Consider the following 57,671-nt stretch of genomic DNA (forward strand, 5'->3'; position numbering starts at 1 on the left):
ATGCCAGCATATAAAGAAAAATTAGTTAAATTTGTTGAAAATAATAAAGAAAATTTATGTGATGATTGCTTAAGAAGACTTGATACTAACCCTATTAGGATACTTGATTGCAAAAGCCAGAGTTGTCAAAATATCTTAAAAGATGCTCCGCTTATTACTCAAAATTTAAATCAAATTTGTAACGATGATTTTAATAAACTTCAAGAGATTTTAAAAGCAAATGGAGTTGAATTTCAAATCGATCCAAAACTCGTACGTGGACTTGATTACTACTGCAAAACTGCCTTTGAGTTTATTAGCGATGATATTGGCTCACAAAGCGCAGTCGCAGGTGGCGGTAGATATGATAAACTCTGTGAATATCTAGATGGCAAACCTACTCCAGCAGTTGGCTGGGCTATGGGTATTGAGAGAGTTATGGAGATTTTAAAGCAAAAAGAGTCGCAAAATATCCGTCAAGGTATCTATATCTGTGCTTTAAATCCAAATTTAATTGATGAAATTTACAAAATCGCTCAAACTCTAAGAAAAAGATATATAACCGAAATTTCATATGAAGCCAAAAGCCCAAATAAGCATCTAAATATAGCTGATAAAAAGGGATTTGAGATATTTTTATGTCTTGGTGATGATGAGTTTAGCCAAGGTCAAATTTGGTACAAAAATCTACAAAAAAAAGATGAAAAACGAATATCTATAGCAAATTTGGAGGGTGAAATATGACACACGACTATGGACTAAGCCTGTGGGGAGATTCAAATTTTATCACTGATAGTGGCAAAGTCTGCTTAAATAGCGACTTAAAACCAGCACTTATTGATATCGTAAAAGATATTAGAAACGATGGTTATCGTGGACCACTTTTACTAAGATTTCCACACCTTATTAAAAAACAAATTGTACAGGTATACTCTAGCTTTGAAAGAGCTAAAAAAGAATTTGGCTATAGCGGAAGCTTTAATGCTGTCTATCCACTTAAGGTAAATCAATATCCAGGATTTGTAGAAAATCTAGTTAAAATTGGAGAAAGCTATGGATATGGATTAGAGGCTGGCTCAAAGGCTGAGTTACTACTAGCTATGGCCTATAATAACTATGGAGCACCAATTACCGTAAATGGATTTAAAGATAACGAGCTAATTGATATTGGCTTTATCGCTGCTGAGATGGGACATAATATCACTCTTACAATAGAGGGATTAAATGAGCTAAAATCGATAATCTCTACTGCCAAAGAGAGATTTAAACCAAAGCCAAATATCGGTCTTAGAATCAGGCTTCATAGCAGTGGTACAGGCGTTTGGGCTAAAAGTGGTGGGATAAATTCCAAATTTGGCTTAACATCAACAGAACTAATTGAAGCAGTAAATTTACTAAAAGAAAATAACCTAATTGAGCAATTTACTATGATTCATTTTCATATTGGAAGTCAAATAAATGAAATTCATCCGCTCAAAAAAGCTCTTATAGAAGCAGGAAATATATACGCCGAACTTCGCAAAATGGGCGCAAAATCTCTAAAAGCTATAAATTTAGGCGGCGGTTTGGCTATTGAGTATTCACAATTTAAAGATAATCCAAGCAGGAATTACACACTTAAAGAGTATGCAAATGATGTTGTGTTTTTACTAAAAAGCATTGCTAATCAAAAAAATGAGATTGAACCTGATATATTTATAGAAAGCGGTAGATATATAGCTGCATCTCATGCTGTATTAGTAGCTCCTGTACTTGAGCTATTTAGTCAAGAATATACAGAAGAAAAACTAATATTAAAAGAGAACAATCCTCCACTAATTAGTGAATTATATGATCTATATAGAAGTATAAAGCCAAGTAATGCTATAGAGTATCTCCATGATGCAATTGATCATATGGAGAGTGTTCTTACTCTATTTGATTTAGGCTATGTAGATCTCCAAGATAGATCAAATAGCGAAATTTTAGTCCATTTAATTATGAAAAAAGCGATCTCACTTTTAGGAAATAAACAAAATTATGCAGAGCTTTTAAAAATTCAAGAAGAGGTGCAAGAGAGATATTTGGTTAATTTTTCAATGTTTCAAAGCTTGCCTGATTTTTGGGGGCTTGGACAAAACTTCCCTGTAATGCCGCTTGATAGATTAGATGAACGCCCTACCCTATCAGCATCTATTTGGGATATTACTTGTGATAGCGATGGCGAAATTAGCTTTGATGCGACTAAAAATCCGCTATTCTTGCATGATGTTGATTTAGAAAAAGAGGATTATTTTTTAGGATTTTTCCTTGTTGGTGCATATCAAGAGGTTCTTGGAATGAAACACAATCTCTTTACCCACCCTACTGAAGCTACAATAATCATCAATGAAGAGGGCAATTATGAGATAAAAAATATCTTAGAATCACAATCTGTCATGGATATATTAGAGGATTTAGACTATGATATACATGCTATTAGAGATACTTTAAATGAACGAATAGAAAATTCAACACTAGTAGATGAAAAACAAAAAAAGCATATTCTAGGCGAACTATATCTATTCTTAAACGATAATGGATATCTAAAAACCATAGGCTAATGATGGGTATTTTTCAAATTATTAAAGAGGATTTATCTCAGCCTAAAGTACAAGATCCAGCATATCGTAGCTGCATAGATCTTATCTTTAATTATCCTGGAGTATGGGCAGTAGCCAATCATAGAATTATCCATATTTTATGGAATAAAAAGTGGCATAAATTAGCCAGAATACTTGCTGGAATTAGTAATTTTTTAACCAGAGTTGATCTACACCCAGCAGCAGTTATTGGAAGAAGAGTATTTATTGATCATGCTACTGGAATAGTAATTGGTGAGACAACTATAGTTGGCGATGATTGCTTGATTTATCAAGGAGTCACCTTAGGTGGGGTAAGTTTAGATAAAGGCAAACGCCATCCTACATTAGAAAATGGCGTAGTTGTCGGTGCTGGAGCTAAAATTTTAGGCAATATCACCATAGGAACTGGCTCTAAAATAGGCGCAAATTCAGTAGTAGTCAAAGATGTACCACCACACTCTACGGCTGTAGGAATTCCGGCTAAATGCATTAGCAGTGATAATCGTCCATTTGAACACAATAAGCTACCAGATATCACAAAAGAATTGCTAATCTATCTAATAGATCGCATAGAAAATCTTGGATGCCAAGGAAGTGATAAAATAGTATTAGACAAAAAATATCAAGAGTATATTAAATCAATAAAGGAGTAAAAATGTTATTATCTAAAAGAATTTCAGTTCTAAGCGAGAGTCTTACAATCGCAATTAGCTCAAAAGCCAAAGAGATGAAAGCTGCTGGGCTTGATGTTATTAGCTTTAGTGCTGGAGAGCCAGATTTTGATACACCAGAAGTTATCAAAAATGCAGTAAAATTAGCTTTGGATAAAGGTTGTGGTAAATATACTGCAGTCCCTGGTACGCCTGAAGTCTTAGAAGCTATTGCTACAAAACTAAAAAGAGATAATAATCTAAACTACAAACCAAATCAAATTATTACAAATGTAGGTGCCAAACACTCTTTATTTAATCTATTTTCATGCATTATCAATCATGGAGATGAAGTTATAATTCCATCTCCATACTGGGTAAGCTATCCTGAAATAGTAAAATATTGTGGTGGTACTCCAGTTATAATTGAAACAAGTGAAGATAATAAATTTAAATTAACAGCTAGCCAAATCAAATCTGCTATAACCTCAAAAACAAGAGCAATAGTGCTAAATAGTCCAAGCAATCCATGCGGTGGCGTATATAGCAAAGCTGAACTTGAAGAGATTGGCAAAGTATTAGAAGGTAGTGATATCTTAGTAGTTAGCGATGAAATTTATGAAAAACTTACATATAGTGGTGAGTTTATAGCAGCTGCAGCAATTAGCGATGATATGTTTAAAAGAACAATTACAATAAATGGTTTAAGCAAATGTGGAGCAATGCCAGGGTGGAGATTTGGATATATGGCAAGCAGTATCGATGAGCTAAATAAAGCTGTTAGAAAACTTCAAAGCCAAAGCACTAGTAATATCTCTAGCATCGTCCAAGCCGGTGCTATCCCAGCACTTCTAGGCAAAGCTGATAACGATATAGCATATATGAAAAGCAAATTTATAGAGCGTAGAGATTATGCTGTAAAAGCTATAAATGATATAGAAAATTTAAGTGTAGTATGTCCAGATGGAGCATTTTATCTATTTATAAACTGTAAAAATGTAGAGCCTGACTCAATGAAATTTTGCCAAGAACTCCTAGAAAAAAGTCTAGTAGCTACAGTTCCTGGCGTAGGATTTGGTATGGATGGATATTTTAGAGTTAGTTTTGCATGCGATTTAGATAGTTTAAAGCGTGGTATTGAGCGTATAGCTGAGTTTGTCAAAAATTATAAAAAATAACAATGAGAGTGCTATAAAGGCACTCTTATTTAGACTAAATTCATAATATTTAGCTATAATTCTAAGCTTACAAACTATAATAAAGTATCAAAATGGGAAAAGATCTAGCAAAAAATAAAAAAGCACTTCATGATTATACAATTATAGAAAGCTTTGAAGCCGGCATAGTCTTACAAGGTAGCGAAGTCAAGGCACTTCGTGCTGGTAGAGCAAATTTAAAAGATAGCTTTGTGAGAATCATCAAAGGCGAGCTCTTTTTGTTAAACGCACACATAAGCCATCTACAAACTGCTCACTCACACTTTCGCCCTGATGAGAGATCGCCTAGAAAGCTCCTTATGCACCGCAAACAGATAGATAAACTCCTTGGCAAAGTTAGCACCGATGGGCTAACAATTGTAGTTTTGAGTCTGTATCTAAATCACAAAAATATAGTCAAAGCAAATATCGCCCTAGCCAAAGGCAAAAATTTACACGATAAAAGAGAAGCTCTCAAAGAAAAACAAGCAAATTTAGAAGCTAGAGCCGCTCTAAAAAGATATTTATAAAGGATAAAATATGAAAAATATTAAATTTATAGCCCTATTTTTAATAGCACTTTTCGCACTTAATGGGTGTAATCAAGATAAGACAACTCAAACTCAAATAGAACAATCAAGCTATTATAAAACAGGCGATGAGATAGAATTAACCAGTATAATTGGCACTAAAGCTACGATAATTCGCACTGAAAATGGCTTTAAACTCAAAGATAGTGATAAAATTCTAATGCTTGATATATTTGGAACTTACTGCGCCCCATGCCAAAAAGAGGCTCCACATTTGATGGATTTTCAGCTTAAAAACGCAGATAAATTTATGATAATTGGGTTAATTCACTTTGAAGATGTAAGTGATGAGTATGTTTTAGAGAATTTTAGTAAAAAATATAACGCCTATTACTTCATAACAAATTCAAAAGAAAATAGCAAGATTATAGATCAAGCTCTAAATGATATAAGCTATAATAGAGCCCTTTCAATTCCATTTAAAGTAGTATTAAAAGATGGTAAATACCAAAATCTAAGCGATAATCTAGGCAGTACAACAACGCAAAATAAATTCTACCTAGGTGAAGTAAGCACCAACACAATTAGCCAAGATATAGATAAGATCTTAAATGCAAACTAAAAGATCATTAACTTCAAAAACAAAATTAAAAGAGTTTAAACCAACTCTTTTTAAGGTGATTTTGTTAAACGATGATGTAACTACAATGGATTTTGTAGTGATGGTGCTTTGTGAAATTTTCAATAAAGAGCTAAAGCAAGCTATAGAATTGATGATGAAAATTCATAAAAATGGTAGCGCTGTTTGCGGAATTTACACAAAAGAGATCGCCCAAACCAAGCAAAACCAAACCCTAAGCCTAGCTAAGGCAAATGGATTTCCATTAAAATGCGTTATAAAAGAGGATTAATGATAGAACAAAATCTAGCAATGTCAATAAAACAAGCTAATGACTTAGCTTTAAGCGAATCGCATGAGTATATTAGTACTGAACATATTTTATATACTCTAACATTTGATAAGGAATTTATAAAAATTCTAGAAAATATCGGTATTAATGATGTTATAGCTTTAAGAAATGATCTAATAAATATACTCAAAGAATCTCCAAAATCTAGCGAAAAAAAGCCACCAATTCTTACTCATAAGCTTAGTGAATTATTCTCTAGCATTACTGCTGAGGAAAATTTTGGAATTGAGGAGTTTTTAGATGAAATTTTGAGCGATAAAAACTCACAAGCCTATCAACTACTTGAATTTCACGGATTAAATTTAGATGATAATGAGCTACTATCTGTAGCTACAAATTTAAATGAATTAGTCAAAAATCATCAAATAGATCCTGTGATAAATAGAGATAAAGAGATTGACAAAGCTCTTCAAATTCTATGCCGACATAAGAAAAATAATCCGATTTTTGTAGGCGAAGCTGGAGTTGGTAAAACCGCAATAGTCCAAGGAATAGCCCAAAGAATAGTAGATGGAAAGATCCCTGATAGATTAAAAGATAGCGTGATTTTTAGCTTAGATATCTTTGCTATTTTAGCTGGAGCGAAGTATAGGGGTGAGTTTGAAGAGAGATTAAAAGAGATTATAAATCGCTTAAAAGATAATAAAAATCATATAATTTTCATAGATGAAATTCACACTATCCTAAACACAGGGAGCAATGATAATGGCCAAGATGCGGCAAATATCTTAAAACCACACTTAGCAAATGGTGATATAAGGTGTATTGGCGCAACTACTTATAGCGAGTTTAGAAATTTCAATAAAGATAGAGCCTTGCTTCGTAGATTTAATAAAATAGATGTCGCCGAACCAAGCAAAGAAGAGACCTTAGAGATATTAAAAGGCTTAAGGCCAACTTATGAGAAATTTCATAATGTCAAATATAGCGATGAAATTTTAAGCCAAAGTATAGAGATGGCTAAGAGATATCTAACTGACAAATTCCTGCCTGATAGCGCTATAGATATCATTGATGAGGCTGGCGCATCGGCAAATATCGAGAATAAAAAAAGCGTAACAAAAGCCAAAATCAATGAAATTGTCTCTAAAATAGCCAATATCTCAAATATCCAAACAAGCTCTGATAACACTCAAATTTTAAAAAATCTATCCACTATATTAAACCAAAAAATATTTGGCCAAGACCTAGCTATAAAGAGCTTGAATGACGCTTTAATCACATCATACGCAGGATTAAATGAGCCAAATAGGCCAATTGGTGTATTTTTATTTACTGGAAGTAGCGGTGTGGGTAAAACTGAGTTAGCAAAAGAGCTAGCAAATGCTTTAAATATCCATTTTGAGAGATTTGATATGAGCGAATATATGGAGAAACACGCCGTAGCTAAGCTCATTGGCGCACCTCCTGGATATATAGGGTTTGAAAATGGTGGAATGCTTACAAATATGGTTAAAAAGCACCCTTATAGCGTGATTTTGTTTGATGAGATTGAGAAGGCTCATCCAGAGTTATTAAATATATTTTTACAGATTTTTGATAGCGCAACTCTAAGTGACGCAAGTGGAAATAAGAGTGATTTTAAAAATACAATTATCATAATGAGCTCAAATTTAGGCACCAAAGAAGCACCGATTATGGGCTTTAATAAAGATGATAGCGATAAAACAGATAGAGCTGTGAAGGGATTTTTTGCTGCGGAGTTTAGAAATAGAATTGATAAGATTATAAATTTCAACACTCTAAGCCACGAAGTCTTAGAAAAAATAGTCCAAAAAGAGATAAAAGAGCTAGAGCTATCAGCCAAAAAAATCTCTATATCTATTAGCAAAAATGCGATTAATGAGATTATTAAACTTGGATATAGTAGCGAATTTGGCGCTAGAAATCTTAAACGAACTATTAAAGATAAAATCAATCTTAAACTATCCAAAGAGCTGCTTTTTGGTGCTTTAAAAAATGGCGGCACTGCTAATATTGATTTTAATGGCAGTGAGTTTGAGTTTAAATTTATCCAAGCAAAATAGCTAATGAACTCTATTTTTCCAAATCCATTAACTGCTCCAAAAGACGCTCCACTAGCATATGGTGGTGACCTAAGTAGTGAAATTTTACTTGATGCGTATATGCATGGTATTTTTCCATGGCCGTGTGATGGGGTGATATTTTGGCATAGCCCTGACCCAAGGGCAATATTTTATCCACAAAATATTAAAATTCAAAAGAGTTTAAAACCATTTTTAAGGGATTATAGAGTTAAATTTGATTATAATTTTAGAAATTTTATCAATTTTTGTAAAACCCAGAGAGAGCTTAAAGAGCCAACTTGGATAGATCAAAATGTCGTAGATAGCTATATTAAGATGCACGAATTAGGCTATGCACACAGTGTGGAGGTCTATTATAATGATGAGCTTATTGGCGGGCTTTATGGGCTGATTTTTGGTAAGATTTTTTGCGGTGAAAGTATGATTAGTAAAGGCAAAAATGCCTCCAAAGTCGCTCTAATCACACTAGCTAAGGCATTAGCAAAATATGATTTTATCATAGATGCACAAGTAATGAATCCTCATCTTAAATTTATGGGAGCCCAGGATTTAGCTAGGGATGAATTTTTGACTCTGCTTAAGATAAAATCAAATCAATCAAGCGGATTTGAAAATTTTAAAGATTTAGAGTTAAATTTGGAATAAATATTGCTTATGTATTGCAATAAATTTAAAAAGGATATATGATGTACGCAGGTTTTAGTACTAGCAAATCAAAACAATTAGTAGATTCGGCTCTTGGTAGTAGGGTTGCTAGAAACCAATTAATAGCTAGCAATATTGCAAATATCGATACTCCTTTTTATAAAGCTAAAGATATCGATTTTGAAACCGCTTTAATAGAAAAAAAAAGAGAGGTATATAAACTAGGTGCTAGTGAGCCAAAATTAGAACTCGCTAGAACAAATGATAAACATTTTGCCGCAATCGATTTTCCATCAGTTAAGATTCCAACTATCTATCTAAGAGATGGTCATATGGCTAGAAATGACGCTAATACTGTCGATCTAGATATCGAAACTAGCGAAATGAGTAAAAATGTTTTAATGATTCAAGCACTAGATTCAGCTAGCAAAAAACATGGCGATATCTTTAAAAGCGTAATAGATGCAAGTGGAAAAATATAAAGGATAAATAATGGCATACTTAAGTGATTTTGATATTAGTGGATATGGACTTAGTGCGCAACGCTTTAGAATGAATGTAATTAGCTCAAATATAGCTAATGCAAATACTACTAGAACTGCCGAAGGCGGCCCATACCGCCGTAAAGAGGTTGTATTTAAGGCAATTGAATTTGATAAAGAGCTAAATAAACAACTAAATGCTAAAAATGACTTTTTAGAAAATGAGAATCCTTTAGACGATCCAGATGCGCCAAGATTTCCAAAACCTGCGATCTCAACTGTGGTAGTCGATAAAATCGTACGTGATGATAAAGATTTTAAAATGAAATTTGATCCAACTCACCCAGATGCAAATGAAAAAGGTTATGTAATGCTACCAAACATAAATCCAGTCATTGAGATGGCGGATTTAATAGAAGCAACAAGAGCATACCAAGCAAATGTATCAGCATTTCAAAGTGCCAAAGCGATAGCGACAAGTGCTATTGATATGATGAAAGGATAATTGAATGAACATTAATAATATATCAAATTTAAATCCATTAGAGCAAAAAAGTAGTAAAAATGATAATTTACTAGATCAAAGTTTCTCTGATATTTTAACCAAAACTCTAGGCGAACTAAATGACGTCCAACAAAAAGCTGATAAAGCAGTAGCTGATCTAGCAACTGGAGAAGTAAAAGATCTACACCAAGCAGCGATTGCAATCGGCAAAGCAGAAACTAGCATGAAACTAATGCTAGAAGTAAGAAATAAAGCTATAAGCGCTTATAAAGAGATAGCAAGAACACAGCTATAATGAGCCAAAATAGTAGCCAAAGCAAAGTATATGTAGTATTTTTGCTAATTATTCTTGGTATCTTTATATTCTTAACAGTTATATTTTACCGATCTAGTATCGAGCGTCGCCTTCCAAAACTCCAAAGTAGCGACTATACCAGTGCTATGCGTGGCTCTATATTAAGCCAGGATGGTTTTAGCCTAGCAAGCAGTCAAAAACTCTTTAAAGCGATGGTAGATACTAGAAATATTGATCCAAATAAAAAAGAGTTATTTATCAAACTATATACTTTATATAGTGGTGATGACCCTAAAAAAATTAGAAAAATCCTAGCAAAAAAAGGTTTAGTAACTCTATCATATGAGATTGATGCCAAGGGTGCTGCATATCTAAAAGAGTTAGCTAGAAAGCTATATAGAAATAAAGTATTTATCGCATATCAAGATCCAAAAACCGGTATAGTCTCTACTCAAGGAATGAGCATTATAGAAAGCGGTGAAAGACGAATATATATGGCAAGTGACGCTTTAACGCCAGCTATTGGCTACATTAAAAAGATTGAAATAGATGGTATTACAAAAGTTGAAGGAGTAAAAGGAATTGAAAAAGTATATGATAACTTGTTATCCTCTACTCAAGATGAGCTAACAAAAGGACCAAGAGATCTAGCAAATACAATAATTTTAAGTAAAGACGCTGAGCTATCTCGCCGTATTGATGGCTATAATGTCGTGCTAAATATTCCATTAAAACTACAAAAAATATTAGAAAAAATGGCTGTAGCAAAGATGAATGAACTAATTGCTAAAGAAGTTATAATAGGCGTTATGGAGGCTAAAAGTGGAGCTATAATTTCATTAGTTTCTACCTCTAGATACAATCCATCAAGTATCACTAAAAAAGATTACCAATCACTAAATTCAACAGCAAGCGAATACGCTTATGAGATGGGTTCAGTTATGAAACCATTTATCTTTGCCCTACTTTTAAAAGCTGGCAAAATCGATCCACTTGAGATAATAAATGTCTATGGTGGTAAATATAAACTAGGTAAACGAACAATCACTGACAGTCATAAAAATGATACCCTAAGCGCCCAAGATGTAATCGTAGAATCTTCAAATGTTGGTATGATTCAAATTGTAGATAGATTAAGCGAATTTGAACTTTATAATGGTCTTTTAGAATTTGGATTTTCTCAAAAGAGCGGAATAGATCTAAGCTATGAACAAGTTGGCAATATACCATCAATCTCTAAACTAAAAAATAAGGTATATAAATCCACGCTAAGCTATGGTTATGGCGTCCAAGCTACATTTATACAGCTTCTAAGCGCCTATAATGCAATCACAAATGATGGTGTTATGGTTACACCACGCATAGCTAGTCATCTAGAAAAAGATTCTAAAACCTATAAATACAAAGAACAAGAGTTTACCCAAATTCTCTCAAAAGCTCAAGCTCAAAAGATGAAAGATATCCTAATCAAAGTTGTAGAAAGTCCTAATGGAACCGCTAAAAGAACACAAATCCCAGGCCTAATAATTGGTGGCAAAACTGGTACTGCACATATCGCTACAAGTGGTGGTTATAGCGATAAGCGCTATAATGCAAATTTCTTTGGCTTTGTCCGTGATGCCAAAGGCAAGGAATATACAATTGGCGTTTTAGTACGTGAACCAATGAAGCCATATCCATACTACTATGCTTCATGGAGCGCATTGCCAATATTTCGCTCAACTATCGAGCTAATGGTAGAAAATGGCTACCTAACTCCAGCTAAACTAGACCCAAAAGCCATTAAAGCCATTAATGCTAAAGAGGGTAAGAATATAAATGTAATATTAGACTAAATTTAACGCAAATAAAATCTTTTTAAGTCTCTTTTGCATATAATTTAAGTTTTATTTTTTAGGTAGGATTATGAATTTAATAGACAAGTTAGAAAACAATCAAAGATTGGAATTTGATGATGCTATCAAGCTTTATGATTTAGATCTATTTACTCTAGGCAAATATGCTAATAAAATCAGAGAAGCTAAAAATGGTAAAAAGGTATATTTTAATATAAATCGCCATATAAATCCGACTAATTTATGTGCTGATGTGTGTAAATTTTGCGCCTTCTCATCTCATAGACAAAGCGCTGATAAGAGTTATACAATGAGCTATGAGCAAATTATTGAAGCAGTAGATAAAAGCGTATTAAACGGAGCCAAAGAGATACATATAGTCTCTGCTCACAATCCAAATGTATCATGGCAATGGTATCTAGAGATATTTAAAATGATAAAAAATAAATATCCAAATTTACACATAAAAGCACTTACTGCAGCAGAGGTTGATTACCTACATAGAAAACATGGCTTCAGCTATAAAGAAGTGATAGAAAAGATGATTGAGTATGGTGTGGATAGTATGCCTGGTGGAGGAGCTGAAATATTTGATGAGGGCATTAGAGCTGAGATTTGCAAAGGCAAAGTAAGTAGTAATAACTGGCTTAAAATTCACTCTTTATGGCATCAAAAAGGTCGCCAAAGCAACGCTACAATGCTATTTGGTCATATAGAGAACAAAGAGCATAGAATCGATCATATCCTTAGAATTCGCTCGCTACAAGATCGCTCCCTAGCTCTAAATAACGGCGGTGGATTTAATGCTTTTATCCCATTAGTTTATCAAAGAGATAATAACTATCTTAAAAATATCCCATTTTTAGGCTCAGTTGAGATACTAAAGACAATGGCAATTAGCAGAATCTTGCTTGATAATATAAATCATATCAAGGCATACTGGGCTACTTCTACTTTAAATTTAGCTCTTGTAGCACAAGAATTTGGTGCTGATGATTTAGATGGAACGATAGAAAAAGAGAGTATTCAAAGCAGTGCTGGAGCAGCAAGTAAAAATGGTAAAAGTCAAAAAGAATTTATAGAGCTAATTCAAACAAGTGGATTTATACCAGTTCAAAGAGATAGCCTATATAATGAACTTATAATATACAATTAGAAAGAAATATGGATATATTTAAGCTCAAACAAAACAATACAACTGTAAAAACCGAGCTAAATGCAGCTCTTACTACATTTTTGGCTATACTTTACATAGTTCCAATTAATGCGCTTATCTTAAGCGATGCTGGTATGCCAAAGGAAGCTTTATTGGTAGCGACAGCCCTTATCACGATTCTAGCAACTATTTTTAATGGCTTATGGGCTAACACACCAGTAGCACTGAGCACGGGAATGGGATTAAATGTTTACTTTACATATAGCATGGTAATTGGTATGCAAATTCCATGGCAAACTGCACTTGGAGCGATATTTATAAGCTCAGCTATATTTACAATTTTAAGCTTTACAAACTTTCGCCTTTGGATTATCAAAAATATCCCACTAGATCTTAGGTGTGCTATAAGTGCTGGTATTGGTGCATTTATATGTTTTATTGGTCTATCTAAAATGGGTTTAATAGTTGCTAGTCCAGCTACTAAAGTTGCTATTGGCAATATTAGCGATCCTAAAGTTTTAGTTGGTGTTATAGGGATTATATTTATGATACTATTTTGGACTTTAAAACTGCGTGGCGGATTTGTTTTGGCAATTGCTGTAACATCAATTGGAGCGTGGATATTTGGAATTTATGAAACACCAAAAGAGATAATCTCGATACCTGTTAGCATCGCTCCAATTTTTGGGGAGTTAGATATTCTCTCAGCTCTTAAAATTTCTTTACTTCCAGCAGTTTTAACACTATTTGTTACTCACCTATTTGATAGTATTGGCACCCTTACTGGAGTTGGAAATAGAGCCAATCTATTTACACACGCTGATGGCGAAAAAAAATTAGCCAAAAATTTAGAAAGCGACGCAATAGCTGGCATGGGTGGAGCCATTATAGGTACAAGTACAATTATAACATGTGTAGAGAGTGCAAGCGGTGTAGAAGCTGGTGGCAGAACAGGACTTACGGCTGTATTTATAGGAATGTTTTTTATATTTACCCTATTTTTCTTACCACTATTTGGCTCTATTCCAGCTAATGCTATCTATCCAGTACTTGTAATGGTAGGTATTTTAATGTTTAGTGAACTTGGCAAAATCAACTACAAAGATCCAGCTATTTGCGTTTCAACATTTTTAACTGTGATATTAATGCCGCTTACATACTCTATTACAATAGGATTGAGCGTAGGATTTATATCATATTTTATTATTAAATTAGCACTAAGAAAATGGGAAGATCTAAATTTAGGCGTAAGTACACTAGCTATTATTAGCCTATTTGCCTTTATTGCTAGTTCAGCACCTAATCTATTTAAATCAATAATTGGAGGCTAAAAATATGACATATTATGATTTTAGCTCATTTGAAAATGATGCCAAAATTTTAGCTAAAAGAGCTAGAGATGAATTTAATCCAGAGGCTATTTTAGGTATTGCTAGAGGTGGATTAACTCTAGCTCACTTTTTAGCAAATGCGCTTAATATTAGAGATTGTTTTAGTCTAAACTCTATACATTATGAAAATACTACAAAGCTAGATACTGTCAAAATCTACAATATCCCAGATCTAAGCAAATTCAAAAGAGTATTAATTACAGATGATATTATCGATAGTGGCGAATCTATGGTAGCTATCAAAAAAGAGATCAGTAGATTATATCCGAATTTAGAAATTGCTGTAGCTACTATATTTTATAAGCCAAAAGCTTTGATGTTACCTAATTTTACTATCAAAGAAGCTGATGATTGGATTGAGTTTTTTTGGGATTTAAGTTTAGAATAGATGATTATGCGAGCTGAGATTTTAATATATTATTTTTGCACAGGACTTACACTATGTATTCTTTATGCAACCCAGCCAATTGGTCCTATATTTGAAAGTGAACTTGGTATATCTAAAACTCAAGCTGCTCTATTTACTACTGCGATAATGACTCCACTAGCATTTGCTGGAATATTTTATGGCTATCTACTTGAAAAAATTGCTATTAAAAATATCTTAGTCGTAGCGTTTTTACTTCTTGGTATTAGCGAGATTATTTTTAGCTTTGCTAATTCATACTTTTTATTATTAAATATTAGAGGATTTCAAGGGTTGCTAATCCCTGCTGTGCTAACTGGAATAATGAGCTATATAAGCCAAATTTCATCAAAAGATAATGTAGCAAGTGCTATTGGTATATATATTGGAGTTACTATTATTGGTGGATTTATGGGACGAGCATTAAGTGGATTTTTTACAGATATATTTGGCTGGAGACCATTTTTCTTTATTATTGGCTGCGTTGCTATTTTTGCTTCAATTTTACTACTTAAATTTAGCAAAAATATCAAAGCTAGCTACCTAAAACCACACTTAATAGATGTAATCCATACTCTAAAGCTTCGTCATAATCTTTATATATTTTTAATGATTTTTGGGATATTTTTTACATTTCAAGCGATGCTTAACTTTATCCCATTTGAACTAGCTAGAATTGATGAAAACTATAATTCATCAAAGGCTGGAATGCTATATATTGGCTATTTAATTGGTGTTTTAGTTGCGTTTAATACTAAAAAAATTACAGCTCTATTTCGCAGTCCAATAACTGCTATAATAGCTGGAATCATAACCCTTATCATTGCTATTCAAATTTTTAGGATCGAGAGTTTTGGACTTATTTTTGTAGCAATGGTAGTCTTTTGTCTTGGAAATTTTATAGCCCACTCTATTGCTAGTGGATTTATAAATAAGATGGCTACAACACATAAAGGAATCTCAAATGGTCTTTATGTAAGCTTTTACTATTTTGGCGGAGCGCTTGGTAGCTTTATCCCTGGACTTATTTATATGCCTTTTGGCTGGAATGCCTTTTTATGGCTTCTTAGCGTTATTAGCTTTATTTCATTACTTTTTATTTTGGTGATTCGTGATATCAAGGCTTAATCTATTTTGGCTTTTTATAGCCCTAGCTTTAAACTCAGCTCTTTTAATCTTTAGCATGAGCGGATTAAGCATTAGCTATTATGAAGCACAAATTTATTATAGCAACTCAAATTTAGGTTTTATATTACGCTATATTAGCTCTATTTTTGGCGATAATGAGATAGTAATCCGTGGTCTATTTTTAACACTTCATATTGCAAACTCACTACTAATCTACATCATTTCTTTAAGAATCCTAAAACGCCAAAGCGACTGCGTGATAGCTGCAATTTTATATATGTTTTTACCTGGCGTACTAGTTAGCGCATTAATAATCAATCAAGCTAGTATTGCGATATTTATTACGCTTATTGTAGTATTTTTACAGCAACGACAAATGTATATCTTAATGAGCTTAATACTGGCTTTGAGTCTATTTTTTAGCAAACCATTCATCGCACTTTATCTGGCTATTATGCTATTTGGACTTTTTAGCAGAGATAAAAAATTTGCCATAATTGGTGCATTTTTTTGCATAGCGTGGTACTATTTAAATGGTTTAGAATCTAGCGGAAAACCACGTGGATATTTCCTAGACTCAATAGCGGTATTTGCTGCAGTATTTTCACCATTGCTTTTTATATACTTTATATATACGATTTATAGAATTTGTATTAAAGAAATTAAGAGTTTTTTATGGTTTATTAGCCTAACTGCCCTTGGTGTATGCTTGCTTCTTTCTATGCGTCAACGTGTAGAATTAGAATTATTTTTACCATTTTGTGTGATTTTAGTACCAGCAATGGTAAGAACATTTTTTAGTTCATATAGATCACGCTTACCACGTTTTAGAGTGCTTTATAAGTTGATTTGTATTATTGTTTTAGTTACATTAGCACTAAATAGTTTAGCTATTATTTTTCATCAATATTTATATATTTTTCTAGATAATCCTAAACATCACTTTGCCTATAAATATGACATTGCAAAAGAGCTAGCAAAGGCTCTAAAAGATCGCCAAATTACTGCTATTTCAACCAACCCAAATCTAGCTCTAAGGCTAAAATTTTATGGAATTCCAATGGGCGGTAACTATTATTTAGATACTACTTATAAAAAATCATGCGAACAAATAAAAATATATAAATTTAATAAATCCATAGCTAAATTTTATCTATGCAAAAAATAAAAGCTTTTAGCCTATTTGAATTAGTAATTGTAATGGTTGTGATTGGTGTTTTACTCTCAATCACAACCATAAATTTCAAAAATGATGACCTAGCACGAGCAGCAAATCAAGTTGCTAGCCATATAAGATATACGCAGTTTTTAGCACTCACAGATGATAAATTTAACCCAGAAGATAAAAACTGGACTAAATCTAGATGGCAAATTTACTTCACTAAAACAGTTGCTGGTAAAAAAGTATTATATTATTCAATCTTTAGCGATAGTGGAGGATATAGCGGAAGTCCAGATGGAAAGGAAATTGCTAAAAATCCGCTAAATCCAGCTAAGGTTTTATCAGTCTCACACGCTGGAATCTCTACCATTAATCCAACTGATGAGCTAGATTTGATGGAAAAATTTAACCTAAATGATGTAGAGCTTTTAGGTGGTTGTTCTCAAAGTGGCTCAACTAGAATTAGCTTTGATAATCTTGGACGACCATTTAAAGGTAATCCAAAAAGTGCCGATAACTCCACGCATAATCTAATTACCTCTACATGCCAAATTCGCCTCACTCACCAAAATGGCAACTGTATATATATAAATCTTGAGCCAATCACTGGATTAATTAGCATTGATAAGCCACAAATCCAGTGTAAAAGCAATTAAAATAAATTTATATAAAACTTGGTGCATCATTACTAAATAAAATCAAATCTCCACTTATTGTATGTTGTGCTAAAAATTCACTCATCTTAGATTTGTCAAATAGACGCACCACTTCAGGCCTAGTTAAATCTAAAACCAGCTCAGACTCATTTAACGCACTTGTTATTACTACAATATCAAAGACTTCGTTTATTACCTTTGAAAGCTTGCGATTTACTCCGCTTCCACCCTCAACAATTCCTGGTGTTAACAAGATTTTACGCCCCTTAAATTCACTCACCAATCTATAGCTTGCTATCATTCCTTGCAAATTTCCATTAAAACTATCATCGATTATAATCTTGCCACCAGCATCAATTCTTTGAAGCCTATGTTCTACACTCTTTATGTTATCTAAGCTTAAATTTTTAACCCCAACAGCACTAGCGGCCAATAATGCAGCTCCAAGGTTATAACTATTAAATTCGCCAAGTACTTTAGCGCTAAAATGGCTCTTTTGATTATTTAATTTCATATCAAACTCAACCCCATCAAGACTACTTTTGACCCCGCTAATTAGTTCATCATAAATTACTGCTTTGCCTTGTAAATTTGTAGAACTATGAGCTATACAAGTAGCTAGACGGTTTGAATTTAATGCTTCAAGCTTAGCAGTTCTTACTTCATCAAGCGAGCCAAAATACTCTAAATGTGCCCCACCGATCTGCCCAATCACCACAATATGAGGATTTATAAATTTAACAATCTCATCAATATCACCGCGCAACCTAGCCCCAGCCTCAACAATATAAATCTGGCAATCACTTGGTAAATTTTCATTAATATCACGAATAATTCCAAGCAATGTATTTACACTTCGTGGAGTTTTATGAGTTTTTAACTCCTTGCTAGCTATATCATAGATAAAGTTTTTAATACTTGTTTTACCAAAACTTGCCGTTACTAAAATAATTTTTAAATCACTCATTGAATTTAGCTTTGTCTTAGCGATTTTTTTGTATCTAATAGCTATAATTTTTTCACTCAAACCACTTAAAATCAATGAAAAAATAATACTAAAAATTGTATGATAAATAGCATTTTGGCTATATGGGCAAAAAGTAAATAATACAAAACCAGCAATCAAAAAAGCAAAATACCGCTTCACTCTAGCAGTCATTACAACCCTCTTATCCAATCGATACGCCCACAAAGCTAAAAGAGATATATAAATTACTGCTAAGCAAATTTGATAGACATAATGCCAGCAAAACGCCATTATAAATAGCGGTAAAACGATAAAATATATATGCCACATCGGTTTAGTATAGTGAAAAATCACTCGCTTAATTTTATAACTAAACCACTGCAAAGCGCTAATTAAATAGTATCCAAGTGCCATAGTAAAACCAAATTTAGCAATAGTTGAGATTACTAATTCTATAATCATTATCGATCCTTTTTAGTAGTTTCAGTTATGATTTTAGCAATGTATTTACTATGCTGCAAGAAAAAGAAATGATCACCATCAAGCGAATAAAATTGATTATTTTTTATTAATTTAGCTATATTCTCTCCGCTACTAAGCGGCGTAGCATCATCGCTAATCCCCCAAAAAATAAGTGCGTTACTGTTTAGACTAGCAAAAATATCGCTAAAATCTTCATCTACGACATTTTTAAGCGTCTCGTACATTATTTTACTCATTCCACTTATATCTTTTGTAGCAAAAATTCGCCAAAATCTTCCCAATCCAATACTCTTTAAAATCTTAAAAATAGCAATTTTTGCTCTCACGCTAAAGCGTTTTTGTTTAATTATTCCAGCACTACTAAGCAAAATCAAATATCTTGGATTTAACAGCGCTGCTATCTTTCCACCAAAGCTATGACCCATAACTATCTCAAACTCAATTCCTAAACTACGAATAAATTTGCTCACGATATTAGCATAATCATTAGTACAAAGTGGTGCTTCTAAAGTACTACTAAGCCCAAATCCAGGTAGATCTAAATATACGCAGTTAAATTGATTCAAATATTTACTAAATGCTCTTTTCATCAGCTCTTTATTTGCTCCCCAGCCGTGCAAAATCAGTATATTTTTAACTCCATTTTGCCCTATTATTTCATAGCTTAGAGAATATTTTAATCCATTATATTCTATCTCTTTTATCGCCATTTTAGCTCTCTTTTTTTCTATTATAAATTGCTTCTAGCAGCGTTACGGCCTCGCTTAGACGCTCATACTCTTCCATATTTATCATCACCGCTTCAAAGCGGTTATTTTTGACGATGAAGGCACGCTTTTTTTTAGCCTGTGAGATATCATTTAAAATCGAGCTAAAATTTCGCACCATCTGTGTGGCAGTATAAATTTCATCTTTGCTAAACTTTGCCATCGATGCCCCTTTATGTAGAATTATACATAAAATTATACATAAATTTAACTTTAGTAGTGATGAATTAAGCAGTTAGAGCCTTAAATCAAGGCTCTAAAATTAGGCTAATTTGCCCTTATTACTAGTAATCGAGTGAATATATTTATAATCAATTGGGATTTTTTTCTCTACTTTTATATTGCTTGCAAGTCTAGCTAAAGATGCGCTAAAGTCGCTAAATAAATAGTTAGCCAAACTGCCCGGATTTGGGTTAATCTCATTTAAATAAACCTCATCGCCAATAACAAAAAAATCACATCTAATAAGCGCTCCATCAAATCCACCGCCGACATAAATCTTGCTAAAGGCTTCTTTAATCTTATCTTTTAGCTCTTTACTAATATCAGCCTCATTTGAGCTTGAGCTTGCAAAGCTCATATATTTTTGCTCAAAATCTAGCATTTTGCCTTTTTTAGGCTCTTCGATAATAGATAGCTCGAGATTTTGCCCTACTCTAAATCCGGCTAAATTAAACTCCCTAACTCCATCTATAAACGGCTCAACTAAAATCTCACTATCAAATTCAAATCCAACATCTAATGCATAATCAAGCTCTTTTTCATTGCTTACAACACTTACACCAATACTACTGCCAAGATGGGAAGGTTTTAGAATGTATGGCAATGGTAAATTTGGCTTTTGATCCCTATTAATCACCTCATATTCTAGCGTTTTAACTCCGCATTTTAGTGCTAATAACTTAGTCAAAACCTTTGAGTAGCTCATTACGCTTGCCTCAAGTCGTGGGCCAATAAATTTAAGTGAATAAAACTCAAACATTCCAGCTATTTTACCATCTTCGCCATCACAACCATGAATTAAATTTATATAACAATCTACGCTAATTTCTTTAACTCCAAATATTCCATGAGTTACAAATCCACCATGCCTTAGATAGAGTTTTTTACATTTTTTATATTTTTGAGAGCTAAAAAAATTTGCTCTCATATCGCTTGGATTGATTAGATAAAACTCTCTATTAGCATCAACAAATATAAATTGTAAATCTGCTTTTAGCGCTTTTTTGATTGCTACAGCAGAAACAATGCTAATCTCATGCTCCCAGCTTGCCCCACCAAAAACTATACCATAATTCATCACTATCCTTTAAGCCAATATTTTAAGCGCCTCTTTAATTAAAGAGGCCGTATCATTGCTAGTACATTTAGCTAGTGCAGCACTTATTTTATCACGCTTAAAGCCTAAACTCTCTAGCGCCATAAAGGCCTCGCTACTACTACTGCTAGCACTACTTATCTCGACTAATTTTGCATCACTCAACTGGGCTATTAATGTTCTAGCAGTTTTTGGTCCAATCCCTGGAACTCGCTTTAGTACAGCATCATCCCCATTTATAACAGCAGCGCTAAATTCATCAGGATTAAGAGATGAACAAACCGCCATCGCAGTAGAAGCACCAATACCATTAACTTTTAAAAGCAGTTCAAATATTCTTTGTTCACTCTCTTTTAAAAATCCATATAATAAATTTGCATCTTCTCTAATAATCTGCGTAATATATAACTCTATATTTTCTCCCTTTTGCAAAGCTGCACTAGTAAATAAAGATATATTTACTCCATACGTGATTCCAGAGCACTTTATCCAAAGCTGAGTTGGTTCTTTTTTTGTAATTAACCCTTCGATTGCCTTTATCATATCTCATTTGACCTTTTTATCTCATATCCATTCACGCCAGCTTTGAGAGTCATTACTCTAATAATCTCATTCTCTTTAGTGCTGTATTTTATATCAATTGGCGGTTCAATAAGTTTAAATTTAATCTCATTTAACTCAGTCCAACGATCCCTATTTATAATTTTAGCATTAAAGATTATACTCTCCATACTTACTAATTCATCTTTTAGTGTTGCTAATTCTGATTGCTTAGAATTTATGCTTTTTAAAATTTGATTATACTCGGCTACCAATCCTTGAAAATCTTTTAATTTTTTCAAAAATGCAGCTGGTGGAGTAGCGCCTTCTTGTCTCATTTGCATAAGGCGCTCTTTTATCATATTGATAGAATGTTTATTACTATCGATTATATTTCTTTTAAATTCAAGCTCTTTTGGAAGTGCTTTTAATTCATCTTCTAAAACTTTCATTCTTGCGCTATGAGCGGTTATATCCCCATTTGCATTTAGTACATTCTTAACATCAACAATAAATTTATTATTATCACCTTTTAACTCTTCAAGACTAATCAATGCTGAAGCTTTTAGCGTTGAGTTTGAGTGCAAAGTCTGTATATATATCTCATCGGCTTCTATATCTCCGCCTAAAACACGATTTAGATGAACTACCTTGGCTCGCACTCTGCCACCTTCTAATCTATCTATGCGAGCCTCATCACACTCTAAAAATCCCATATGTAACGAGATATTTGCATTTTGCGCATATATCTTTGATTGGGCGTGAGTATTGCCCTCAATTACTACGGTTTTAGCCTTTATAACTGCATCAGGACCTACATTTCCACTAGCTCTTACTTCAGTAGTCTCAACTTTCATTCCAGCGCCAATAGCATCTTTTAAGTAATTGCTCTCCTTGACATTTATCTTTACATCAGATGCTAAATCAGTAGTAATCGAACCGGTTGATTTTAAATTTATCGCATTTACATCTAATTCTTCTTTAATATCAAATTTATTATTCTCTTCACTTACATAACCGCTTTTTAAAGCGATATATTTGATACAATCTACAACCTCATCTACTTTAATATTTGGTCCAACGGTTATTTGAACCTCTTGGGTAGTTTTTGGATCATCAACTGGAATTACTTGGCCTTTTAGATTTTTACCATGTTTACCGCGTATTGGTTTTAGGTATTCCATTATTAAATCACCTTCTAAAACACTATGTAAAAATCCCCTATCTATATCTCTTCTGCCTTTGGTCTTATCATCACCAGTATCTTCTTTGCCATTATTTTTATAGTATTTAATTAGCTTATCATCTGTAGATGGTTCTGGTTCTACTCCAGTAGCAATTACTATAGTTTCAGATTTATCTATTATCTCTTTGATTCTTAAGATTGAGGTTAATTTGGATATTTTTTTTCTAAAACCATGATCTCTAATACCGATTAAAAATCCAGCCTTTAGCATCTTTTTATATATTGCATTTACTAGTTCTTTTTCAAATGTTGGTGTATACTTTGCTAATGTATCTTCTTTTATCGTGACAGCAACCTTGGTACCAGTTCGATTGGCTCCTAGACTAATTTTAGGTAGGTGAGCCCTACTCTCTTTTCTAATATCATAAAATTTAACCTTATAAGATTGAATGATAAATAACTTCTCATCGACAAAAAATGCATCATCATCAAATATACTCATATCAGTAGCTAAAGCCATATCGCTTTGTGGGTTATTTTTATAGCTGGTATAAATCTCTAAAATATCAAAATCTAAATATTCTGGCGGTACTCCCATACTTCTAGAAACGGCATTAAAATCATCAAAAGGGTTCTTGCTATCTTCTACCATCTATAAAACCTTGTGAATTACTTTTTTAAATTTAGCAATTATAGCTAAAAAAGATAAAACGGCTTTTAAGCCTAAATATATTATACTTTTAAAATCTAATTTTTGGAGTGTAATTTGAAACAAAAGCTAATTTTAATCGGTGCATCCACTGGCGGTCCAGGTCATCTAAAAAAGCTTCTAACTGGTATTACTTTGCCATCATATGCCTCCATTATTATCGCTCAACATATGAGTAAAAATTTTGTTGGCTCTTTTGCTAATAGGCTTAGCCAAGAGCTAAACTCAGAAGTTGAGTTGCTAAATAATAAAGTAACACTAAAAAACAAAATCTATATCTGTGAGCAAAATAGCATTATTTTAAATTCTCAAATCCCAACTGCAAATATTGATCAAAGCGGAATTACTACTACATATAATCCAAATGTAAATATGTTATTTAAATCGGCTGTACCAATTTGCAAAGTAATTGATGTAATGGGAATACTGCTAACTGGCATTGGCGATGATGGTGCTAGTGGATTAAATGAACTATATAAAGCTGGTGCAAAATGTATAGCAGAAAATGAGCAATCAGCTATAGTTTATGGAATGCCTAGGCGTGCTAAAGATATAAATCCAAATTTAGAAATTGCCAATTTAGATATGATTAGAACAAATTTGCAAAGGTTTATCATATGAGCGACTTTGAATGCAGTATTAATGATCTTTTAGAATTTATCGAGCTAACTAAAAAATACAGCGGCAATGATTTAATAAGCAAAAAAGAGATTGTAAAAAACAAAATAGCTCATTTTGCCAAACATAAAAAGATAGATAGTATGCATACCTTGTGTGGCAAATTTCAGCATGATAAGATCTTTAGACAAGAACTTTTAAATTTAATAACCATAAATGAGACATATTTTATGCGTGAGCTAAATCAGCTAAACTCAGCTATGCAATATGCCAATACTCTAAGCATAAGTGGTAATACAGTTAAAATTTTATGCGCTCCATGTAGTAGCGGAGAAGAGGTGTATTCGCTTGGAATTTTAGCTAAAACCATTGGAATTGATAAATACCGTCTAAAAATCACTGGAATTGATATAAACTCTGATATGATTCAAAAATGCAAAGAGGGAATTTATAACGAACGATCAGTCAAAAATATTAGGCAATCTCAAAAAGAGATATATTTTAAAAAAGTCAATTCTGATTATAAAATTAAGCAAGAACTAATGCCAATGATTGAATTTAAAACTATAAATATATTTAATGATTCACTCTTTGCACTTGGGCAGTTTGATATTATTTTATCTAGAAATATGATGATATATTTTGATGAGAATTACCGACTTTTAACTATTGAGCGATTTGCCAAAATTTTAAAGCCACATGGGCGAATTTACTTTGGTAGTGCTGATTTGGTACCATACTGCGATCTATATAACAAAATAATAGATCTATCAGGTACATACTATGAAAAGGTATAACGCCTATATATAATAAAATAATATAAAGCACCAAATAAAAATATAACTGCCATTAAAAAGGTAATCATCGCTAAACTTATACCACTTTCATAAAGTATCCCAATCATAAAGGATATGGTAGCAGATACCAAATAATATACCATATCCTTATAGGCTATTACTCTACCATAAAATCTCTTATCACAGCTATTTTGTAACATTGTAAAAGTATATGACCATAGTGTAGATGTACAAAATCCAGCCGCTACTAGCCCAATTAACCCTAAATAATAATCAAACTGCAACACAGACCACAACCCAATACCTAAAAATTCCCCAATAAATAACCATATCAGTGTTTTATTATCTATAAATTTGCTCAAAATCATAGGCCCAACTACTAAAGAAATCGCCCTAGTCATATTCATAAAACCAATTATAAGAGAAATACTCATAATCTCCTTATACTGATACTTTGCCATTAATGCTACTAGATTATCATACGCAGTTACCCCAACAAATGAATGCAAAAATATTATATGCATTAAAATTGGATTTGCCTTTATATACCCTAGCCCATCTTTCATCATATTAAAAATATTTTGACTAGTTGTTTTAATAACTACTGGTGCTTTAAGCCTACTAATAAGACCTAACCCCACAATATAAAGTCCAAAATCAAACAAAAATGACGCCTTTATCCCAAAATAGTGGATAAAAATCCCAGCTAACCCCATTCCAGCAGTATATGAGACTGCCCAAATGATAGAATGAATCTCATTAGCTAATTTTAAATTTTTTTTAGTCATCAAATTTGGTAGTAGACTCATCTCAGTTTGAAAATAGACAACCCCAACACCCATCCGCACAAAAATAATAATAAAAAGCAACCAAAGCAACGAAATATCATCTATAAAAATCAGCATAAAAACAGTAATAATCTCTATAAAAAGCATAAACATCATTAATTTTTTAGGGCTAAATTTATCCACAATAACACCATTTATTGGTGCTAGTAATACATTTGGGATAAATGCCATTGCAGCAGCTAAAGTAATAGCCCACACAGGTGCATCAAGCTCAATAAGCAAAGCAAAAATCCCTGTATGAGAAAACCACATACCAAAATAACATATAAGCTGCACTGAACTTAATATTCTTAAATTTGGTTTATATCGAAGTAAAATATAATATTTTTTCAATTATCAACCTTGTTTTGATTATTTAACCACTTTAATTTAAAGTGCAATAATACATATTTACAAATAAAAAAATAATAAAATACAGTAAATAGCATTAATGAGACAACAAGAGAAGTTTTGATTTTCTTTAATTACGCTCTCTTTACAATTTGAATAAGCTTGAATTTTGCCAGTTTTTGATACAATACGCTACAAAAATTTTAAGGAAATTAAGTGAGTAGATTAAGTGTTGATGAGGCTCTAGACCTTATCAAAAATGGAGATTTAAGAGAGCTTGGAGAGTTAGCCAGTGCTAAAAAATTACAGCTACACCCTGAAAAAATTACAACATTCATTGTCGATAGAAATATTAACTACACCAATACCTGCTGGGTTGATTGTAAATTTTGTGCCTTTTATAAACATGTTAATGAAGAGGATGCTTATCTACTAAGCTTTGATGAAATCGATCGCAAAATAGATGAATTAATTGCAATTGGTGGGACTCAAATTTTATTTCAAGGTGGCGTCCATCCAAAATTAAAAATACAATGGTATGAAGAGCTAGTCTCTCACATTGCTACAAAATATCCAAATATTGATATCCACGGTTTCTCAGCTGTAGAGATAGATTATATCGCAAGAGTCTCTAAAATTTCGATTCCAGAGGTTCTTTTAAGATTAAAAAATGCTGGATTATACAGTATTCCAGGAGCTGGAGCTGAAATTTTAAGCGATAGAGTTCGTGATATCATTTCACCTAAAAAATGCTCTAGCAGCACCTGGCTAGAGGTGCATCAAAAGGCTCATAAAATTGGTCTAAAAAGTACAGCAACAATGATGTTTGGTACAGTTGAGAGCGATGAAGAGATTGTAGAACATTTAGATAAAATCCGTACTCTTCAAGATGAGACTGGTGGCTTTAGAGCGTTTATTTTATGGAGTTTTCAATCAGCTAATACTAAGCTCATTGCCGAGCATCCCCACATTAAAAAGCAATCACCAAATAGGTATCTACGCCTACTAGCCGTATCACGACTATTTTTAGATAACTTTAAAAATATACAAAGTAGCTGGGTTACACAAGGCTCATATATAGGACAATTAGCCCTTAAATTTGGTGCAAACGATCTTGGTAGTACAATGATGGAAGAAAATGTTGTAAAAGCAGCAGGTGCTAGCTATAGAATGAGTCAAGCCCAAATGATAGAGCTTATCAAAGATATTGGCGAATTTCCAGCTAAACGAAATACAAATTATGATATTTTGGAGAGATTTTAATCTCTTCTTTTTTAAATTTACCAATAAATTTAAAAATTTTAAAATATTGCAACACTATAAATAAAGCTTTTATCGCTACATTTTATAATCTCTCCAAAAGCTCCCAAACTCTCATCGCTAGCCATATCAAGCGCATAAAATCCTAAATTTAAAAGCTTTACCCTAGCCTCTTTTAATGTCCAAATTTTATAAAATTCAATCAGTTGATTTTTAGAGTTAGCAACCCTTAATCTTTGTTCTTTACTAAAACAAAAATCTATATGAGCGCTAAAATTTCTATCTTTTATCAACTCTAAATCTACCCCTACCCTAGTAGTGCTAATAGCCAAAATAGCACAATTATCGCTATGGCTTAATGAGGTATATCACTCAAATTTATCTAAAACAAATTTAAGATACCAAATTTTCATTACTTAATCTTGCTATTATAAGTAGCATACAAAAGAGCAAAATATGCTAACAAAAACATACACAAAGCCGTACTAACTCCAAAACTAAACACTGCATAAGTATTACTAAAACCAAGCATTCCAAAAGATATAATACTAGTTAAACTAGCCAAAATAATACCAAAATATCTCTCACGCAAAGCCAAATTTAAATTACTAGCAAACAGCACATAATCCACCCCAATAGTACTAGCTAAAATAAATCCAAAAAAAGTGTTATCTCATCAAATATTAAAAATCCACCACTAAGCCCACATAAAAAGCTAAAAATAATGACAATAATAAGCTTAAATATGCTATAACTACCAAATGCTAAAATCAACAAAATTCCAATCATTTTTGTTTAGCATTTTCTTTAGCAGTTCTATAAAACTACAATAGCTTAGAACTACTAAAATTATCACCTAAAACCCCATAAGCAAAGTAATAGATGATGGAGGCAAATTTAATCAATGATATATTTCCTAATACTTCATGTAGCAGCACAAAGGGGCTAATGGGGCATACGCTTGGTGCTGCTGGTGCATTAGAAGCTCTAATCTGTGCTAATATTATAAATCAAAGCCTACAAAACAATCAAAGCCAGCTACCACCACACTATTATGATGGAATATATGATAAAGAGTTGCCCAAAATTAATCTAACTAGGCTAAATACAAATTCAAAAATCAAAAACTGCCTATCAATCTCATTTGCCTTTAACATTTATCTCTTTTAGTGGTGAAAGCAAGCAGTGCGTAAATCTGCTTAAAACATTAAAAGATGATTTTATATATCCTACTGCTTATGCCTTAGGCTTGCTTTTAGATAAAAATGCTGGACGAATTTGCTCACTTGAGTTTAATCAAAATCAACCAAAAAATTTGCAAATTTACACAAGTGCATTTAGCCTATTAAAAGCGTTAAATAATAATTTATGCTCTAATTGGAATATAGATTCTACTCTTAGATGGAGCTGGACTTTAAATGATAGTAATTAGAATTTTGCTTGTTGGATTTTTATTTTCTTGGTTTGGATTTATCTGTTTGATTGGAAATATTATTTTTTTACCATTAATTGTCATTAGGTTAAATAGGATTAAATTCTTTGAAAATATTGCTAGAGATTTAGTCTATTTAGCATGGAAATTTTTTATATTTTGTAAAAAAATTTTAGGCTATTTAGATTATGAATTTAAAGACTGTAGTCGCCTTGGAAAACCTAGCCAAATAATTATAGCCAACCATCCATCTCTTTTAGATGTTGTCTTTATCCTCTCCAAGGTGCGTCGTATAAACTGCGTAGTAAAAAGCGACCTAGCTAAAAATATATTTCTAAGTCCTGCTATTAAAGCTGCTAACTATATCGTAAATAGCGAAGATGAAGAGCTTTTAAACAAAAGCTTAAGCGTACTAAAATCAGACGATAGCTTGCTTATATTTCCTGAAGGTACACGCACAAAAGATAGTATAAGTTTTCATAAAGCACCATTTTATATAGCAATTCATGGAGCAAAAATACTCACACCAATATTTATTGATATGAATCCACGTTCACTCCAAAAAGGAGTTAAATGGTATAAAACACCAAAAAGTAAGATAAAATATCAAACACAACAAAGCTAATGCAATTATATATAAATTCACTCCAAAAAAGAGTTATAGAAAATCCGCAATTATGGTTTAATTTTTACGATTATTGGAATCAAGATGTTAAAACGAAGATATGAATTTAAAGCTGAATTTTTTGATACTGATCCTATGGGGATAATGTGGCATGGAAACTATGTAAAATATCTAGAGATGGCTAGATGTAAGCTACTTGATGAGATTGGTTATAACTATGTTAAAATGCAAGATAATGGATTTACTCTACCTATTGTAAAAATGGATTTAAAATATATAAATCCTATATACTTTAATGAATACTTTATAGTTGAAATCTCAGTAATAGAGTGCGATATAACTTTAAAATTTAAATATACACTATTATCTAAAGATGAGCTTACAATAGCTAAAGCAAGCACAACTCAAGTAGCAGTAACGCTAAATAAAGAGACACTATATTCTATTCCAGATGATTTAAAATTTGCATTAAATCAATAAATTTATTAAAAATTAATATATATATATAATTGCAGTTTTATTATAATTTTAAGGAGTTTTGATGTTTAAGAATTTTCTTTTAGGATTAGGTTTAGCAGTAATGCTAAGTGGATGTGCTACGATTTTTGGTCAAGGTGGTTATGATTATTTTGATATCACTTCAGACCCAAATGAAGCTAAAATAATCATCACCGATTTAACTACAAATAAAGTAGTGATAGATACCAAAACCCCATTCGAGATAGACCTAAAAAAATATAATGGCTATTTTTCTGGTAAATCTTATAAAGTTTTAGTAAGCAAAGAGGGGTATAAAGATATTGAATTTACTATTGATAGTAGAGCAAATGGAATATACTTAGCTGGTAATTTAGTATTTGGTGGTCTTATAGGTTGGCTAGTTGTAGATCCGCTCACAGGTGCAATGTGGACACTAGATATATCTAAAAATCCAAATATAGAAAATAAAAGCAACAATGTATCTATCAAACTAATTAGCGATTTAACAGATGACCAAAAGCAAAATCTAAAACCGATCGCCCAATAAATCTAAATAAAGCATATCTAAATCAGATATGCTTTAATTTTTATATAAATTCAAATTTAAAAACTAAATCTCTCAATTAGATCGCTATGATACTTTTTAGCTACATCTGGATGAGATCTAATCATTCTTTTAAAATAATTTTCTGCAACATTTCTAAGTAGTGGATTTTTAGGGTCTGTATCTACTCCGGTACTCTCTTTTTTAAGGTGCTCTGGCAGTTCTAAAATCGGTATATCCTTATCAAGCTGAACACCCAAAAAATACGCTATAGAAAATCTCTCATTAGGGGTTAAATTTACTCTATGGATAGTAGCTTTTAGATAGCCATTTGTAGCAAGTTCTAAAAACTCACCGATATTTACCACCACAGAGCCCTCCATCGGTGGCACATCAATCCACTCGCCATTTAATAACCCTTGTAATCCCGACTCTTTATCTTGTAAAACAAAGGTGATTAGTCCCCCATCTTTATGTGATCCAACACCTTGAGTGTTGCCATCAAATGCTGGCGGATAGCGTAATAATTTAGCATGAGCGTATGAGTTTTTTCCATAAAGTTTATCAAAAGAGTCTTGTGGCAACTCAAGAGCTATAGCAAATCCTTTTAGAAGTTTTAAAGTCGCTGTGCTTGTTTGTTCAAACCACTCATTAAAAACAGTTTTAAGCTCTGGAATCTCTTTGGGAAATAAATTTGGGCCTTGAATTCTCATCCAAATAGGCGAGTTTATATCCCAATTTAAAGCCTCTTTATCGCTTCCAGCGTCGATTTGCTCTCTATAATCCTTGCTGCCAGCTGTATATTCACCACCCTCTTTTGAATAACCACGAAATTGTGGCGATTTAAGCATCGAAATTTGCTCTTTTTGTTCTAAACTTAGAGCAAAAAACTCCTTGCTAAGCCTTTGAAGCTCTTTGCAAAGATCTAAATCGATACCATGATTTATCAAATAGCAAGTCCCAAAAGTAGTAAATGCTCCCTTTAAATCTGCTATAAATTTTTCTTGATTACTATCTAACTCACTTAGGTCAAGTACTGGTATATTCATACTTTTCTCCTTAGTTTAAATTTAAAATTCTCATTTTATCATATCTTTTATAATAAAATAGAATATATTAACCAAATTTATGTAAAATTAATTCATAATTTATTAAGAAAAAATATAAAAAAGGATAAAAAATGTTCAAATTCTTTACTAAAAAAGCGCTACTACCCCCCCCCATATCTTTAAACGATGAGCTTGAGCGACTACGAATACAAAACCAAGAACTCCTAAAAACCAATAAAGAACTAAAAGAACAGATAAAAGCACTCCAAGAAAACCCAAAATCTAACTACTATGAAGCATTTCATAATATTACAATGAGTATGACAAATAGCTGTGTATCAAATTTAAACCTACTCCAAAGTGAATTTAGCGACTCTATTACACTACTAAATGATACTCAAGAACTATCAACTAAAAATCAAAAAAATACTATAAAAATTCAAGATATGCTTCTAGATGAGTTAAGCCATATGGAGGATAGATTGCAAGATTTTCATGAGACAGTAGAGCAAGTACAAAAAGATTTTGTATCTATCTCTGGTGTAATTTCGCTAATCATTGATATATCTGATCAGACAAATTTACTAGCCTTAAATGCTGCTATAGAAGCAGCACGTGCTGGAGAACATGGTAGAGGCTTTGCCGTAGTAGCTGATGAGGTTAGAAACTTAGCTGAGAGAACTCAAAAGGCTACAAAAGAGATTGAGATGAATATGGCAATAGTTCAACAAAATTTTGCTAAAATGCAATCTGCTACTGATGATGTAGTCGAGCATATGCGCTCTTTAGCTAGTCGTAATGAGACAATGAATGATGTTCATGAACTATCAAATACGATTAATTTCAACTCTCAAAAGGCACTTTCTACTATATTTATCAGCCTTGTTAAATTAGATCACCTATTATTTAAAGTTAAAGGTTATAAGGCGATTTTTGATGAAAACTTAAATGAAAAATTTGCCGATTGCCATAGTTGTCGTCTTGGCAAATGGTATGAAACAGGACGCGGCAAAGAGCTATTTAGCAAATATCAACACTATGCTAAATTAGAACCAGTTCATAAAGATGTTCATGAAAATATCGCCAACGCACACAAAATAATGGTAGAACACGGCAAGACAAATGGGTGTTTAGATAAAATTTATAAACAACTAAATGCAGCTGAGAGTGCAAGCAAATCTGTTATAGATATTTTAAATACTCTATTAAATGAGAGAATTATGGAGTTAAAAGTTAAATTTAATAAAAAATAACTATATCAAAATAGTGTTGGCTCATCTATGCTTTGAGCCAATACAGCCTCTACATCTTCATAATTTTCAAAAACTAAAGCATATCTAAACTCATCAAGTTTTTTTATATCTTCTATATCATTATATACAAAATCAGCCATAAACGCTACACTACTACTAGCCCTAGCACAGATAATAATATCACTAAATTTCTGCCTTAAAAGCGTAGCCTCTAGCTTAAAAAGCTCTTCATCGCTTTCGCAAATTATCGCTCTATGACTTTGGCCAAATTCTTTAATCACAAAAAATTTATCAACAAAAATCGCCCTAAAATGGCCAAATTTATCAAAACTATAAACCTTAAATCCCACACCATACTCATCAAAAAACCTCATCACACAAACTAAATCTTTTATAAAAATATTAGGAAATTTAAGCTCACTATAGTAATTATTTTTAAATAAAATCGTAGTGTAAAAAAGCGATCCATTATCCATAAGCTCATAATGTAAATCGCTTAGACTATCATCGCTTAAACTTGCATGAGAAAAGCTAAGCCTATCAATCATCGCCTCATCATAGCTTAAAACTACCATATCGTTTTCTGCCTCAAGTATCTGCATAAAAGCTTTACTAATATCACAGCTAAATAGACACATCGATCTAGGTAGATATAGACACTCCAAAATCGAGCTTTGTAACTTTGTAAGATAGATGAAATTTAGCTCTTTTTGTGCTGAGAGAAATCTCATCAATCTTATCATCGCCATAACCACACTATCAACTTTGATTATTGCTATTTCATCATCTTTGCTATTTAAGCTCAAATCAGTGATAATAGCATAAGCTCCACTTTTGATAGCAAGCAATGCGTCATCTATCGTCGCATTTAGAGCAAAATAAGCCATGCCAACTTTAACCAAATTTGGATCTAGACAAAATCCATTTATCATACTGATTTTTGGGCTATTTTTTAATTCGCCATTTAATAGCGTGGTTAGGTTTTCTATTCTCATCTATCCTACAATTGCTCCATTTTTTACACTTGCGTGAGTGCCTAGAAGCGTTAGGCTCCCATCTTCAGCGCTAAGAATCATGCCTTCGCTTAAATGCTTAAATATCTTAGCTGGTTTTAAATTAGCTAAGACACAAACTTGTTTGCCTATTAGGCTTTTTGGCTCATAATACTTAGCTATACCGCTGATAATCTGTCTTGGCTTCTCTTCTCCTAAATCAATTTTAAATTTAAGTAATTTATCGCTACCTTCGATATTATCGCATTCTAAGATAGTTCCTACCTTTATAACACACTTTTTAAAATCATCAATTTTGATCTCTTCATCTTTTGATTTAATCTCATCTATTTTAGCCACCGGTGCTGGCGCCATCAGCTCGTGTTCTATCTTGGTAAATAGAGGAGTTGTGGCGTTGGCTTTGAAGTTGATTAAATTTGAGTTTATTATAAGCTCATTATAGTTATTTGTATTAATTTTAAATTCCAAAGTATCGGCTATTTTTTGGGCAGTTTGTGGCATAGCTGGACTTAGTAAAATAGCAACTCTAGCCAAAAGATTTGCCACCAATGCCACCAAGGCATTGGCTTCATCAAATTTATTATTCTTTACCAAATTCCAAGGCTCATATTTAGCGATAGTGGCATTTGCTATATTTAAAACCTTCCAAAGCTCCTCTAAATATCTATTTGGCGAAATTTCATCTAGGCTAATTAATGCTTGATTTATGTGAATTTTAGCACTCTCAAGCTCATTAGAATAAAATTTATTTACATTTGTTGAGTCAATTATATTATCGCAATATTTAGAGCTCATACCCACTATTCTACTTAGCAAATTTCCTAAATCATTGCTCAATTCGCTATTTATACGATCTATCAAGGCTCTTTGCGAAAAATCCCCATCTTGACCAAACGGCACCTCTCTTAATAGAAAATATCTAAACGCCTCTAATCCATAAGCATCGGCCACCTCTTTTGGATTTACCACATTGCCAAGGCTCTTGCTCATCTTAACCCCATCTCTAGTCCACCATCCATGCGCTGCTACGCTTACAGGTAAAGGCAAGTCAAGACTCATCAAAAATGCCGGCCAATAGACCGCATGAAAACGCAAAATGTCCTTACCAACTATATGTAATGTGTTATTCCAATACTCCATTCTCTCTTCATCTCTGGTGTATCCTAAGGCTGAGAGATAATTAACTAGCGCATCTAGCCATACATACATCACATGTTTTGGCTCATTTAGCTCTTTTGGTAGTTTAATCCCCCACTCAAAGCTGGTTCTAGTGATAGATAGATCTTTTAGACCGCCTTTTACAAAGCTTATAACCTCATTTTTCTTGCCTTTTGGTAGGACGCATTTGTCATTTTCATACCATTTTAACAATCTATCTTGGTATTTTGATAGAGCAAAAAAGTAACTCTCCTCTTTTACCAACCTAGTCTTTTTACCACAATCAGGACAGCACTCATCATCTATTAGCTGATTAGCAGCAAAAAAGCTCTCACAACTCACGCAATAACTACCCTCATACTCGCCCTTATAGATATCTCCATTTTTAAGCATTTTAGTAAAGACATTTTGGCTAGTTACCTTGTGATACTCATCAGTTGTGCGTATGAAGTGATCATAGCTTATACCAAACTCATCCCATAAAGCTCTAAATTTAGCACTTATCTCATCTGCGTACTCTTTTGGGCTTTTGCCTCTAGCCTTAGCGGCCTCTTCTATCTTTTGGCCATGCTCATCAGTCCCTGTCAGAAAAAAGACATCATCGCCCCTTAAGCGATAAAATCTAGCCAAGGTATCGCAGATTATCGTAGTATAAGCGTGTCCTATATGTGGGACATCATTGACATAATATATTGGTGTGGTTATAAATTTTTTCATCATCTTCCTTTAAATTTGTTAAAAATCAAATTGGCCGCCACGGCCTTCATTCATCTTTTCATATGTGGATTTGACATAATTTTCCCTTATATCGCACTCAAAAATCCTATCACAATCCATACAACTACTTAGATTATTTGCCTTTTGACAATCTTTAAGCCTATTGGTGTGGTTATAAATTTTTTCATCATCTTCCTTTAAATTTGTTAAAAATCAAATTGGCCGCCACGGCCTTCATTCATCTTTTCATATGTGGATTTGACATAATTTTCCCTTATATCGCACTCAAAAATCCTATCACAATCCATACAACTACTTAGATTATTTGCCTTTTGACAATCTTTAAGCCTAGCTGTGGCAATATCAAATTGTAAAATTACAAACTCCTTAATCCTATCACAGCCAAAGACTCGTTGACACTTTGAGCAGCTATCTCCGGATGAGTTTTGAGCGATACAATTTTTTAGCGCTATCTTTTTGGATTCTAGCTCATCAATAGCGCTAAATTCGGTTATTTCAGCCATTTTTGACTCTATCAATCTCAAATTTAGACCCAAAATAACAAGGCGTAGTTTGGTGAGTCTTTTCAATTTTGATATCTAATAAACTATCATTTACCCCATCAGTTGTGGCGCCACCAGCTTTTTCATATATATAGGCAAATGGTAAAACCTCAAAAGTAACCCTAAGCTTGCCATTTGGTGCATCAGGTGTAGCTGGATAGCTAAATAGCCCACCGCCTTTTAGCAAAACTTGATGAAGATCGCTTACCATAGCGCCACTATATCTAAGCCTATAGCCATCATCAAATAACGATTTTATCATAGCTCTATGAGAGTCGCTCCAGCCCTTTTGTGTGCCACCTGTGGCATTTATCTTGCCTTTGTCTTTTAGCTCTAAATTTTTGATAAATTTAAACTCATTATCTCTATTTAACCTAAATAATCTCACGCTATCATCGCACACTACCATCTCAAGCCTTGGGCCATAAACTACATAAATCGCCCCTACTAAACTCCTAGAATCCAAAGAGCCTTTATAAATCCCAAATATAGACCCAACAGCGAAATTCACATCCACCAAGCTACTACCATCAAGTGGATCATAAGCTATGATATAATCTGCATTTGAGTTTATCTCTAAAATAGACTCTTTTTCTTCGCTGATTATAGCTTTGATATTGCTAAGTTTTTTCAATCTATTTTCTATTATCTCATCGCTTAAAATATCAAGCTTTAATTGAGTATCACCTGTGGAATTTGAGCTTTGAGCATAGCTAAAATCACCATATTTTAGTAGTTCGCTAATCTCTATAGCGATATCTTCAACTGCTTTTATAATCTCTTTCATTTTACACCTTTTTTGCGTTTTTATCTATCCATTTTATAATTCCATCTATATCATCAAGACCAAATTTATCCCCACAAGCATCAAACTCAACATTGCTAGCAAAAGCATCACTAAATGGGATAAAATCATCTATAATCTCATCTCTAAATATAGTAATTCTAGGAAGTTTTAAGCTCTTTAAGCCCTCAATTATCAAATAATCAAACTCACCAAAATGAGCCGCTAAAATCTCTAGCTCACTATCAAAATTATCCAAATTTGGCTCAAATTTCTCATTTTTATCTCTGTGTGATTGTGAGTTTATCCTATCTTTACCACCAAATAGTCCACTTTGTAAAAAAATTGATGTTCTATTTGGGCTTACTACTGCGACATCTACGCCGATACTACTATATATATAGCTATCCTTGCCAGGATAATCAAATTTTGCCTTATCGCCTGGATCGTGCTTTGTTATCACAACCTTAAATCCACGAGATATAAGCTCTTTTGCTACCTTAGATATGAGCGTTGTCTTGCCACTTCCACTAGCTCCGCTAAAAGCTACAGCCAATCTTTTAATGATATATCCTTTTTGAATTTCTCATAATTTTAGCCAAAAAAATCTTAAAAAATGAAATTATAAATTTATTTAAAATAGCGTATCAAATCGCTAAAAACCTCATAAAGCTTCTCTACTTCATCTATGCTTACTCTCTCATTGAGTGCGTGAATTCTATCATTTACCACGCCAAATTCCACCACAGGCACCCCAAAAGCCGCAAAATACCTAGCATCACTTGTCCCACCAGTCGTGCTAAGCTCAGGCCTAACCCCGCAAATTCTATTAATGCTATCTATCAAATTCGTAACAATTTTGGAATCTGCATCTGTCAAAAATGGCTTTGAACTCTCCTTAAGAGTTAGCTCATAATCAAGCCCATTAAATATATGCTCACAATATTGCTTAACATCTTCATAGCTTGTTAGGTCTGAATTTCTAATATTAAACATTATTTTAAGCTCACTTGGCGTTACATTACAAACTTCCATACCGCCCCTAATATCAGTGATTACTATCTTTGATGGATCAAAATATCTACTTCCAGCATCCATATCATATCCAGCAAAATTAGCCAACACGGCACTTGCTTGATGGATTGGATTGATACATTTAGATGGATAAGCCGCATGACCTTGAATGCCCTTAACTTTAATAACACCATTGATAGAGCCACGGCGACCTATCTTTATCATATCGCCAATTTTATTAGTAGATGTAGGCTCGGCCACAATAGCAAAATCAGGTAAAGAGTTATTATCTTGTAGATACTTTAACGCCTCTTTGGTTCCATAAATTCCATCACCCTCTTCATCGCTTGTCAAAATAATAGTTAAACTCCCATCAAATTCCCTAGCATCCTTACACGCTTGTAATATTGCTGCTACTCCACTTTTCATATCTTGAGTGCCTCTAGCATAGATATATCCATCTTTTTGCTCTGGCTCAAATGGATCACTACTCCATCCATCTCCTGGTGGGACTACATCGATATGCCCAGCAAAGCATAAATTCACCCCATCGCCAAATTTTTTACTAAGGATTAAATTCTTAACCCCATTAATATCCAAAAGCTTAGCATCAAACTCACTCATAAGTAGCGTGATGTAATTCATAGCACCATCGTCATCTGGCGTGATACTTCTAAATTTCAATAGCTCTTTTAAAAGCTCTATAACTTCCATTTTAACCCTTTAAAAATGTATTAAATATCAGCATAATAGCAAATCCCGCCATTAAAATCGCTGAGATATATGCAAATGCCATTTGAGTTTTTGCCCCTATAAATTTGCGTGAGCGACTAACTATAAAAGACAAAAACACCACCTAACTCACTATACTAACAACCAACCCAGTAAATCCAATAATCACACTATCATCACCACACCGCTAACAGAGAGCCAAAAGCCAATTATATATGGATTTAAAATATTCATTAAAGCCCCCTTAATAAAACAGCTCCAAAATCCCCCAATTCTATCTATTATAATTTCACCACTTTACTACCAAATCCACCCTCGCTTGGCGCCCCATCTTTGAAGGCTTTAACACTTGGATGGGATTTTAAAAACTCTTTTACGGCATACGCTAGCTTGCCTGTGCCAATACCATGCTTTATTAAAACCTCATCAAATCCAGCTATCAAGGCATCAGAGATAAATTTATCTAATTTTTCAATCGCCTCATCGCTCCTAAGCCCATGAAGATCTATCATCACGCTAGCAGAGTTTGGGCGAGATAGGCTTATATTTACGCTTTTTTGGTTATTTAATGGGCTTTGATTAGTAGGCTTTAAAAGCGATATTGGTACTCTTAGATTAACCCCATTGCTATCTATAATAGCATCATTTTTACTAAGGCTTAAGACCACGCCTTTAATCTTATCATATTTAACTCTATCGCCTACTTTTAGCTCTATTGGCTCACTTAAAACCGTAGGTTTTTGGATAGATTTTGCTATGGAATTTGCGTTATTTAGGCTTCTTTGTTTCTCTTTTGTATCTTTGAGATTTATCCCTCTTTTGGCCTCATTTATAGCTTTGTAAAATTCAGTTTCTAATGAGCTTAATCTCGCTCTTAGCGTCTCATCGGCTCTGATTTTAGCCTCTTTTAAATCCTTTAATAGCTCGTCTAATTTTAGCTCTTTTTCCTCTACGCTTTTAAGCTTTAATTTTAGCTCTAATTCTAAATTTAAAGCCTTAGATATCATCTCATTTAAATTCTCTTTATCATCGCCATAAGCGCTCTTAGCACTTGCTACAAGATTAGCTGGAATTCCATATCTACTAGCAGTCTCAAAGGCGTAAGATTTACCTATAATGCCTTTTAAAAACTCATATTTAGGGCGTGAGTTTTGCTCATCATATAGTGCGGCTATCAGCTCAACTTCGCTATTTTTAGCTAGTAGCATAGCAAGTCGTTTGTGGTGAGTGGTTATAACCATTTTGATATCGCTACTCATCATTGAAGTTAACAACACACTATATAGACTAGCTGCCTCTTCAAAGTCCGTTCCTAGCTCTATCTCATCTACACCGATTAAAATCTGCTTTTTGCCTAAAATTCTAGAAAATCCTAGCATTCTACCAGCAAAGGTGGATATATCATTTTTGGAATTTTGTGGATCTTCTATAATAGCCTCAAACTCTTTAAAGCTACCAATGCTAGATTTAGCGCTATTTATGCTCATAGGAAGTAGATATTTAGCTAGTAATGCCGCACTCAATATACTCTTTAATAGCATACTTTTACCACCGGCATTTACCCCAGTGATTAAGAGAATTTTACCACGAAAATCCACGCTAATACGCTTTGGATTTTTAAGTGCTGGATGGGCAAATTCACTCAAAATTATATCCTTACTAGAATTAGCTAAAACAAAGCTATAATCCCTGCTCTTAGCAAAGCTCACCCTAGCAATCAAGCTATCTATATAATCAAAAGCTGAATTTATAAATTTCAAAAATGGTAAATTTTTATGAAAAATAGCGCTAATTATCTTAGCATGCTCAAACAAAATCTCCTCTTTTTTATCCATTAGATCGCTCTGTTCGCTCTTTAATTTACTGACAATATCGGGCAAAACATAGAAGTATCCACCGCTACTTCTAGCTATCACTGTGCCTTTTAAAGCGTGATTAAATCCGCCACGCACCAAAAGAGCTTCATTTGAGTTGATATAGTGAATTTGAGTATCGACTAGATATGGGCTTAGACTTTTGGTATAAATGAGCTTTTTTAAGCTCTCATCTATCTGCTTTTTTTTATTTTTATAAGCTTCGTTTATAGATATCAAACGCTCATCAATGCTCTCTTTAAACTCCCCATTTTCATCAAAATAGTCACAAATTTTATCAATACTAGATGGAATTTCAATCTTATCTATATATCCACGCATTTTATCACCGAAATTTTGCGATTTTAGGTAGTTAAAATACTCTATAATCTTGCTAAATTCATATATCTCGCTGATATGTAAAACAGCTTGTTTAGATACTCTCATCAAGGCATCATCTAAATTTGCTATCTCTTTTGGGCTTTTTAAATTTAGAGATGAAATCTCTTCTATTTTTTCATAATTTACCCTGCTATCCCCACTTATAAAAAGCGATTTAGGCCTAGCTAAAAATTCATTATACGCACTCAAATACTCGCTTAAATCCAACTTCTCAAATAGCTCTTCCATAAAATCTCGCAAAAAATAATTTAAAGCTCAATTATACTAATTTTGGCTTAAATCTATCCATTTTATGGGCGTTTGAATTAAATTTAACTTATCAAATTTAAATCTAAATTTAATAAATTTAAAAATATATTAAATTACTTTATATTGACAAATAGCTATCTTATTGATATAATTCTCGCATTAAAAGATTAATATATCTTTTTACTATATTTTAATAAGGAGATAAAAATGGCAAATTGTGCTATAAATTCATGTACTAGACTAGACCCGATAGATAAAGCAGGTCTAGAGGCTCTAATCAAAGCTGGAAAAGAGAATCCAGATGTTATTAAGACACTTAAATGTCGCACAGTCGCAGAGGGCAAGTTTCGCCACGCAAACTATATAAGAAATCTACCTGCATACATAGTAGATGAGCCACCAACGCTACTTGGAGAAGATACCGCACCAAATCCTAGCGAAGCTGTTTTGGCTGCTCTTGGAAGTTGTATAGCAGTAGGAATCCACGCAAACGCAATCGCTCAAAATATAGTTATTACCAAACTTGAAGTTGAGCTTGAGGGAGACCTTAATATAACTGCAGTTTGGGGAACTGGCGATCTAAGCGAAAAGCCACTTGGATTTACAGATGTAAGAGTAAATGTGATATTAGAAAGCAACGCTGATAAGGCTAAACAAGACGCCCTAATAGCTCACGCTTTAAAATACTCACCAGTAGCAAATACTTTGCTTAGAAATGTAAATTTAGAAGTTAAATAAGGATAAAAAATGGCACTACAAAAATTAGCAGAATTAGCACACTCTATAGATAAAGATGGAATTTACCCAAAAGAGTTATTAAAACGGATAGCTCAAAATGGCGATTTCGCTGTTTTAAAAACTAGAAGCGATATATACAAAGCTATAGAAAATATAGCGAAAATTTCAAATATTTGTGGAACTAGTGGATTTTGCATGTGGTGCCAATTTGCGATTATCTACTACTTGATAAATAGCGATAATCAAGAGCTAAAAAACGAGCTATTACCAAAACTATATAGTGGTGAAATTCTAGGTGGAACAGCACTATCAAATCCTATGAAGGCCTTTGCTGGGATTGAGAAAAATCATCTCAAAGCACAAAAAACCGATGGCGGATATATCATAAATGGCAATCTACCATGGGTATCAAATATCACTGAAGATAGCGTATTTGGCGCTATAGCCTTAGATGAAGATGATAAGCCTGTAATGGGCGTAATAAGAGTTGGCAAAAATGCTACTTTAAAATCAAATATCAAATACGCCGCACTTGAGGGCTCAGCTACTAAAAGCGTGGCTATAAAAGATTATTTTTTAGCTAGTAGCGATATCTTAGCCACTAATATCTATGAGTATCTAATCAAAATAACTCCTGGATTTATACTCTTACAAACAGGCATAGCAGCTGGAATCATAAAAGCAGCCTTAGATGAGATAGATAAATCAAACAAAACTCACGCTGATATAAACTCATATCTAAATATAAATTTAGATGAGTTAAAAAGCGAATTTAACAATCTTTTAAATGAGATTAAATCTATATCAGAAAATATCGAAAATATAGAGCCAATTAGGGTTTTGAAAGCTAGGTTAAATGGCTCACTACTAACTCAAAAGGTCACGAGCGCTGCGGTGTTGTTTTGTGGTACTAAGGGGTATTTTGAGAAGTCTCATGTAGCAAGACTCCAAAGAGAGGGCAATTTCGTCCTTATAGTAACTCCTAGCATAAAGCACCTTTTAAAAGAGATAGCTCAAGTAGAAGCTGGGCGTGGCTGCATAAAATCATGGCGAGAAAAATTATAAAAAGGATAATATATGAATAGAAGATATGCACTTGGATTTTTAGCTGGTTTTTTGGCTCTTAGTGCGACTAAGAGTGTGGCAAATTCTAAATTTAAAAAAGGTATTAAGATAGGATATATGCCGATTTGCGATCATTTGATTATAATCGCTAAAGATATCTTTAGTAGTGATGAGTTTGATATTGTTCCTATTAAATTTGCTAATTGGGCGGATTTGAGCGAGGCTCTAAGGGCTAAAGCAGTTGATGGGGCGTTTTTATTAGCTCCGCTTGGGCTTATGCTAAGAGGTAGTGGAGTAGATATCAAAGCCATTATGGCCGCACACAAAAACGGATCATCTTTGGTGGTAAATAACAGCATTAAAACAATCAATGAATTAGAGGGCAAAAATATAGCGATTCCATCTAGATTTTCTAGCCACTACTATATCTTACACAAGCTTTTAAGCAAGCATAATATAAAAGTAAATTTAGTAGATATGGCACCTACTGAAATGCCTTTTGCCTTGCTAACAAATAGAATTGATGGATATATCGTTGCTGAGCCTTTTGGTCAGCTTGGCGTCCAAAGGGGAGCTAGAAATTTGATATTAAGCAAAGATGTAGTGCCAAATCATATATGCTGCTTGCTTAATTATTCTAGCGAGTTAGCAAATTCCAAAGTAGCAAATCAGCTAACTAAAGCATTTAAATTAGCAGCAAATTTTATAGAAAAAAACCATAGTGAAGCTGCTACTATAGGATCAAAAATTTTAGCTCAAGATGCAGATATCATAAATAAAATAATCGGTGAAAAAATCGTATCATATAGCGATTTAAAGATAAATAAAGAAGATCTAATAAACCTAAAAGAGTTCTTAATATCTCAAAATTTAGCAAATGATGGGTTGAGAAATTTAGATATAGATAGTTATTTAGTGGAGCAAGTATGAAATATATTTATCAAAGTATAGTTTTAGCTTTTGCTATATTAATATGGCATATATTTAGCTCTGAGCTAATTCCATCGCCTATGCAAGTTTTAGACGCATTTAGGCTAATAATAGATAATAATAGCTTACAAATTGGAATTATAGATTCGCTATATAGATATGGTATTGGGCTTATTTTGGGCGTTATTTTTGGGGTTATAATTGGTTTTATATTTGGGTTTAATCCCAAATTTGCTAGCGCCTTTGATCCGCTATTTAATATTTTGCGTCCTATCTCGCCAATTGCATGGGTGCCAATTATCTTAATAATATTTGGAATTGGAGATTTACCAACTATATTTATTATAGCATATTCAGTATTTTTCCCTATGGTATTATTATCTACAAAAGCCATAAAAGATCTACCTAGCCAACTAATAGTAGTAGCTAAAAATTTTGGTGCTTCTAAATTGCAAATTTTCACTGGAGTTATCATACCATCTAGTTTTTTATCTCTTATATCTAGTCTTAAATTAGCCGCAGCTCTTGCTTGGATAAATCTAGTCGTAGGAGAAATGTTAGGAGCTCAAACTGGTCTTGGATATATGATTATCGATAGTAGAAATCAATTAAGAATAGATATATTAATAGCTACAATTATTACTATAGGTATCATTGGTATGATAATTAATACTATATTTGGATATATAGAAAAAGTAGTATCAAGGAGATATGGCTATGATAGAAATTAAAAATCTTAGAAAATCATTTGGCGATATTTGCGTTTTAGATGATATAAATTTAAAGATTAATAATGGTGAGTTTTGCGTACTTTTAGGCTCTAGCGGAAGCGGCAAAAGCACAATATTGAAAATTTTAAGCTCTCTTGAAAGCTTTGATAGTGGTGAGATTAAATTTGATAACGAGAGCTTTAAATCTCAAATTCCAAACTCCAAAGAGCGTCAGATAATAATGCAACACTACTGCTTAATGCCATGGCTTACTGCGCTTGATAATATCAAATTTGCTCTAAAGTGTTCTGGCTTAAAGAATAAAAAACTAATAGATGACATAGCCAAAAAATATCTAAGCCTAGTAGGGTTAAAAGATAAGATGAATTTATATCCAAATAGCCTAAGTGGCGGTCAATGCCAAAGAGTTGCGATAGCTAGGGCTTTAGCTCTTGATCCAAAGGTGCTATTTTTAGATGAGCCTTTTAGTGCTTTAGACCCAGTTGTTAGAGCAAATTTACAAACCGAGCTTAAAGAATTAACTAAAAATAAGCAAGTGATATTTGTAACTCATGATATTGATGAGGCTATACTTTTAGGTGATAAAATTGTGATTTTACATGCTGGAAAGATAATTAAAGAGCTACAAAATCCTAAATTTACTCCAAATACTCCAAAATATTTTGAGCTAAAATCTGTAATATATAAGCTAATTAATGGCGAAATAGAAAATATAGAATATATGATTTAAGATAGCCAAATTTGGCTATCTTTATCTATCTTAGAAGTGTTGATACTTGTTGAGCTAGTAAAGTCATATTGTGAGCAGCAGCTAATGTTGTGCTATTGAGCTGTAAATTTGATCTATTTAGATCGCTTAAATTTTTTACTACATCGTTATTTTGTAGCTGTGATTCACTAGCTTTGGCTGAATTTGATGCTGTGATAGAAGAGTTAATATTGCTTAAAAGCCCTTGCTGAGTGCTACCGATATCAGCTCTCATAGCATTAACGCTATCCTTAAAAGCAGCTATGCTATCTTGAGAGCTAATATCAATTGAGCTAATATTTGGACTATTTAGCGATATTGTAGTTGCAGAACTACCAGTTTGAAAGTTCATAGTCGAACCAAATATATTTTGACCATTAAAGCTAGTTGAATTTAGCGTATCTTGCATAGATGTCTTAAGCGCTTGAGCCTCTTTTGCAATAGCAGCTCTTGAGTTACTATCCATAGCTAGACTATTTGAACGAATTGATAGTTCATTTAATCTATCAGCACTATTTGTTAAATTTTGTAATGCTCCATCAGCGATTTGTAAAACACCAATTGCGTCATTTGCATTGTTAACGCCTTGAGAGATGGCATTAGCATTGCTTAAAAGTGTATTAGCGATAACCATATTAGCACTATCACTACCGCTAATAGCACGATTTGCTGAGATATTATCCAAGGCTTTATTAGCACTATTTTGAGCATTGTTTAAATAGTAATTTTGCATACTATTTGAATAGTCATTTATCTTCATTTGATACTCCTTACTTTATTATCTTAAATTTTAACTAAATTTAGCTTAATTTTCACCTAATTTAGGGGTAAATTTAATAAGTTTAAGATATAATTTCGCCACAAAATTTAAAGGAAATTCATGGATAAAATCCCTGTGGCTTTGCTTATTGGTGCTAGTAGTGAAAGCTTAATTGCTATAGCTTATGCTAAAAAACTTGGACTAAGAGTTGTTGCCTTTGATATTAATCCTACAGCTCCAGGACTTAAAGAAGCTGATATATCATATAACGAGGATATCTCAAATCCAAATAAAATAATAGCAATTTTAGAGCGTGATGGATTAATACCAGTAGTAATTTTACCTGTACCAATTGGCAGATGTCTTAATACTATTGGTGCTTTAAATGACTATTATAATCTAAATGGTTTTAGTTATAAAATGGCAGATATTTGTACTGATAAGCTCAAATTTGCTAGTGCTTTAGCAGATAATGGGGGATTAGGCTCTTTAAGAGATATAAAATTTGATATATTTGATCCAAATTTAAATCACAATAAGCTTAAATTTCCACTAATAATCAAGCCAAGATTTGGCAGTGGTAGCAAGGATACGATAGTTATTTCTAATCTTGATGAGCTCAAAAATATCACTCAAAATATTAAATTTACTAAAATGGATTTTTTAATCGAAGAGTTTATAGATGGCTTAGAGTATGGGATTGACGCAGCTATTATCAATGGCGAATTTCATCATATTTTATTAAGACAAAAGCTATTAACCCCACTCCCATATAGACAGGCTATAGGGTATATTAGCATAGATGAAATTCCATCTATAAGTAGCTATATCCAAAATATAATAACCAAATTAAATATAGATAATTGTTTATTACACGCTGATATAATAACCAAAGATAATAGAGCATTTATCATAGAGCTATCTACTCGCCCAAGCGGGCATTATCTAAGTAAATTTATAGAGATTACAACTGGGATAAATCCTACAAAAGAGTGGATAAATAAGAGCCTAAATCTACCATATAACTTCAAGCCAAAATTTAGAAAAAATACAATAATACGCTATTTTGATTTTGAAGGCGACTGGATAGCGGCTGATTTTGACTTGCTTAAAGATAGCTTAGGGATTATAGATTATAGGTGCGAAATTAATTCGACACTACCAAAAGTTATAGATGGCTCTACCATAATGGATAGAGGCTATGCGATAATACAAACCAACTCAAAGGAGCAATCACTTATAAACACGCAAAAATTAATATCAAATTTTAAAAGGAAAATAGATGGATGAGATAATAAAAGCTCAAGAGCGCTCATATAAATTATGGGAGCAACATATATCTAACTCAATGCTACTATATCCAAATGAGTATTTGACTCGCTATATCTATGCTAATAGAAGGGATTTTAATAGTATATTGGATTTTGGCTGCGGTGATGGAAGGCACTTAGAGATGATAGCTAGGGCTGGACTAGAGCATATAATTGGCGTAGATTATAACCGTTCAGTGCTAGATATAGCTCAGCAAAGATGTCAAAAATATAATATCAAATGCGAGTTATATCAAAATAATCAAAACAAAAAATTAAACGAGCTAATAAAAGATGAGTTAGATTGCGTGGTTTGCTGGGGGATAACCCTTACTAATGCCTATTACGCCATAAGCGATATTTTTAAGCAATTTGCTAAAGTATTAAAGCCAAATGGCAAGGTGATAGCTAATTGGAGAGCGCAAGATGACTCACTATATGGCGATGGCAAAGAGATAGCTAAAGATACATTTATAATTGAGCGTGATAGCCACAAAGGAATGCTATATTATATCCCAAATTTAGATGATATAAAAGAGATTTATAGGGGTGCGAATTTAGAGATTATAAGCATAGATAGCGAGAGATTTACTACTGATAATGGCAAGATTATAAACTCATGGCATATCATAGAAGCCAAAAAAATTTAAAAGGAAATTTAAAAGGAATTTAATGAAAAATAGCGTAAATGATTATAAAGAGCATTTTGATTTTTGGGAGGATTTAGTATTAAGCGGAGATAGAATTTATCCTAGTGAGTTTGTTGTGAGATTTGCTTTTAAGAATAAATTTAAAAGTGTGCTTGATTTTGGCTGTGCTAATGGTAGGCACTTAGAGTGTTTTAGCAAGGCTGGTGCTACTAGATTAATAGGCATTGACCTAAATCAAAAGCCACTTGATCTAGCCAAAAGTAGATTAGAGCCGATCATAAATAGCCGTGGCGCCACACTAGAGCTATATAGTAACAAAAATAGAGATATTAATGAAATTTTAAAAGATATTAGAGTTGATGCGATACTTCTTTGGGAGATAGTATATTTATATACACCAAATATAGTTTTAAATCTTTTAAACTCACTCAAATCTCATCTAAATCCAAATGGCAAAATGCTTATAAATTTCATCAGCAAAGATGATAGCCTAAAAATCGACGCAAAGCCTTTAAGTGAGAATATTTATGAGATTACAGAGCCAACTCATAGGGGGTTGATTTTTACATTTTATGATTTAGATATGATTACAGAGCTTATGAGAAAGGCTGGTTTAAAAATAATATCTATAGAAAAAAACCACTATTGGCTAGATGGTGGAGCTATCAAGCATGACTATATCAATATTCAAGCCACGCATGATAGCTAAAAATTTAAACCCTAAACTCCACAGAAAGCTTATGAGCCTCTAGCCCTTCAGCATCAGCTAGAGCCATACAAGCCTTGCTAAGCTCATCAATTGCTCTTTTATTCATAGAGATTATAGAGCTTTTTTTGATGAAATTACTCACACTTAAAGGTGAGAAAAATCTAGCGCTACCGCCTGTTGGTAGCGTGTGATTTGGCCCAGCTAGATAGTCTCCTATCGCTTCAGGGGTATAGTGGCCTAAAAATATCGCCCCAGCGTGCTTGATGCGTGGTAGATACTCATATGCATTATCACACGCTATCTCTAAATGCTCCACAGCCAACTCATTCATCAATTCCACACACTCATCCATATCACGAGCGACGATTATAGCGGCTTTATTATCTATACTTGCTTTGGCTATCTCATATCTTTTTAAATTTGGCAATAATCTTTGAATTTCACTATTAACCTTAGTAGCAAACTCATCACTAAAAGTAATTAAAAAGCTACTAGCTATCTCATCGTGCTCAGCTTGGCTTAATAGATCGATAGCTATGTGAGTAGGATTAGCACTCTCATCAGCTATCACACCTATTTCACTTGGACCTGCTATCATATCTATATTTACATCGCCATAAACCATCTTTTTAGCCGTTGCGACAAAGATATTACCAGGGCCAGTAATTACATCAACTTTTTTAATACTCTTAGTCCCATACGCCATAGCCGCTATAGCACTAGCGCCACCTACTTTATAGGCGTTTTTAATACCTAAAAGATGCATAGCACCAAGCAATAAAGAATTAACCACACCACCAACAGCAGGAGTACAAACCACTATATCCTTCACCCCTGCTACTATAGCTGGGACTGCATTCATAATCAATGAGCTAGGATATGCGGCTTTGCCACCTGGGATATATAGCCCTGCTCTATCTACTGGCGTTACCTTTTGACCTAAGAGCGCACCGCTAGGCTCAAAGTCTATCCATGACTTTTCTACCTGTTTTTCGTGGTAAGATTTTATCCTTTTATATGCTACTTCTAAGGCGTTTTTAAGCTCACTATCTAAAGCTTCATAAGCACTTTTCATCTCATCAGTGCTTATAGCTAGATTATCTTTTACTTCCCACTTATCAAATTTAGCTATTTGAGCTTTTAATGCCTCATCGCCATGGGCTTTAATCTCATTTATAATACCATTTACAATTGGCATTACGCTTTGTATATCCATATTTGAGCGATTGACTAATGAGTTAAACTCATCTTTAAAATTTGCTTGATTGCTATATAAAATTTTCATAAACATCTCCTTAAATTTACAAAATTATACTCTATTTTAAACAACTTAATCTTAATCACCATTAATTTCAAAAATTAACTCAATTTTTAATTTTGTCTTTATAATATTTAATAGACTTAAATTTGGAAATTTAATCTCCATCAACTCATCAAAACTCTTAGCCCCATTTAACGCCAAACAGCGCAAAATAATCCCCCGATAATGCTTAGCAAAGTGGCTGATAGCTCTACCATTTTTTAGGAATTTCATAGTTGTATATGTGGATTTAATAGAGTAAAACTTATCATAATATCCAGCCCTAAGATCTAATATCTCATCACCACCCAATAACTCATCTAAAGCGGTATTAAGCCTAGTTTTATAATACTTTACACTATCTATATCGCCTATCATTTGACCTTGTTTAAGCTTATAAAATCTAACATAATCCCCAGCCCTTAACACCCCATAAAGATTAGAAAATATCAATAAATTCTCATCAATATATCTAGCTGATTTTTCATCTAAACTCGGATAATCCAAAGCATCATACGCCACGCCATCATATAAAAGCACAGCCTTGTGATAGAGATTTTGGGCTGATAAATTCGCTATTTTATCAATCTCTTTAGACTCTTTAACCCCAAAAATCTCGCTTAAAGCTCTCTCATCTTTGCTATTTAAAATTTCATAATATCTATTTAAAATTTCATCTCTATCACAATTTATAGCCATCAAAGCCGATTTAAGCGGATTTGGCGTCGGCTTTTTGCTCTCACTTGGCGAAAATAGTATTTTCACAACTTAGCCTTTTAAATTCATCTTTTAAGCTCTTAAATTGCTCCATAAACGGAACTCCATGAACTCTAGTATATCCTATGGTTGTAATGAAATTTGTATCTCTTTGCCATCTTGGGACAAGATGATAGTGTATATGCTCAGCTATCCCAGCACCAGCTGCTGCGCCTAAATTCATACCGATATTGACTCCATTAGCATTTAAAACTCTCTTTAACACATCTACACCGATTTGGACTATTTGACTCATCTCTAACCAAATTTGAGTATCTAAGCTCTCAATATTATCTATATGCTCATATGGAATTACCATAAATTCGCCCAAGGTATATGGATATCTATTCATCAAACCAAAGCAATTTTTAGCCCTAAATAGCATAAAATTCTCACTATCTCTATTCTCATTAGCAATCTTACAAAAGACACATTCACAATCCTTTGGCCTAGAAAAATACTCCGCTCTCCACGGCGCAAACTCATCTATCATTTAACACCCCTTATATCCATTACCGCTTGGTATATATCATCTTGACGCATAAAATGCTCACCTATCAAAAATCCCCTAATGCCATTTTGATTTAAGTTCAAAATCTGATTATATGAGTATAATCCACTCTCAGCTACCACCACTCTATCTGATGGTATAAGCTCTTTTAGCTTTAAGCTAAGCTCCATATCCATATCAAAGGTTTTTAAATTTCTATGATTTATCCCTATAAGTTTAGCATTAGTTTGTAAAGCTTTTTCTAAATCTTCTTCATCGTGAATTTCCATTAATACGGTTAAATTTAACTCATTAGCGTAATTTGATAACTCTATTAAGCTCTTTGTATCCAAAGCCTTCGCAATTAGCAAAATCATATCCGCACCATAAATTCTAGCTTGAGCAATCTGATATCTATCTATGATAAAATCCTTTCTAAGCAAAGGCAAATTCACAAATCTACGCACCAATCCCAAATACTCAATACTACCTAAAAAATAGTGTGGCTCACATAAAACGCTTATCGCCCACGCTCCGGCTCTTTCATACTCCAAAGCTATTTGCAGTGGATCAAAATCATCCCTTATAACTCCCTTGCTAGGACTTGCCTTTTTAACTTCAGCTATGATATTTATCCCATCTTTAAGGCTTTTAAGTGGATCAAGTGGGCTGCGTGAGTAGCTTAGGGCTTTTTGTAATATATTAAATGGTAGCTTCTGTTTTTGCTTCTCAAGATCAAATTTGGTTCTATCTATAATCTGATTTAATATCATTTTTTGCCTTTTATACACTTTGTAATCTTATTATAATGAGATTTGAATTCATCCTGCTCTAAATACTCTGCGCCGATTTTTTCGATCCACTCAATAGCCATATCACACTTTTTAAGCTTATAATATCCCCAAGCTATTGAGTCTATTATATATGGCGACTTAGGATTTAGCTCATAAGCCTTTAATACTAATTCAAGACCTTTATAGATGTTAATATCATGATCGATTAATATATATCCATAATAATTATAATATACTGAATTATCTAGTTCATAAACAGACTCTTCAAAAAGCTTTATAATCTGTTCTATATTTTTAGTTTTGCTAAATTCATACTTATATATCGCCATTTTGGCTTTATAATCTTTGTTATCAGTTAACTCATAGAGTTGCTCTGCTAAGGCATAGGCCTCTTTATATTCTCCTAGCTGAGCATAAATTTGCGAAAGCAAATCATCGTTAAATTCATACTTTTTAAGCACTCTTTTGGCCTCTTTAAAATCCTCTTTATATAGCAAAATCTCAAGCGCATTAACAAGATACTGACTAGCTTCATTCTCTAAATATAACTTTTCATAAATTTTTACCATATTATCAAAATCGGCTAAATTTGAGTATAAATCTAGCAAGACATAGCAAGTTCTTTGACCGCAACCATTTTGATTTATCCACTCATTTGCAATCTTAGTAGCCCCAACATTATCGCCTAAAAAATCGTTAAAAATGCTAACTATACGTATCATATTATCTTCGCTTTGGTCTATCTCATAGGCTTTTTTATATAGCTCCATAGCACGCTTTTTATCATCTTCAAAAGCATAGATATTAGCTAATAAAATATAATTTTGGCTACTTTTATCTTTTTTGATTAACTTTTTAGCAAGCTGCTTAGCCTCTTTGAATTCATAAATTGACAAAGCATAACCGATTTTTAGCCTTAGCGTTTGAGCGTCATCGCCCTTTAGCTCATCCATTAATTTATATAACGAATTTGATTTTGCACTTAAAGCTAGTTTAGCAGACTCTTTTAAAAAGACCTCATTTTGACTCTTTTGATATAATTGATAGAATAAATCACTAGCCTTAGCGACCTCGCCATCTTCTACCATCAAGTAGGCGTTGATAATCTCTAAATCGCTATTATCTTCTACATCATAAATGGTACTAAAATGTGGCTGACCTACTCCACAACCACATAAGAAAAAAGCTAAAGCTATAACTGCCTTACGCCAATACATTCCATCTCCAACTCTTTATAATTTTTTTTAAAATGCTCCCAAAATGGGAAGGTTCTACACTGCTTAGGTCTATACTCATATATAGAGCAATTTTTATTTTTCTCATCAAAAAATATACACGCCCAGCCATTTTGATATGGTTTTTCTTTAATACTATACTTATTATCAAATTTTTCTAAAAATATCTCCTTAATAAGCTCTGGCTTATAGCCTAAATACTCACCCAAACTTCTAATCTCATCTTCACTAATCCATATATATCCACTCTCGCCAGTACAGCATTTACCACCGCACTCATCGCACTTACTAGAGTCAAACTCATAATTAAACCCATCTTGCCTTATCACTTATAAACCTTACTTATAGTATTTGCTTTTTTAAAAATCTCTTTTGTCTCTATGCTAAATTCATCCCCATCAAAAACCACCAAAGGTGGCAAAATCTCACATAGAGATTTACTGCTTTTTTTAGCCTCAAATAGTGCTAGTTTAGCGTTTTGACCTCTTTTAGAATGGACAAATCTAAGCTTTGTTAAATTTAGTTTAAATTTAACCAATAATGCTAAAATCCATCCAATTTGCTTTGCATCATAGCAAAAATATAGCACACCTTTTGGTTTTAGATTTCTATTAGCCCCAGCTAAAAATTGCTCAAGACTTAAAGAGTCATTATATCTTGAGTTTGCTATATGTTTATTTTGGCTTTTTGTTACTCCAAAGTGATAAAATGGCGGATTAGAGATGATAAAATCAAATTTAATCTCACTTTTAAACTCGCTAAAATCTCCTGTGATAAACTCTGCAGTAATACCATTTACACTAGCATTATACTGGCTAATTTGTACATTTATAGGGTTTATATCTATACCTTTTAAGATTACACTGCTATCACGAGCAACCAAAAGCCCTAAAATCCCACATCCGCATCCAACATCTAAAATATCACCCCTAAGCTTGCTAGCGCTGATAAAATCATATAAAAATAGAGTATCGCTATTATAGCGATATCCATTTTCAAGCTGATAAAGCTCAAGCTGACTCATTATTATCTCTATTTATCTCTTGGGTTTTGATATTTTTTATTAACTCTTCATAATATTTTTTTTGATTTTCTATCTCTTTACTATGCTCTTTTTTATTCATTTCAATAGTATCTTTAGCTTTTTTTATAATAGTTGCAATTTGTGAGTTTAACTCACTATTTTTAATCTCTAAATCTGTAATTTTTGAGTTTAATAGCTCATAATTTGCCAGCTTTTTAGTGTTATTCATATCGCTTTTTAGGCTTAAAATTTGCGATTTTAAGCGTTCTATCTCTTTATCCTTACTGGCTGTTTTTTTCTCTAGTTCATCTATTTTTTGTGCGCTTTTATTGGCGTCTCTTATGTTAAATTCAATCTTTTTTCTTAAATCAATTATTGAATCTTTATACTCTTTTTCTTTATTTTTTAACTCTTTTTTATAATTAATCTCTTGATTTACTAGTTTTGCATTTAAGCTAGCAATTGTCATATTTTGATCTTTTAGACTCTTTTCATACTGCTCTTTTATCTTTTTATCGCTTGCAGTTTGAGTCGTTTTATAGCTATTTTGTAGATCTTTTTTGAGCTCTTTTAGCTCTTTTTCTTTATTATCATTTATATTTTTTATAGTTAAATTTAGCTTTTTTATCTCTGAGTTTTTACTATTTAATTCATTAAAATATTCACTCCTTTGCCTATCGATTTGCGCTTGGAGTTCGCTTACATTTTTGGCATTTTGGTTTTGAAGATCAATAAGTGCTAGAGTTTGAGAATGCATAAGTTGATTTATCTCCTCATTTTTGCTAATTATCTCTTTTTTTAGCGTATTTATCTCCTTTTCTTTTGCACTTAAATTACTATTAGCCTCACTATTGGCTTTTAAATTTTGCGCCTTAAGCGCTGCTATTTCATCACTTAATTTTTGATTACTATTTTGAAGATTTTGATTTTCTAGCTTCTCTTTCATAGCGCTATTTTTTACCATCTCATCAGCTACGATTTTAGACTTTTGAAGTTTAGAGTTTAACTCATCAACATTGCTTTCTAAATTTACAATTTTCTCTTCATATTTTTTGATACTCTCTATACTTTGAGCCTGTAATTCATTTATTCTTTTTGTTAATTCGTTGATATTTTCTTGGTGCTGAGCTTGCGTAGATTGCAAGGCTTCATTATAGTTATTTTGAGCATTTTTATCAGCATTTATTAGAGCTATTTTTTGGCTTTCAACCTCTTTTGCTAGCTCTAAATTTTGCCGAATCAACTGAACATTATCACTTAATAAAACTCTATTATCACGAATTGCAATCTCTAGGTTATGTTTGAGCAAATTTGGCTCATTTGGTATCTCTAGGACATCACTTTGGATATTATTACCACGCACCTCAAGCCACGAAAAATAATCCCCAAGTGCCTCATATTCGGATTTTAAGACATATCTATTTTGTTCGCTAGGGCTTAAATCATCAAAGCTAACTTGCTTATCATCTCCGCAGCCAACTAGCAATGCGCCAACTAGAAAATACCAAATTTTACTCACTATTACGCCTTATTTATTATATAATTAATAATTTTATGTGCATCATTTAGTGCTGATACAATGCTAGCTCCATTTTTACTAGCGATATCACCACCTACATATAGGCCTTTTACATTAGTTTGTAAATTTTCATCTACGATTGGCTTAGTATCGCTATCAAGCTCTATGCCACATTTTTGTAAAAAATCAACCGGAGTTGAACCGCCAATTGCATATATAATTCTATCATATATAACTACACTTCCATCGCTATAGCTTACTGATACTTTACCATTATCATTTTCTATACCTGTAATATCTACACCTAATTTTAAAGTTAGCTTGCCATCTCTTGCGCTATCTTCTACAGCAGCTAGATTTATATCATTTAATCTAGTAAATGTAGATCTTCTATAATTTAGCGTTACATCATTGCAACCGCTTAGATCCACTGCATATTCAGCTGCTGAGTTTCCGCCACCTACTACAATGATTTTTTCACCGCAATTACAATTATTTAAATTATAATTTACAACTTGGATTAATGAAGGTGGAATTTTATATTCTGGCTTATTTGGTTTACCCATTCTACCTATACCAACCATTACATTTTTAGCTTTAAATACGCCTTTTGCTGTAGTTACAATTAGCAGATCGCCATCTTTTTTTACACTTTCAACCTCAGCATTAAAAACTGCTTCAATATCGCCATCATCAAGTAGCTTATCAAAATAATTTAATGTGCTTTCTTTTGTTCCATCAAAGAACTCTACGCAGCCTCTTGTCTCGCTCTCTAAACCTTTATAAACCTTATCTACACGCTTACCATCTTTGTAGAATTTGCGAATTGTTTGAGAGTGATTATCGCCTTTTTCTAAAAGAAGAACATTTTTAAATCCTGCTTTTTTAGCCTCAACTACTGAAGCAATACCAAAAGGACCGCCACCAATGACTACCACATCATATAAATTTTCCATATTTTTCTCCATTTATTATATTTTTAAAACATAAAATATTAAATATATCTAAATTCAACTTAAATTACTATTGATTTTTAAAAGTAAATTATTAGATAAATTCAAAATATATTTTAATTAAATAAATACAATACAATTTAAAGATTAAACATATAAATGGTATAATTTAGCAAAAAAGGAAAAAAATGTTAAAAAACCTCACCTTTCTTATCATTTCATTAATGTTGGCTGGTTGCTGGGGGAAAAGCTCACTTCACTCAGATGCTAATCTTAAAAACGAATTATTAGCCTATACGCAAAAACACAACTCTGCTGAAATATTACTAGTTGCTACCTACCTAAATCCAATATATCAAGGAGAATTTACTACTGATATGCAAGATTTTGATACCTTTATAGTATCAATCTATCCACAAAATTTAACTCCAAAATCTGTAACTATAAATTCAATTGATGCTACACTAACTAAACTAGAAAAAGATGATAAACTCTCTACTTTAATTTCGATGACCATACCTTGGAGTAATTATTATAAAGCCACTATTCCAACTCAAAAATCAAATATCCTAAGCGTAAATATCACTCTAGATAACAACACTACAGCTACGCTAAATTTCCAAAAAGTCG

The 57,671-nt window shown here is 32.9% G+C and carries 65 protein-coding genes and 1 pseudogene (2 of these 66 running past the window's edge); 38 read left to right on the forward strand and 28 right to left on the reverse strand.

Annotated elements, in window-relative coordinates; translation table 11 throughout:
- From hisS to CIGNP103_RS01420, 19 genes are all read left to right on the forward strand, one after another.
- Window positions 1-723: the 3' portion of a histidine--tRNA ligase gene (hisS, locus tag CIGNP103_RS01330; RefSeq protein ID WP_086268445.1), read on the forward strand. Its footprint begins 507 nt before the window's first position; only the last 723 of its 1,230 coding nucleotides appear in the window; its start codon lies off the left edge, out of view; the stop codon is at window positions 721-723.
- On the forward strand, window positions 720-2,561 hold the full coding sequence (gene speA / locus CIGNP103_RS01335; protein ID WP_086234402.1) for a biosynthetic arginine decarboxylase: 1,842 nt from the start codon (window positions 720-722) through the stop codon (window positions 2,559-2,561). The genes hisS and speA overlap by 4 nt, the downstream gene beginning before the upstream one ends.
- 2 nt (window positions 2,562-2,563) lie before the next feature.
- Window positions 2,564-3,235, forward strand: a complete 672-nt coding sequence (gene cysE, locus CIGNP103_RS01340) for a serine O-acetyltransferase (protein WP_086227134.1) — start codon at window positions 2,564-2,566, stop codon at window positions 3,233-3,235.
- A gap of 2 nt (window positions 3,236-3,237) precedes the next feature.
- Entirely contained in the window at window positions 3,238-4,410 is a 1,173-nt protein-coding gene (locus tag CIGNP103_RS01345) for a pyridoxal phosphate-dependent aminotransferase (RefSeq protein ID WP_086241227.1), read from the forward strand.
- 92 nt (window positions 4,411-4,502) lie between these two features.
- The gene (gene smpB, locus CIGNP103_RS01350) at window positions 4,503-4,958 is read left to right on the forward strand and encodes an SsrA-binding protein SmpB (protein ID WP_086227911.1); all 456 of its coding nucleotides are present in this window, start codon (window positions 4,503-4,505) and stop codon (window positions 4,956-4,958) included.
- A gap of 10 nt (window positions 4,959-4,968) precedes the next feature.
- A complete protein-coding gene (locus CIGNP103_RS01355; protein ID WP_086252508.1) occupies window positions 4,969-5,580 on the forward strand; it encodes a thioredoxin in 612 nt (203 codons plus the stop codon).
- Window positions 5,570-5,869, forward strand: coding sequence for an ATP-dependent Clp protease adaptor ClpS (locus tag CIGNP103_RS01360; protein ID WP_086233274.1), 300 nt, complete (start codon window positions 5,570-5,572; stop codon window positions 5,867-5,869). The genes CIGNP103_RS01355 and CIGNP103_RS01360 overlap by 11 nt, the downstream gene beginning before the upstream one ends.
- On the forward strand, window positions 5,869-7,956 hold the full coding sequence (locus CIGNP103_RS01365) for an AAA family ATPase (RefSeq protein ID WP_086252509.1): 2,088 nt from the start codon (window positions 5,869-5,871) through the stop codon (window positions 7,954-7,956). Before CIGNP103_RS01360 ends, CIGNP103_RS01365 begins: the two co-directional genes overlap by 1 nt.
- Before the next feature lie 3 nt (window positions 7,957-7,959).
- Window positions 7,960-8,622, forward strand: a complete 663-nt coding sequence (gene aat, locus CIGNP103_RS01370) for a leucyl/phenylalanyl-tRNA--protein transferase (protein ID WP_086241223.1) — start codon at window positions 7,960-7,962, stop codon at window positions 8,620-8,622.
- A gap of 41 nt (window positions 8,623-8,663) precedes the next feature.
- Entirely contained in the window at window positions 8,664-9,104 is a 441-nt protein-coding gene (gene flgB, locus CIGNP103_RS01375; RefSeq protein ID WP_086224315.1) for a flagellar basal body rod protein FlgB, read from the forward strand.
- 10 nt (window positions 9,105-9,114) lie between these two features.
- The gene (gene flgC / locus CIGNP103_RS01380; protein WP_086227907.1) at window positions 9,115-9,609 is read left to right on the forward strand and encodes a flagellar basal body rod protein FlgC; all 495 of its coding nucleotides are present in this window, start codon (window positions 9,115-9,117) and stop codon (window positions 9,607-9,609) included.
- 4 nt (window positions 9,610-9,613) lie between these two features.
- A complete protein-coding gene (gene fliE, locus CIGNP103_RS01385) occupies window positions 9,614-9,904 on the forward strand; it encodes a flagellar hook-basal body complex protein FliE (RefSeq protein WP_086224311.1) in 291 nt (96 codons plus the stop codon).
- Window positions 9,904-11,739, forward strand: coding sequence for a peptidoglycan D,D-transpeptidase FtsI family protein (locus CIGNP103_RS01390; RefSeq protein WP_086235261.1), 1,836 nt, complete (start codon window positions 9,904-9,906; stop codon window positions 11,737-11,739). Before fliE ends, CIGNP103_RS01390 begins: the two co-directional genes overlap by 1 nt.
- A 67-nt stretch (window positions 11,740-11,806) precedes the next feature.
- Complete coding sequence (gene mqnE, locus CIGNP103_RS01395) at window positions 11,807-12,895, forward strand: aminofutalosine synthase MqnE (RefSeq protein ID WP_179187313.1); 1,089 nt, start codon at window positions 11,807-11,809, stop codon at window positions 12,893-12,895.
- Between the two features lie 8 nt (window positions 12,896-12,903).
- Window positions 12,904-14,226, forward strand: a complete 1,323-nt coding sequence (locus CIGNP103_RS01400; protein ID WP_086229102.1) for an NCS2 family permease — start codon at window positions 12,904-12,906, stop codon at window positions 14,224-14,226.
- Window positions 14,227-14,230: 4 nt separating this feature from the next.
- The gene (locus tag CIGNP103_RS01405) at window positions 14,231-14,674 is read left to right on the forward strand and encodes a phosphoribosyltransferase (RefSeq protein ID WP_086238842.1); all 444 of its coding nucleotides are present in this window, start codon (window positions 14,231-14,233) and stop codon (window positions 14,672-14,674) included.
- A complete protein-coding gene (locus CIGNP103_RS01410; protein ID WP_236847403.1) occupies window positions 14,675-15,820 on the forward strand; it encodes an MFS transporter in 1,146 nt (381 codons plus the stop codon). It abuts the gene before it with no gap.
- Window positions 15,804-16,988, forward strand: a complete 1,185-nt coding sequence (locus tag CIGNP103_RS01415; protein ID WP_180380189.1) for a hypothetical protein — start codon at window positions 15,804-15,806, stop codon at window positions 16,986-16,988. The genes CIGNP103_RS01410 and CIGNP103_RS01415 overlap by 17 nt, the downstream gene beginning before the upstream one ends.
- The gene (locus CIGNP103_RS01420; protein ID WP_086242816.1) at window positions 16,976-17,638 is read left to right on the forward strand and encodes a pilus assembly FimT family protein; all 663 of its coding nucleotides are present in this window, start codon (window positions 16,976-16,978) and stop codon (window positions 17,636-17,638) included. Before CIGNP103_RS01415 ends, CIGNP103_RS01420 begins: the two co-directional genes overlap by 13 nt.
- 7 nt (window positions 17,639-17,645) lie before the next feature.
- Here the strand turns inward: CIGNP103_RS01420 and CIGNP103_RS01425 are convergent, their stop codons facing one another.
- The 6 genes from CIGNP103_RS01425 to CIGNP103_RS01450 form a co-directional block, all read right to left on the reverse strand.
- The gene (locus CIGNP103_RS01425; protein ID WP_086268446.1) at window positions 17,646-19,067 is read right to left on the reverse strand and encodes a Mur ligase family protein; all 1,422 of its coding nucleotides are present in this window, start codon (window positions 19,065-19,067) and stop codon (window positions 17,646-17,648) included.
- On the reverse strand, window positions 19,067-19,798 hold the full coding sequence (locus tag CIGNP103_RS01430) for an alpha/beta fold hydrolase (RefSeq protein WP_086238844.1): 732 nt from the start codon (window positions 19,796-19,798) through the stop codon (window positions 19,067-19,069). Before CIGNP103_RS01430 ends, CIGNP103_RS01425 begins: the two co-directional genes overlap by 1 nt.
- 1 nt (window position 19,799) lies before the next feature.
- Window positions 19,800-20,018, reverse strand: a complete 219-nt coding sequence (locus CIGNP103_RS01435) for a prevent-host-death protein (RefSeq protein WP_086224296.1) — start codon at window positions 20,016-20,018, stop codon at window positions 19,800-19,802.
- Window positions 20,019-20,117: 99 nt separating this feature from the next.
- Window positions 20,118-21,155, reverse strand: coding sequence for a D-alanine--D-alanine ligase (locus CIGNP103_RS01440; protein ID WP_086268447.1), 1,038 nt, complete (start codon window positions 21,153-21,155; stop codon window positions 20,118-20,120).
- A gap of 9 nt (window positions 21,156-21,164) precedes the next feature.
- The gene (ruvA, locus tag CIGNP103_RS01445; protein WP_086268448.1) at window positions 21,165-21,716 is read right to left on the reverse strand and encodes a Holliday junction branch migration protein RuvA; all 552 of its coding nucleotides are present in this window, start codon (window positions 21,714-21,716) and stop codon (window positions 21,165-21,167) included.
- Window positions 21,713-23,551, reverse strand: coding sequence for a flagellar assembly protein A (locus tag CIGNP103_RS01450; RefSeq protein ID WP_086238847.1), 1,839 nt, complete (start codon window positions 23,549-23,551; stop codon window positions 21,713-21,715). Before CIGNP103_RS01450 ends, ruvA begins: the two co-directional genes overlap by 4 nt.
- 114 nt (window positions 23,552-23,665) lie before the next feature.
- Between CIGNP103_RS01450 and CIGNP103_RS01455 the strand changes: the two genes are divergently transcribed.
- Window positions 23,666-24,229, forward strand: a complete 564-nt coding sequence (locus tag CIGNP103_RS01455; protein WP_086227150.1) for a CheB methylesterase domain-containing protein — start codon at window positions 23,666-23,668, stop codon at window positions 24,227-24,229.
- Window positions 24,226-25,023 (forward strand): CheR family methyltransferase, encoded by a 798-nt coding sequence (locus tag CIGNP103_RS01460; protein WP_086268449.1) that lies wholly within the window; start codon window positions 24,226-24,228, stop codon window positions 25,021-25,023. Before CIGNP103_RS01455 ends, CIGNP103_RS01460 begins: the two co-directional genes overlap by 4 nt.
- On the opposite strand, the gene CIGNP103_RS01465 is transcribed toward CIGNP103_RS01460, so the two are convergent.
- Window positions 25,008-26,204, reverse strand: coding sequence for an MFS transporter (locus CIGNP103_RS01465; protein WP_086268450.1), 1,197 nt, complete (start codon window positions 26,202-26,204; stop codon window positions 25,008-25,010). The genes CIGNP103_RS01460 and CIGNP103_RS01465 overlap by 16 nt on opposite strands.
- A 213-nt stretch (window positions 26,205-26,417) precedes the next feature.
- On the opposite strand from CIGNP103_RS01465, the gene CIGNP103_RS01470 reads away from it, so the two are divergent.
- Window positions 26,418-27,464, forward strand: a complete 1,047-nt coding sequence (locus CIGNP103_RS01470; RefSeq protein ID WP_086227153.1) for a dehypoxanthine futalosine cyclase — start codon at window positions 26,418-26,420, stop codon at window positions 27,462-27,464.
- 38 nt (window positions 27,465-27,502) lie between these two features.
- Here CIGNP103_RS01470 and CIGNP103_RS01475 read toward each other — a convergent pair whose 3' ends face one another.
- A complete protein-coding gene (locus CIGNP103_RS01475) occupies window positions 27,503-27,793 on the reverse strand; it encodes a 4'-phosphopantetheinyl transferase superfamily protein (protein ID WP_180382819.1) in 291 nt (96 codons plus the stop codon).
- 80 nt (window positions 27,794-27,873) lie between these two features.
- A complete protein-coding gene (locus CIGNP103_RS01480) occupies window positions 27,874-28,083 on the reverse strand; it encodes a hypothetical protein (RefSeq protein ID WP_086241213.1) in 210 nt (69 codons plus the stop codon).
- Between the two features lie 263 nt (window positions 28,084-28,346).
- Between CIGNP103_RS01480 and CIGNP103_RS01485 the strand changes: the two genes are divergently transcribed.
- The 5 genes from CIGNP103_RS01485 to CIGNP103_RS01505 all read left to right on the forward strand — a co-directional run bounded on the left by CIGNP103_RS01485 (window position 28,347) and on the right by CIGNP103_RS01505 (window position 30,545).
- Entirely contained in the window at window positions 28,347-28,631 is a 285-nt protein-coding gene (locus CIGNP103_RS01485) for a hypothetical protein (protein ID WP_180382818.1), read from the forward strand.
- Window positions 28,606-28,893 (forward strand): hypothetical protein, encoded by a 288-nt coding sequence (locus CIGNP103_RS01490; protein ID WP_086241211.1) that lies wholly within the window; start codon window positions 28,606-28,608, stop codon window positions 28,891-28,893. The genes CIGNP103_RS01485 and CIGNP103_RS01490 overlap by 26 nt, the downstream gene beginning before the upstream one ends.
- Window positions 28,880-29,518, forward strand: a complete 639-nt coding sequence (locus CIGNP103_RS01495) for a lysophospholipid acyltransferase family protein (RefSeq protein ID WP_086268451.1) — start codon at window positions 28,880-28,882, stop codon at window positions 29,516-29,518. The genes CIGNP103_RS01490 and CIGNP103_RS01495 overlap by 14 nt, the downstream gene beginning before the upstream one ends.
- A gap of 84 nt (window positions 29,519-29,602) precedes the next feature.
- Entirely contained in the window at window positions 29,603-29,998 is a 396-nt protein-coding gene (locus tag CIGNP103_RS01500) for an acyl-CoA thioesterase (RefSeq protein WP_086268452.1), read from the forward strand.
- Window positions 29,999-30,059: 61 nt separating this feature from the next.
- A complete protein-coding gene (locus tag CIGNP103_RS01505; protein ID WP_179187310.1) occupies window positions 30,060-30,545 on the forward strand; it encodes a hypothetical protein in 486 nt (161 codons plus the stop codon).
- 56 nt (window positions 30,546-30,601) lie between these two features.
- Here CIGNP103_RS01505 and CIGNP103_RS01510 read toward each other — a convergent pair whose 3' ends face one another.
- Window positions 30,602-31,591: an isopenicillin N synthase family dioxygenase gene (locus tag CIGNP103_RS01510; protein WP_086235244.1), complete on the reverse strand. Its 990-nt coding sequence runs from the start codon at window positions 31,589-31,591 to the stop codon at window positions 30,602-30,604.
- A gap of 470 nt (window positions 31,592-32,061) precedes the next feature.
- On the opposite strand from CIGNP103_RS01510, the pseudogene CIGNP103_RS08250 reads away from it, so the two are divergent.
- Window positions 32,062-32,367, forward strand: a pseudogene (locus CIGNP103_RS08250) (methyl-accepting chemotaxis protein); the annotation flags it as partial.
- A gap of 30 nt (window positions 32,368-32,397) precedes the next feature.
- Window positions 32,398-32,844: a CZB domain-containing protein gene (locus tag CIGNP103_RS08255; protein ID WP_236844801.1), complete on the forward strand. Its 447-nt coding sequence runs from the start codon at window positions 32,398-32,400 to the stop codon at window positions 32,842-32,844.
- 5 nt (window positions 32,845-32,849) lie between these two features.
- Here the strand turns inward: CIGNP103_RS08255 and CIGNP103_RS01520 are convergent, their stop codons facing one another.
- The 8 genes from CIGNP103_RS01520 to CIGNP103_RS01550 form a co-directional block, all read right to left on the reverse strand.
- Window positions 32,850-33,839: a hypothetical protein gene (locus tag CIGNP103_RS01520; RefSeq protein ID WP_086268454.1), complete on the reverse strand. Its 990-nt coding sequence runs from the start codon at window positions 33,837-33,839 to the stop codon at window positions 32,850-32,852.
- A complete protein-coding gene (metG, locus tag CIGNP103_RS01525; RefSeq protein ID WP_086233293.1) occupies window positions 33,840-35,732 on the reverse strand; it encodes a methionine--tRNA ligase in 1,893 nt (630 codons plus the stop codon).
- A gap of 206 nt (window positions 35,733-35,938) precedes the next feature.
- Window positions 35,939-36,256, reverse strand: a complete 318-nt coding sequence (locus tag CIGNP103_RS01530) for a hypothetical protein (protein ID WP_086224248.1) — start codon at window positions 36,254-36,256, stop codon at window positions 35,939-35,941.
- Entirely contained in the window at window positions 36,249-37,082 is an 834-nt protein-coding gene (locus CIGNP103_RS01535) for a class 1 fructose-bisphosphatase (RefSeq protein WP_086252516.1), read from the reverse strand. Before CIGNP103_RS01535 ends, CIGNP103_RS01530 begins: the two co-directional genes overlap by 8 nt.
- A gap of 1 nt (window position 37,083) precedes the next feature.
- Window positions 37,084-37,644, reverse strand: coding sequence for a molybdopterin-guanine dinucleotide biosynthesis protein B (locus CIGNP103_RS01540; protein ID WP_086252517.1), 561 nt, complete (start codon window positions 37,642-37,644; stop codon window positions 37,084-37,086).
- A 65-nt stretch (window positions 37,645-37,709) separates the two neighbouring features.
- Complete coding sequence (dapE, locus tag CIGNP103_RS01545) at window positions 37,710-38,807, reverse strand: succinyl-diaminopimelate desuccinylase (RefSeq protein ID WP_086268455.1); 1,098 nt, start codon at window positions 38,805-38,807, stop codon at window positions 37,710-37,712.
- A gap of 1 nt (window position 38,808) precedes the next feature.
- Window positions 38,809-38,940: a hypothetical protein gene (locus CIGNP103_RS08345; protein ID WP_272888199.1), complete on the reverse strand. Its 132-nt coding sequence runs from the start codon at window positions 38,938-38,940 to the stop codon at window positions 38,809-38,811.
- Window positions 38,941-39,106: 166 nt separating this feature from the next.
- Window positions 39,107-41,308, reverse strand: a complete 2,202-nt coding sequence (locus tag CIGNP103_RS01550) for an endonuclease MutS2 (protein WP_086268456.1) — start codon at window positions 41,306-41,308, stop codon at window positions 39,107-39,109.
- A 228-nt stretch (window positions 41,309-41,536) separates the two neighbouring features.
- On the opposite strand from CIGNP103_RS01550, the gene CIGNP103_RS01555 reads away from it, so the two are divergent.
- Genes CIGNP103_RS01555 through CIGNP103_RS01575 form a run of 5 tightly spaced genes read left to right on the forward strand, consistent with a single transcriptional unit; the run spans window position 41,537 to window position 45,523 of the window.
- Complete coding sequence (locus tag CIGNP103_RS01555; RefSeq protein ID WP_086235236.1) at window positions 41,537-42,067, forward strand: OsmC family protein; 531 nt, start codon at window positions 41,537-41,539, stop codon at window positions 42,065-42,067.
- A 9-nt stretch (window positions 42,068-42,076) separates the two neighbouring features.
- Window positions 42,077-43,132 carry an acyl-CoA dehydrogenase family protein gene (locus CIGNP103_RS01560; RefSeq protein WP_086268457.1) on the forward strand — a complete coding sequence of 352 codons (1,056 nt, stop codon included), beginning with the start codon at window positions 42,077-42,079 and terminating at the stop codon, window positions 43,130-43,132.
- 12 nt (window positions 43,133-43,144) lie between these two features.
- Complete coding sequence (locus tag CIGNP103_RS01565; RefSeq protein ID WP_086268458.1) at window positions 43,145-44,062, forward strand: ABC transporter substrate-binding protein; 918 nt, start codon at window positions 43,145-43,147, stop codon at window positions 44,060-44,062.
- Window positions 44,059-44,793 carry an ABC transporter permease gene (locus CIGNP103_RS01570; protein ID WP_086234375.1) on the forward strand — a complete coding sequence of 245 codons (735 nt, stop codon included), beginning with the start codon at window positions 44,059-44,061 and terminating at the stop codon, window positions 44,791-44,793. The genes CIGNP103_RS01565 and CIGNP103_RS01570 overlap by 4 nt, the downstream gene beginning before the upstream one ends.
- Window positions 44,780-45,523: an ABC transporter ATP-binding protein gene (locus CIGNP103_RS01575; protein WP_086224663.1), complete on the forward strand. Its 744-nt coding sequence runs from the start codon at window positions 44,780-44,782 to the stop codon at window positions 45,521-45,523. The genes CIGNP103_RS01570 and CIGNP103_RS01575 overlap by 14 nt, the downstream gene beginning before the upstream one ends.
- A 25-nt stretch (window positions 45,524-45,548) precedes the next feature.
- Here CIGNP103_RS01575 and CIGNP103_RS01580 read toward each other — a convergent pair whose 3' ends face one another.
- Complete coding sequence (locus CIGNP103_RS01580; protein WP_086268459.1) at window positions 45,549-46,301, reverse strand: flagellin; 753 nt, start codon at window positions 46,299-46,301, stop codon at window positions 45,549-45,551.
- A 120-nt stretch (window positions 46,302-46,421) separates the two neighbouring features.
- Here CIGNP103_RS01580 and CIGNP103_RS01585 point away from each other — a divergent pair, with 120 nt between their 5' ends.
- The 3 genes from CIGNP103_RS01585 to CIGNP103_RS01595 are packed head-to-tail and all read left to right on the forward strand — an operon-like array spanning window position 46,422 to window position 48,970.
- Window positions 46,422-47,591, forward strand: coding sequence for an ATP-grasp domain-containing protein (locus tag CIGNP103_RS01585; protein WP_180381783.1), 1,170 nt, complete (start codon window positions 46,422-46,424; stop codon window positions 47,589-47,591).
- Window positions 47,584-48,261, forward strand: a complete 678-nt coding sequence (locus tag CIGNP103_RS01590) for a class I SAM-dependent methyltransferase (protein ID WP_086268460.1) — start codon at window positions 47,584-47,586, stop codon at window positions 48,259-48,261. Before CIGNP103_RS01585 ends, CIGNP103_RS01590 begins: the two co-directional genes overlap by 8 nt.
- 22 nt (window positions 48,262-48,283) lie before the next feature.
- The gene (locus CIGNP103_RS01595) at window positions 48,284-48,970 is read left to right on the forward strand and encodes a class I SAM-dependent methyltransferase (protein ID WP_086268461.1); all 687 of its coding nucleotides are present in this window, start codon (window positions 48,284-48,286) and stop codon (window positions 48,968-48,970) included.
- A 4-nt stretch (window positions 48,971-48,974) separates the two neighbouring features.
- Here CIGNP103_RS01595 and hisD read toward each other — a convergent pair whose 3' ends face one another.
- Genes hisD through CIGNP103_RS01640 form a run of 9 tightly spaced genes read right to left on the reverse strand, consistent with a single transcriptional unit; the run spans window position 48,975 to window position 57,044 of the window.
- Window positions 48,975-50,255 (reverse strand): histidinol dehydrogenase, encoded by a 1,281-nt coding sequence (hisD, locus tag CIGNP103_RS01600; protein ID WP_086224229.1) that lies wholly within the window; start codon window positions 50,253-50,255, stop codon window positions 48,975-48,977.
- 51 nt (window positions 50,256-50,306) lie between these two features.
- On the reverse strand, window positions 50,307-51,035 hold the full coding sequence (locus CIGNP103_RS01605; protein ID WP_086268462.1) for a YaaA family protein: 729 nt from the start codon (window positions 51,033-51,035) through the stop codon (window positions 50,307-50,309).
- The gene (locus CIGNP103_RS01610; RefSeq protein ID WP_086238879.1) at window positions 51,010-51,519 is read right to left on the reverse strand and encodes an HIT family protein; all 510 of its coding nucleotides are present in this window, start codon (window positions 51,517-51,519) and stop codon (window positions 51,010-51,012) included. The genes CIGNP103_RS01605 and CIGNP103_RS01610 overlap by 26 nt, the downstream gene beginning before the upstream one ends.
- Window positions 51,516-52,289, reverse strand: a complete 774-nt coding sequence (gene trpC / locus CIGNP103_RS01615) for an indole-3-glycerol phosphate synthase TrpC (RefSeq protein ID WP_086268463.1) — start codon at window positions 52,287-52,289, stop codon at window positions 51,516-51,518. Before trpC ends, CIGNP103_RS01610 begins: the two co-directional genes overlap by 4 nt.
- On the reverse strand, window positions 52,286-53,527 hold the full coding sequence (locus CIGNP103_RS01620; protein ID WP_086268464.1) for a tetratricopeptide repeat protein: 1,242 nt from the start codon (window positions 53,525-53,527) through the stop codon (window positions 52,286-52,288). Before CIGNP103_RS01620 ends, trpC begins: the two co-directional genes overlap by 4 nt.
- Window positions 53,503-53,871, reverse strand: coding sequence for a YkgJ family cysteine cluster protein (locus tag CIGNP103_RS01625; protein ID WP_086227212.1), 369 nt, complete (start codon window positions 53,869-53,871; stop codon window positions 53,503-53,505). Before CIGNP103_RS01625 ends, CIGNP103_RS01620 begins: the two co-directional genes overlap by 25 nt.
- A complete protein-coding gene (locus CIGNP103_RS01630) occupies window positions 53,871-54,569 on the reverse strand; it encodes a tRNA1(Val) (adenine(37)-N6)-methyltransferase (protein ID WP_086268465.1) in 699 nt (232 codons plus the stop codon). The genes CIGNP103_RS01625 and CIGNP103_RS01630 overlap by 1 nt, the downstream gene beginning before the upstream one ends.
- A complete protein-coding gene (locus tag CIGNP103_RS01635) occupies window positions 54,556-56,088 on the reverse strand; it encodes a hypothetical protein (protein WP_086268466.1) in 1,533 nt (510 codons plus the stop codon). Before CIGNP103_RS01635 ends, CIGNP103_RS01630 begins: the two co-directional genes overlap by 14 nt.
- Before the next feature lie 2 nt (window positions 56,089-56,090).
- The gene (locus tag CIGNP103_RS01640) at window positions 56,091-57,044 is read right to left on the reverse strand and encodes an NAD(P)-binding domain-containing protein (protein WP_086224218.1); all 954 of its coding nucleotides are present in this window, start codon (window positions 57,042-57,044) and stop codon (window positions 56,091-56,093) included.
- 185 nt (window positions 57,045-57,229) lie between these two features.
- Between CIGNP103_RS01640 and CIGNP103_RS01645 the strand changes: the two genes are divergently transcribed.
- Window positions 57,230-57,671, forward strand: partial view of a hypothetical protein gene (locus tag CIGNP103_RS01645; protein WP_086235224.1) — the 5' portion only. Its footprint extends 29 nt past the window's final position; the window shows 442 of its 471 coding nt (coding positions 1-442); its start codon is at window positions 57,230-57,232; the stop codon falls past the right edge of the window.

The organism is Campylobacter sp. P0103, from assembly GCF_002139545.1.
Classification (GTDB): Bacteria; Campylobacterota; Campylobacteria; order Campylobacterales; family Campylobacteraceae; genus Campylobacter; species Campylobacter devanensis.

What these genes read in the sequence shown, in the direction of transcription:
- CIGNP103_RS01530 (WP_086224248.1), bottom strand. Translation starts at nt 36,256, where the DNA reads ATGGCTGAAATAACCGAATTTAGCGCTATTGATGAGCTAGAATCCAAA.
- CIGNP103_RS01580 (WP_086268459.1), bottom strand. Translation starts at nt 46,301, where the DNA reads ATGAAGATAAATGACTATTCAAATAGTATGCAAAATTACTATTTAAAC.
- CIGNP103_RS01560 (WP_086268457.1), top strand. Translation starts at nt 42,077, where the DNA reads ATGGCACTACAAAAATTAGCAGAATTAGCACACTCTATAGATAAAGAT.
- flgB (WP_086224315.1), top strand. Translation starts at nt 8,664, where the DNA reads ATGTACGCAGGTTTTAGTACTAGCAAATCAAAACAATTAGTAGATTCG.
- CIGNP103_RS01520 (WP_086268454.1), bottom strand. Translation starts at nt 33,839, where the DNA reads ATGAGAATAGAAAACCTAACCACGCTATTAAATGGCGAATTAAAAAAT.
- CIGNP103_RS01485 (WP_180382818.1), top strand. Translation starts at nt 28,347, where the DNA reads ATGGAGGCAAATTTAATCAATGATATATTTCCTAATACTTCATGTAGC.
- CIGNP103_RS01570 (WP_086234375.1), top strand. Translation starts at nt 44,059, where the DNA reads ATGAAATATATTTATCAAAGTATAGTTTTAGCTTTTGCTATATTAATA.
- ruvA (WP_086268448.1), bottom strand. Translation starts at nt 21,716, where the DNA reads ATGATAAAGGCAATCGAAGGGTTAATTACAAAAAAAGAACCAACTCAG.
- CIGNP103_RS01565 (WP_086268458.1), top strand. Translation starts at nt 43,145, where the DNA reads ATGAATAGAAGATATGCACTTGGATTTTTAGCTGGTTTTTTGGCTCTT.
- CIGNP103_RS01450 (WP_086238847.1), bottom strand. Translation starts at nt 23,551, where the DNA reads ATGGTAGAAGATAGCAAGAACCCTTTTGATGATTTTAATGCCGTTTCT.
- CIGNP103_RS01585 (WP_180381783.1), top strand. Translation starts at nt 46,422, where the DNA reads ATGGATAAAATCCCTGTGGCTTTGCTTATTGGTGCTAGTAGTGAAAGC.
- CIGNP103_RS01610 (WP_086238879.1), bottom strand. Translation starts at nt 51,519, where the DNA reads ATGATAGATGAGTTTGCGCCGTGGAGAGCGGAGTATTTTTCTAGGCCA.
- CIGNP103_RS01630 (WP_086268465.1), bottom strand. Translation starts at nt 54,569, where the DNA reads ATGAGTCAGCTTGAGCTTTATCAGCTTGAAAATGGATATCGCTATAAT.
- CIGNP103_RS01550 (WP_086268456.1), bottom strand. Translation starts at nt 41,308, where the DNA reads ATGGAAGAGCTATTTGAGAAGTTGGATTTAAGCGAGTATTTGAGTGCG.
- CIGNP103_RS01410 (WP_236847403.1), top strand. Translation starts at nt 14,675, where the DNA reads ATGATTATGCGAGCTGAGATTTTAATATATTATTTTTGCACAGGACTT.
- smpB (WP_086227911.1), top strand. Translation starts at nt 4,503, where the DNA reads ATGGGAAAAGATCTAGCAAAAAATAAAAAAGCACTTCATGATTATACA.
- CIGNP103_RS01420 (WP_086242816.1), top strand. Translation starts at nt 16,976, where the DNA reads ATGCAAAAAATAAAAGCTTTTAGCCTATTTGAATTAGTAATTGTAATG.
- metG (WP_086233293.1), bottom strand. Translation starts at nt 35,732, where the DNA reads ATGAAAAAATTTATAACCACACCAATATATTATGTCAATGATGTCCCA.
- CIGNP103_RS01400 (WP_086229102.1), top strand. Translation starts at nt 12,904, where the DNA reads ATGGATATATTTAAGCTCAAACAAAACAATACAACTGTAAAAACCGAG.
- CIGNP103_RS01510 (WP_086235244.1), bottom strand. Translation starts at nt 31,591, where the DNA reads ATGAATATACCAGTACTTGACCTAAGTGAGTTAGATAGTAATCAAGAA.
- CIGNP103_RS01365 (WP_086252509.1), top strand. Translation starts at nt 5,869, where the DNA reads ATGATAGAACAAAATCTAGCAATGTCAATAAAACAAGCTAATGACTTA.
- CIGNP103_RS01505 (WP_179187310.1), top strand. Translation starts at nt 30,060, where the DNA reads ATGTTTAAGAATTTTCTTTTAGGATTAGGTTTAGCAGTAATGCTAAGT.
- CIGNP103_RS01555 (WP_086235236.1), top strand. Translation starts at nt 41,537, where the DNA reads ATGGCAAATTGTGCTATAAATTCATGTACTAGACTAGACCCGATAGAT.
- CIGNP103_RS01405 (WP_086238842.1), top strand. Translation starts at nt 14,231, where the DNA reads ATGACATATTATGATTTTAGCTCATTTGAAAATGATGCCAAAATTTTA.
- dapE (WP_086268455.1), bottom strand. Translation starts at nt 38,807, where the DNA reads ATGGAAGTTATAGAGCTTTTAAAAGAGCTATTGAAATTTAGAAGTATC.
- CIGNP103_RS01360 (WP_086233274.1), top strand. Translation starts at nt 5,570, where the DNA reads ATGCAAACTAAAAGATCATTAACTTCAAAAACAAAATTAAAAGAGTTT.
- aat (WP_086241223.1), top strand. Translation starts at nt 7,960, where the DNA reads ATGAACTCTATTTTTCCAAATCCATTAACTGCTCCAAAAGACGCTCCA.
- CIGNP103_RS01500 (WP_086268452.1), top strand. Translation starts at nt 29,603, where the DNA reads ATGTTAAAACGAAGATATGAATTTAAAGCTGAATTTTTTGATACTGAT.
- CIGNP103_RS01425 (WP_086268446.1), bottom strand. Translation starts at nt 19,067, where the DNA reads ATGATTATAGAATTAGTAATCTCAACTATTGCTAAATTTGGTTTTACT.
- flgC (WP_086227907.1), top strand. Translation starts at nt 9,115, where the DNA reads ATGGCATACTTAAGTGATTTTGATATTAGTGGATATGGACTTAGTGCG.
- trpC (WP_086268463.1), bottom strand. Translation starts at nt 52,289, where the DNA reads ATGATATTAAATCAGATTATAGATAGAACCAAATTTGATCTTGAGAAG.
- CIGNP103_RS01430 (WP_086238844.1), bottom strand. Translation starts at nt 19,798, where the DNA reads ATGGCGATAAAAGAGATAGAATATAATGGATTAAAATATTCTCTAAGC.
- CIGNP103_RS01640 (WP_086224218.1), bottom strand. Translation starts at nt 57,044, where the DNA reads ATGGAAAATTTATATGATGTGGTAGTCATTGGTGGCGGTCCTTTTGGT.
- cysE (WP_086227134.1), top strand. Translation starts at nt 2,564, where the DNA reads ATGGGTATTTTTCAAATTATTAAAGAGGATTTATCTCAGCCTAAAGTA.
- CIGNP103_RS01535 (WP_086252516.1), bottom strand. Translation starts at nt 37,082, where the DNA reads ATGAAAGAGATTATAAAAGCAGTTGAAGATATCGCTATAGAGATTAGC.
- speA (WP_086234402.1), top strand. Translation starts at nt 720, where the DNA reads ATGACACACGACTATGGACTAAGCCTGTGGGGAGATTCAAATTTTATC.
- CIGNP103_RS01390 (WP_086235261.1), top strand. Translation starts at nt 9,904, where the DNA reads ATGAGCCAAAATAGTAGCCAAAGCAAAGTATATGTAGTATTTTTGCTA.
- CIGNP103_RS01595 (WP_086268461.1), top strand. Translation starts at nt 48,284, where the DNA reads ATGAAAAATAGCGTAAATGATTATAAAGAGCATTTTGATTTTTGGGAG.
- CIGNP103_RS01495 (WP_086268451.1), top strand. Translation starts at nt 28,880, where the DNA reads ATGATAGTAATTAGAATTTTGCTTGTTGGATTTTTATTTTCTTGGTTT.
- CIGNP103_RS01345 (WP_086241227.1), top strand. Translation starts at nt 3,238, where the DNA reads ATGTTATTATCTAAAAGAATTTCAGTTCTAAGCGAGAGTCTTACAATC.
- CIGNP103_RS08255 (WP_236844801.1), top strand. Translation starts at nt 32,398, where the DNA reads ATGAATGATGTTCATGAACTATCAAATACGATTAATTTCAACTCTCAA.
- CIGNP103_RS01460 (WP_086268449.1), top strand. Translation starts at nt 24,226, where the DNA reads ATGAGCGACTTTGAATGCAGTATTAATGATCTTTTAGAATTTATCGAG.
- fliE (WP_086224311.1), top strand. Translation starts at nt 9,614, where the DNA reads ATGAACATTAATAATATATCAAATTTAAATCCATTAGAGCAAAAAAGT.
- hisD (WP_086224229.1), bottom strand. Translation starts at nt 50,255, where the DNA reads ATGAAAATTTTATATAGCAATCAAGCAAATTTTAAAGATGAGTTTAAC.
- CIGNP103_RS01590 (WP_086268460.1), top strand. Translation starts at nt 47,584, where the DNA reads ATGGATGAGATAATAAAAGCTCAAGAGCGCTCATATAAATTATGGGAG.
- CIGNP103_RS01435 (WP_086224296.1), bottom strand. Translation starts at nt 20,018, where the DNA reads ATGGCAAAGTTTAGCAAAGATGAAATTTATACTGCCACACAGATGGTG.
- CIGNP103_RS01440 (WP_086268447.1), bottom strand. Translation starts at nt 21,155, where the DNA reads ATGAATTATGGTATAGTTTTTGGTGGGGCAAGCTGGGAGCATGAGATT.
- CIGNP103_RS01620 (WP_086268464.1), bottom strand. Translation starts at nt 53,527, where the DNA reads ATGTATTGGCGTAAGGCAGTTATAGCTTTAGCTTTTTTCTTATGTGGT.
- CIGNP103_RS01355 (WP_086252508.1), top strand. Translation starts at nt 4,969, where the DNA reads ATGAAAAATATTAAATTTATAGCCCTATTTTTAATAGCACTTTTCGCA.
- CIGNP103_RS01575 (WP_086224663.1), top strand. Translation starts at nt 44,780, where the DNA reads ATGATAGAAATTAAAAATCTTAGAAAATCATTTGGCGATATTTGCGTT.